Annotated in this window: 32 protein-coding genes and 1 tRNA gene; 15 read left to right on the top strand and 18 right to left on the bottom strand. The window is 70.9% G+C overall.

All coding sequences use genetic code 11. The features are described 5' to 3' along the window. The 7 genes from H483_RS36860 to gdhA all read right to left on the bottom strand — a co-directional run. On the bottom strand, nt 1–1,324 hold a 1,324-nt coding region (locus H483_RS36860; protein WP_193746911.1), incomplete at its 3' end, for an AMP-binding protein. Between the two features lie 64 nt (nt 1,325–1,388). Beyond that, complete coding sequence (locus H483_RS36855) at nt 1,389–1,811, bottom strand: heat shock protein transcriptional repressor HspR (RefSeq protein ID WP_031265310.1); 423 nt, start codon at nt 1,809–1,811, stop codon at nt 1,389–1,391. Beyond that, a complete protein-coding gene (gene dnaJ / locus H483_RS36850; protein WP_017838420.1) occupies nt 1,808–3,001 on the bottom strand; it encodes a molecular chaperone DnaJ in 1,194 nt (397 codons plus the stop codon). The genes H483_RS36855 and dnaJ overlap by 4 nt, the downstream gene beginning before the upstream one ends. 106 nt (nt 3,002–3,107) lie before the next feature. Further along, nucleotides 3,108–3,734, bottom strand: a complete 627-nt coding sequence (gene grpE / locus H483_RS36845) for a nucleotide exchange factor GrpE (protein ID WP_017838419.1) — start codon at nt 3,732–3,734, stop codon at nt 3,108–3,110. Beyond that, nucleotides 3,731–3,928 carry a hypothetical protein gene (locus tag H483_RS36840; RefSeq protein ID WP_017838418.1) on the bottom strand — a complete coding sequence of 66 codons (198 nt, stop codon included), beginning with the start codon at nt 3,926–3,928 and terminating at the stop codon, nt 3,731–3,733. Before H483_RS36840 ends, grpE begins: the two co-directional genes overlap by 4 nt. Further along, a complete protein-coding gene (gene dnaK, locus H483_RS36835; protein ID WP_017838417.1) occupies nt 3,925–5,778 on the bottom strand; it encodes a molecular chaperone DnaK in 1,854 nt (617 codons plus the stop codon). Before dnaK ends, H483_RS36840 begins: the two co-directional genes overlap by 4 nt. A gap of 436 nt (nt 5,779–6,214) precedes the next feature. Continuing rightward, complete coding sequence (gdhA, locus tag H483_RS36830) at nt 6,215–7,561, bottom strand: NADP-specific glutamate dehydrogenase (RefSeq protein WP_017838416.1); 1,347 nt, start codon at nt 7,559–7,561, stop codon at nt 6,215–6,217. A 342-nt stretch (nt 7,562–7,903) separates the two neighbouring features. Here gdhA and H483_RS36825 point away from each other — a divergent pair, with 342 nt between their 5' ends. The 3 genes from H483_RS36825 (at nt 7,904) to H483_RS36815 (ending at nt 14,427) form a co-directional block, all read left to right on the top strand. Further along, on the top strand, nt 7,904–9,280 hold the full coding sequence (locus H483_RS36825; RefSeq protein WP_238556405.1) for a S1 family peptidase: 1,377 nt from the start codon (nt 7,904–7,906) through the stop codon (nt 9,278–9,280). Between the two features lie 114 nt (nt 9,281–9,394). Further along, nucleotides 9,395–10,990: a S1 family peptidase gene (locus H483_RS36820; RefSeq protein ID WP_017838414.1), complete on the top strand. Its 1,596-nt coding sequence runs from the start codon at nt 9,395–9,397 to the stop codon at nt 10,988–10,990. Nucleotides 10,991–11,163: 173 nt separating this feature from the next. After that, nucleotides 11,164–14,427: a (Fe-S)-binding protein gene (locus tag H483_RS36815; protein ID WP_031265308.1), complete on the top strand. Its 3,264-nt coding sequence runs from the start codon at nt 11,164–11,166 to the stop codon at nt 14,425–14,427. Nucleotides 14,428–14,501: 74 nt separating this feature from the next. Here the strand turns inward: H483_RS36815 and H483_RS36810 are convergent, their stop codons facing one another. Then, a complete protein-coding gene (locus H483_RS36810; RefSeq protein WP_017838412.1) occupies nt 14,502–16,319 on the bottom strand; it encodes an NAD(P)/FAD-dependent oxidoreductase in 1,818 nt (605 codons plus the stop codon). Nucleotides 16,320–16,387: 68 nt separating this feature from the next. Here H483_RS36810 and H483_RS36805 point away from each other — a divergent pair, with 68 nt between their 5' ends. Further along, entirely contained in the window at nt 16,388–17,410 is a 1,023-nt protein-coding gene (locus tag H483_RS36805; protein WP_017838411.1) for a helix-turn-helix domain-containing protein, read from the top strand. 83 nt (nt 17,411–17,493) lie between these two features. Beyond that, nucleotides 17,494–18,747, top strand: a complete 1,254-nt coding sequence (locus tag H483_RS36800) for a pyridoxal phosphate-dependent aminotransferase (RefSeq protein WP_017838410.1) — start codon at nt 17,494–17,496, stop codon at nt 18,745–18,747. Nucleotides 18,748–18,792: 45 nt separating this feature from the next. Here H483_RS36800 and H483_RS36795 read toward each other — a convergent pair whose 3' ends face one another. The 5 genes from H483_RS36795 to H483_RS36775 form a co-directional block, all read right to left on the bottom strand. Continuing rightward, nucleotides 18,793–20,082, bottom strand: a complete 1,290-nt coding sequence (locus H483_RS36795; protein ID WP_017838409.1) for a YibE/F family protein — start codon at nt 20,080–20,082, stop codon at nt 18,793–18,795. A gap of 86 nt (nt 20,083–20,168) precedes the next feature. Then, nucleotides 20,169–21,503 (bottom strand): UDP-glucose/GDP-mannose dehydrogenase family protein, encoded by a 1,335-nt coding sequence (locus H483_RS36790; protein WP_031265304.1) that lies wholly within the window; start codon nt 21,501–21,503, stop codon nt 20,169–20,171. Between the two features lie 113 nt (nt 21,504–21,616). Next, on the bottom strand, nt 21,617–22,180 hold the full coding sequence (dcd, locus tag H483_RS36785; protein WP_017838407.1) for a dCTP deaminase: 564 nt from the start codon (nt 22,178–22,180) through the stop codon (nt 21,617–21,619). Continuing rightward, the gene (locus tag H483_RS36780; protein ID WP_017838406.1) at nt 22,161–22,940 is read right to left on the bottom strand and encodes a hypothetical protein; all 780 of its coding nucleotides are present in this window, start codon (nt 22,938–22,940) and stop codon (nt 22,161–22,163) included. The genes dcd and H483_RS36780 overlap by 20 nt, the downstream gene beginning before the upstream one ends. A gap of 176 nt (nt 22,941–23,116) precedes the next feature. Next, nucleotides 23,117–23,950 (bottom strand): DUF2470 domain-containing protein, encoded by an 834-nt coding sequence (locus H483_RS36775; protein ID WP_017838405.1) that lies wholly within the window; start codon nt 23,948–23,950, stop codon nt 23,117–23,119. A gap of 208 nt (nt 23,951–24,158) precedes the next feature. On the opposite strand from H483_RS36775, the gene H483_RS36770 reads away from it, so the two are divergent. Further along, a complete protein-coding gene (locus H483_RS36770; protein WP_017838404.1) occupies nt 24,159–24,428 on the top strand; it encodes a hypothetical protein in 270 nt (89 codons plus the stop codon). Between the two features lie 46 nt (nt 24,429–24,474). Beyond that, nucleotides 24,475–24,545 (top strand) — tRNA-Gly (locus tag H483_RS36765). Nucleotides 24,546–24,608: 63 nt separating this feature from the next. Here H483_RS36765 and H483_RS36760 read toward each other — a convergent pair. Beyond that, complete coding sequence (locus H483_RS36760) at nt 24,609–25,658, bottom strand: methyl-accepting chemotaxis protein (RefSeq protein WP_193746910.1); 1,050 nt, start codon at nt 25,656–25,658, stop codon at nt 24,609–24,611. A 104-nt stretch (nt 25,659–25,762) separates the two neighbouring features. Between H483_RS36760 and ppsA the strand changes: the two genes are divergently transcribed. Together ppsA and H483_RS36750 are read left to right on the top strand one after the other, a co-directional pair. After that, a complete protein-coding gene (ppsA, locus tag H483_RS36755) occupies nt 25,763–28,096 on the top strand; it encodes a phosphoenolpyruvate synthase (RefSeq protein ID WP_031265300.1) in 2,334 nt (777 codons plus the stop codon). Between the two features lie 152 nt (nt 28,097–28,248). After that, nucleotides 28,249–30,084 carry an acyl-CoA dehydrogenase gene (locus H483_RS36750; protein WP_017838401.1) on the top strand — a complete coding sequence of 612 codons (1,836 nt, stop codon included), beginning with the start codon at nt 28,249–28,251 and terminating at the stop codon, nt 30,082–30,084. 121 nt (nt 30,085–30,205) lie between these two features. On the opposite strand, the gene H483_RS36745 is transcribed toward H483_RS36750, so the two are convergent. Then, nucleotides 30,206–32,143, bottom strand: a complete 1,938-nt coding sequence (locus H483_RS36745; RefSeq protein WP_017838400.1) for a VanW family protein — start codon at nt 32,141–32,143, stop codon at nt 30,206–30,208. A gap of 193 nt (nt 32,144–32,336) precedes the next feature. Beyond that, a complete protein-coding gene (locus tag H483_RS36740; RefSeq protein WP_031265298.1) occupies nt 32,337–33,650 on the bottom strand; it encodes an acetyl-CoA C-acetyltransferase in 1,314 nt (437 codons plus the stop codon). Between the two features lie 122 nt (nt 33,651–33,772). On the opposite strand from H483_RS36740, the gene H483_RS36735 reads away from it, so the two are divergent. From H483_RS36735 to H483_RS36720, 3 genes are all read left to right on the top strand, one after another. Next, nucleotides 33,773–35,122: a 3-oxoacyl-ACP reductase gene (locus tag H483_RS36735; protein WP_017838398.1), complete on the top strand. Its 1,350-nt coding sequence runs from the start codon at nt 33,773–33,775 to the stop codon at nt 35,120–35,122. Nucleotides 35,123–35,154: 32 nt separating this feature from the next. Continuing rightward, on the top strand, nt 35,155–36,063 hold the full coding sequence (locus tag H483_RS36730; RefSeq protein ID WP_031265295.1) for a MaoC/PaaZ C-terminal domain-containing protein: 909 nt from the start codon (nt 35,155–35,157) through the stop codon (nt 36,061–36,063). A 207-nt stretch (nt 36,064–36,270) separates the two neighbouring features. Then, nucleotides 36,271–37,473: a sorbosone dehydrogenase family protein gene (locus tag H483_RS36720; protein WP_017838395.1), complete on the top strand. Its 1,203-nt coding sequence runs from the start codon at nt 36,271–36,273 to the stop codon at nt 37,471–37,473. Nucleotides 37,474–37,524: 51 nt separating this feature from the next. Here the strand turns inward: H483_RS36720 and H483_RS36715 are convergent, their stop codons facing one another. Together H483_RS36715 and H483_RS36710 are read right to left on the bottom strand one after the other, a co-directional pair. Then, the gene (locus tag H483_RS36715; RefSeq protein ID WP_017838394.1) at nt 37,525–38,358 is read right to left on the bottom strand and encodes a fructosamine kinase family protein; all 834 of its coding nucleotides are present in this window, start codon (nt 38,356–38,358) and stop codon (nt 37,525–37,527) included. After that, nucleotides 38,355–39,626 (bottom strand): MFS transporter, encoded by a 1,272-nt coding sequence (locus H483_RS36710; RefSeq protein WP_017838393.1) that lies wholly within the window; start codon nt 39,624–39,626, stop codon nt 38,355–38,357. Before H483_RS36710 ends, H483_RS36715 begins: the two co-directional genes overlap by 4 nt. A gap of 77 nt (nt 39,627–39,703) precedes the next feature. Between H483_RS36710 and H483_RS36705 the strand changes: the two genes are divergently transcribed. The 3 genes from H483_RS36705 (at nt 39,704) to H483_RS36695 (ending at nt 43,046) form a co-directional block, all read left to right on the top strand. Continuing rightward, complete coding sequence (locus H483_RS36705) at nt 39,704–40,645, top strand: SRPBCC domain-containing protein (RefSeq protein ID WP_017838392.1); 942 nt, start codon at nt 39,704–39,706, stop codon at nt 40,643–40,645. Nucleotides 40,646–40,791: 146 nt separating this feature from the next. After that, nucleotides 40,792–41,859, top strand: coding sequence for a beta-ketoacyl-ACP synthase III (locus H483_RS36700; RefSeq protein WP_017838391.1), 1,068 nt, complete (start codon nt 40,792–40,794; stop codon nt 41,857–41,859). Between the two features lie 98 nt (nt 41,860–41,957). Further along, nucleotides 41,958–43,046, top strand: coding sequence for an SGNH/GDSL hydrolase family protein (locus H483_RS36695; protein ID WP_017838390.1), 1,089 nt, complete (start codon nt 41,958–41,960; stop codon nt 43,044–43,046). Nucleotides 43,047–43,183 lie beyond the last annotated feature (137 nt).

Below are 43,183 nucleotides of genomic sequence, written 5' to 3'. Positions count from 1 at the left end.
GCGCGGTCGTGTCGTGCGCGGTGGTGTCCTGCGCGGTCGTGTCGTGCGCGGTGGTGTCGTGCGCGGTGGTGTCGTGCCTCGTCACCACCACCAGTCGATCGGGTTCGCCGACACACCAGGCGTCCAGGCCGCGGTCGGCAAGAGCGGCCTCGACCCGCCCGAGGTCGATCCGGTGGCCGAAGATCTTGGCCTCGCGCCCCATGCGGCCGACGATCTCCACCAGGCCGTCCGGGGCGATCCGCGCGAGGTCCCCGGTCCGTAGCTCCGTCAGCTCGGGACCGCGGGACAGGTCGGCCGACTCGCGGGCGTAGCCCATCATCACGTTGGGGCCGGTGTAGACCAGTTCTCCGGGGGCATCGGGATCGGTACCGTGCGGGCGGTCCACGCGGAAGGCACCACCGGGGATCGCGACGCCGATCGCCCCGGCGCGGCTGCGGGCGAGCTGCGGGGGGAGGTAGCCCATTCGGGCGGTGGCCTCGGTCTGGCCGTACATCACCACGAGCTCGGCGCCCCTGGCCTCGAGCCGCTCGGCGAGGGTGCGCACCTTCTCCGGTGCCAGTCGACCGCCGGCCTGGGTGAGGTAGCGCAGGCGGGTGAGGTGGTCCAGCCGGTCCAGACCCACCCGCTCGAGCAACTCGACGGTGTGGGGGACGGCGGCGAAGGTCGTCACGCCGTGGGCGCCCGCCCGTTCCCAGAACTCGTGGCTCGCCACGGAGTCCTCGTTGAGCACCACCGAGGCGCCCGCGAGCAGGTGGCTGTGGATCACCGACAGCCCGTAACAGTAGTGCGGCGGGAGGGTGGTGATGGCGCGGTCGGCGGGCACGATGCGGAGGTACTCGGCGATCGCCGCGGCATTCGACAGCACGGCCCGGCGCGACTGCCGGACGAGTTTGGGCGACCCGGTGGACCCCGAGGTGCTGAGCAGCAGGGCCAGGTCCGGGTGCAGGTCGTGCCGCGGCGGGGTGTGGTGCGCGGAGGCCGGGATCGCCTGTCCCGCGCCCGCGAGGACGTCCGGGGTCCACGACTCGACGAGAGCCCGCGTGGCCGCGCTCTCCGGTGGTAGGAGCAGGACGGCATGACCCGCCTCGTGCGCGGCGAGATAGTCGATGAGGAAGTCGGTGGTGTTGCCCCCGATCAGGCCGATCATCCGACGTCCCGTGGCGACCGACGGGTACTCGGCCGCCCGGGCGCAGACCCGGAGGGCGAGATCGGTGTAGGTGAGGGTGGTCTCGTCGCTGATCACGGCCACCGCGCGGCCTCGGGCGGCGAGAGGCCCCGCGAGTCCACCCACCCGCCCGGTGTGGCCCACCTGCTCGATCGTCACCGGACCACTGTAAGAGGTAAGCCTATCCTAGGACAATTCGTTCATCATCCACAGGATCGCGACGTCAGTGGTCCCCGCGCTGGTGGCGAGGGCGCCAGACCACGACCGAGGTCGAGCGTGGCACGTGCACCAACTCACCGCCGACGCGCCCCCGGGCCGAGCCGGAGCGGAGCTCCGCGAGTTCGTCGGCCAGCTCGCGGACCCGGGACTGAAGGGCGTCGACCTGGTTGGTGAGTTCGATGATGCGTTTGATGCCGGCGAGGTTGACGCCCTCGTCCTGGCTTAGCCGCTGGACCTCGCGCAGCATCGCCACATCGCGCAGGGAGTAGCGCCGACCGCCACCGCTGGTGCGTTCGGGTGTGACGATGCCCAGCCGGTCGTAGGTGCGCAGGGTCTGGGCGTGCAGGCCCGACAGCTCGGCGGCCACGGAGATCACCAGGACGCTGTCGTCGGGAGACAGGTCTCCCACGTCCCGCCGGGGGCTCATGCCGACCCGGCCCAGCCAGACCGCGGATCGAAGCCGGCCGCCCGCAACGCCTCGTCATAGGCGGCGAGCTCGGCCTCGGCCATCCCGGCGGGCGGGGTGGCCACCCGGAGGGTGACCTTGAGGTCACCGGTCCCGGACTTGCGTGCGATTCCTCGCCCGCGGACCCGCAGGATCTGCCCGTCGCGGGACCCGGCCGGGACCTTGACCGTCACCCGTCCGGTGAGCGTGGGCACCGACACCTGGGCGCCCCGGACGAGCTCGGGATAGGAGACCGGGAGCTCCACGAGCAGGTCCGCGCCGTCGCGATCGAACACGGGGTCCTTCGACACGGTGACAGTGACGTACAGGTCTCCCGAGGGCGCGCCGCGGAACCCGGCCTCCCCCTGACCCGAGAGCCGGATGCGTTGTCCGTCCTGGACCCCGGCGGGCACCTTGACGTTGATGGTGCGGGCCCGATCGGTGACGCCGCTGCCCGCACAGTCCGGGCACGGGTCGTCGATCTTGGATCCGGTGCCGCCGCAGTCCGTGCAGGGTTCGGCGAAACCGAACGCGCCCTGGGAGCGCTGGGTGACCCCGGCCCCGTGACAGGTGCTGCACACCTTGGGGCTGGTGCCCGGCCGGGCACCGCTGCCGTGACAGGTCAGGCAGGGCGAGGCGGACGAGAGCCTGATCTGCACGGTCTCGCCGAGGGCGGCCTCGCGGAACGACAGGGTGAGAGAGGTCTCGACGTCCTGCCCGCCCTGCGGCCGCTGGGCCCGACCGCGACCCGCGCCGGGGGCGCCGCCGCCGCGGCCCTGGGTGAACAGCCCGCCGAAGAGGTCGGAGAATCCCCCGGATCCCCCGGCGCCGCCGGCCCCGGCCGCACCTCCGAAGAGGTCGCCGATGTCGAAGTCGCCGCTGGTGGTGGTGAACCTGCCGCCCCCCGGGGGTGCGAAGCCACCGAACCCTCCGGAGGAGACCTGCGCCCGGAACTCGTCGTACTCCTTACGTTTGGCGGGGTCACCGATGACGCTGTTGGCCTCGCCGACCCGCTTGAACTTCTCCTCGGCCGCCGCATTCCCCGGGTTCTTGTCCGGGTGGTTGTCGCTCGCGAGCTTGCGGTACGCCTTGCGGATCTCGTCCGCCGTGGCGTTCTTGGAGACGCCCAGCTCGGCGTAGTAGTCCTTCTCGACCCATTCGCGCTGACTCACCAGACGCCTCCTTCCTCGATCGGGTCCTACGATTCTCGAACACTCATTTTCCCACCCCGGCCGCCGGTGCGCGGGTGACCACACACCGGCGGTGGGGCGGAACAGGTCAGCGGACGGTGACCATCGCCGAGCGCAGTGTCCGCTCGCCGTGGCGGTAGCCCTTGCGCAGGATCGTGCCCAACACGGGCTCGGAACCCTCCGACTCGTCCTGGACGGCCTCGTGCACCGACGGATCGAACGGGTCGCCCTCCTCGCCGAAGGGCTCGACCCCCTGGGAGGCCAGGACGGAGTGGATCCTGTCGGCGAAGGCCTTGAGCGGCCCCTCCTCCAGGTCTCCGTGCGCCCGTGCCCGCTCCAGGTCGTCGACAATCGTCAGCAGTTCGGTGAGAACCGACCCCTTGGCGGTGTCGATGATGGTCTGGCGGTCCCGCTCGACGCGGCGGCGGTAGTTGGCGAACTCCGCCGACACCCGCTGCAGGTCCGCCGTCCGCTCGTCGAGCTGGGCCTGCAGCGCGGCCGAGGGGTCCTCCGACGACGGCTCACCGGCGCCACCGTCGGTGGCGCCATCGGCGGACGGGGCGGGATCGTCCTCGACGATCTCCCCTTCCACCGCCTCCGAGGGTGCGGCGCCGGACTCCTCGTCCACCGCCCGGGCGGCGGCCACGTCCTCGGCGTCACCACCGGCCCAGGCGGCCTTGTCCGTCTCCGGACCGTCAGCGTGTGGCGTGGTCACTGGAACTCACCCCTGACTGTCTCGTCATCTTCTGCCGCGGCCTCGACCTCATCGGGAGCGACGTCGGCCGCGCCTTCGGCCACGATCTCGGCCTCGGGGGCGACGGGGGCGTCCTGGACGTACTTCTCGTCCACGGCCTCCTCGTCGGTGGCCTCCGGGTCGCCGGGATCGGGTACTCCGGTCACCTCCGTCACTTGTCGCCCTCCTTCGGCTCGTCCTCGTCCACGACCTCGGCGTCGACGACGTCGTCGTCAGCCGAGCCCGTGGAACCGGGGTCTCCCGCCTCGGCGCCCTCGGCCGCGGCGGCCTCGTAGATGGCCTGGCCGACGGCCTGGGCCTCGGTGTTGACCTTCTCCACGGCGGCCTTGATGGCGTCGACGTCCGAACCCTCGAGGGCGGACTTGGCCTCGTCGATCGCGGCCTGGAGGGACTCCTTCTTGTCCGCGGGGACCTTGTCCTCGTTCTCCGAGACGAACTTCTCCGTCTGGTAGATGGTGGACTCGGCCTGGTTGCGGGCGTCGGCCTCCTCGCGGCGCTTGTGGTCCTCCTCCGCGTGGGCCTCGGCGTCCTTGATCATCTGGTCGATCTCCTCCTTGGACAGGCCCGAGCCGTCCTGGATGATGATCGTGTTCTCCTTGCCGGTGCCCTTGTCCTTGGCCGTCACGTGGACGATGCCGTTGGCGTCGATGTCGAAGGTGACCTCGATCTGCGGCACCCCGCGCGGCGCGGGGGCGATGCCGGCGAGCTCGAACGAGCCGAGCAGCTTGTTCTGAGCCGCCATCTCGCGCTCACCCTGGAACACCTGGATCTGCACCGACGGCTGGTTGTCGTCCGCCGTGGTGAAGGTCTCGGACCGCTTGGTGGGAATCGTGGTGTTGCGCTCGATGAGCTTGGTCATCACGCCACCCTTGGTCTCGATGCCCAGCGACAGCGGGGTCACGTCGAGCAGGAGCACGTCCTTGACCTCGCCGCGGAGCACGCCGGCCTGCAGCGCGGCACCGACGGCCACGACCTCGTCCGGGTTGACGCCCTTGTTGGGCTCCTTGCCCCCGGTGAGCTCCTTGACCAGGTCGGTCACGGCCGGCATACGGGTCGAACCGCCGACCAGGACCACGTGGTCGATCGACGAGATCGAGATCCCGGCGTCCTTGATGACGGCCTGGAACGGCTGACGGCAGCGGTCGAGCAGGTCCTGGGTGATCTTCTGGAACTCCGAGCGCGTCAGCGTCTCGTCGAGGAAGAGCGGGTTCTTCTCCGCGTCGACCGTGATGTAGGGCAGGTTGATCGAGGTGGACTGTCCGCTGGACAGCTCGATCTTCGCCTTCTCGGCGGCCTCACGCAGGCGCTGGAGCGCCATCTTGTCCTTGGTGAGGTCGATGCCGTTCTGGGCCTTGAACTTGTCGACCAGCCAGTCGACGATCCGCTGGTCCCAGTCGTCGCCGCCGAGGTGGTTGTCGCCGGAGGTCGCACGGACCTCGACGACGCCGTCGCCGATGTCGAGCAGGGAGACGTCGAAGGTGCCGCCACCGAGGTCGAAGACCAGGATGGTCTGCTCCTTGTCGCCCTTGTCCAGTCCGTAGGCCAGCGCGGCCGCGGTGGGCTCGTTGACGATGCGCAGGACGTTGAGGCCGGCGATCTGGCCGGCGTCCTTGGTGGCCTGTCGCTGGGCGTCGTTGAAGTACGCGGGCACGGTGATGACGGCGTCCGTCACGTCCTCACCGAGGTAGGACTCGGCGTCGCGCTTGAGCTTCTGCAGCGTGCGCGCGCTGATCTCCTGCGGGGTGTAGTTCTTGTCGTCGATCGAGGCCGACTTCCAGTCCGTGCCGATGTGGCGCTTGACCGAGCGGATGGTGCGGTCGACGTTGGTGACCGCCTGGTTCTTCGCGGGCTGGCCCACGAGGACCTCGCCGTTCTTGGCGAACGCCACGACCGACGGGGTCGTGCGCGACCCCTCGGCGTTGGCGATCACGTTGGCCTCGCCGCCCTCGAGGACGGCGACGCAGGAATTGGTGGTGCCGAGGTCGATGCCGACTGCACGTCCCATGATGTTCTCCTTCTCTCCGCGTACTCGACCGCGGACGGGGGTGGACCGAAATACCGTTGTTAAGCAGACCCGGCTCAAGACTCGGATCAGTGACACCACACTGCCTGTCGGAGCGGGTGCCGTCAACCCAAGTTGAGCCGGGCTCGCTGAGGTTTGACGCCTCGTACAACTACCGACCGGGCGCATCGATTCCCATTATGACTCAGATTACGCCAAAAACTGCGCCCACCCGACTCAAGCAGCCGTGACGCCCCTCCACGCGCCTGCCCGCCCGCACGCCCCGCACGCCCGCACGCCCGCACGCCCGCACGCCCGCACGCCCGCACGCCCGCACGCCCGCACGCCCGCACGCATCCTCAACGACAAGAGCGTTCCGCACACCTGCCTCTCGGGCGATGCGTGCGGAACAGTCTTCCCGACGGGGGAATGGGCGGGGCTAGATGACGCCCTGCGCGAGCATCGCGTCCGCGACCCGGCGGAAGCCGGCGATGTTCGCACCGGCGGCAAGGTCACCCGGCATCCCGTACTCCTCGGCGGTGGCGGCCGTGGTGGCGTGGATGTTGGTCATGATGCGGTCGAGTTCCGAATCGACGCGCTCGAAATCCCACTGCAGTCGGCCCGCGTTCTGTCGCATCTCGAGTCCACTGGTGGCGACACCGCCTGCGTTCGCGGCCTTGGCGGGGCCGAACAGGATGCCCTTGTCGTGGATCACCTCGACGGCCTCTTCGGTGCAGGGCATGTTGGCGCCCTCGGCCACCAGCCGGCATCCGTTCGCGGCCAGTGTCCGCGCGGCGTCGCCGTCGAGTTCGTTCTGGGTCGCGCAGGGGAGAGCGATGTCGCACGTCACCTCCCATACCGGGCGCCCCTCGACGAACTCGCAGTCGCCCCGCTCCTGCGCATAGACCGAGAGCCTCTCCCGCCGGACGTCCTTGACGTCGGCGAGCAGGTCCAGGTCGAGGCCCTTCTCGTCGACCACGTAGCCGGAGCTGTCCGAACAGGCCACGACCGTGGCTCCCAGCTGCGTGGCCTTCCTCGCCGCGTACTGGGCGACGTTGCCGGAACCGGACACGACCACCCGCGCCCCGTCGAGCCCGAAGTCGGTCTCGCGCAGCATCTCGCGGACGTAGTAGACGAGCCCGTACCCGGTGGCCTCGGTCCTGGCCCAGGACCCCCCGTAGACGACCGACTTGCCGGTGATCACTCCCGCCTCGTTCCGGCCGGTCACCTTACGGTATTGGCCGTACAGGTAGCCGATCTCGCGGGCGCCCACGCCGATGTCCCCGGCCGGGACGTCCAGATCCGCCCCGATGTGATGGGCGAGTTCGGCCATGAACGACTGACAGAAACGCATGACCTCGCCGTCACTCCGGCCGTGGGGGTCGAAGTCCGAGCCGCCCTTGCCGCCGCCCAGCCCCAGGCCGGTGAGGGCGTTCTTGAAGACCTGCTCGAACCCGAGGAATTTCAGGGTGTCCTCGTCGACGGACCGGTGGAACCGCAGGCCACCCTTGTACGGCCCCAGGTCCGAACTGAACTGGACCCGGAAACCGCGCTGGACCCGGATCGCTCCCGAGTCGTCCACCCACGGCACGCGGAAGGACACCACGCGTTCGGGCTCGACGATCCGCGTGAGGATCCCTCCCTCGACGTACTCCGGATGCTGCCGGACCACGGGGGCGAGGGACTCGAGCACCTCGTGCACGGCCTGCCGGAAGAGTTTTTGCCCGGGGTTTCGGGCCACCACGGACTCGAGCGCGTCGTGCAGTGCGGCGTCGGCGTCGGACATGGGACCTCCGGTGTAGGGGCTGCGGTTCGGGATGCGGTTCGGGATGCGGTGTAGGGGATGCGGTGTAGGGGATGCGGCCTGAGGGGCACGCGGCGTGGGCCACCCGCCTCTCGGGCGCACACCCGGTGCCGAACCCCGAGTAGGCCCGTGCCACGGCTGGAACGGCGTCGCCGCCGAGCCGCAGCCTAACCGCTGACCGAACTGGTCACCGAGTCAGGTCACGCCGGGAACGCGCGCTGTACTGCCCGGGCCGAAACTGCCCGCCGACGCCACTGCGGTCCTACGATCGACGTTCACCGGCCCGGCCGGCCCCACCCCGCCCCCAGAAGAACAGTGGCCCCCATGCGACACCACCCCCGCCGCCGATCGACGCTCGGCGCCATGCTCGCCGTGCTCGTGATCGCGACCCCGGTCGCCGCCCAGGCACAGCCCCTCGACCAGACACAGCCACGCGACGGGGTCCCGGCAGTGGACGACTCGCGCGCCCAGAGTGCAATCGGTCACGAGACCCTCGAGGACGCACTCGCGGAGGTCGGCGCCACCCCGGCGGCATTCCGATCCCAATCCGTCCTGGCCGACCGCCTGGCCGACGCCTCGGACGACTACACCGCCCGGTTCCCCGAGGCCTTCGCGGGCGTGCAGATCGTCGGAGCGACCGGTCAGGTGGCGGTGGTCCGGGACTCCGAGCGCTCGGAGATGTTGATCGCGGACGCGCGGTCCCGTGGGTTCTCGGTGTCCTCCGCTCCCGCCCCGGCCCGGCAACTGGACGAGACCGCGGAGCGGGCACAGGACTGGGCGGACTCCCTTCCCCCGGGCCAGCGGGACGGCGTGAGCGCGATCGAGGTCGACCCCTCCACGGGCGACGTCACCGTGGTGGTGGAGGACTCGGCTACCGCTCCCGCGCCCCCCGCCGACCTCGGGGCGGGCGTGCGCGCCGCAGGCCTGCGACCCGCCCAGGGGTCGCTCGGGTCGGGAGCGGCCATCCTCGACGCGCCGGACCCCCCGAACCCGGACCCGGGCACCCTGTTGTCGAACTCCATGGTGGGCGGGACCCGCATGTACGTTCTGTCCCCCTCCCGCACCGTCGCCAACTGGTGTTCCCTGGGATTCAACGGGATACGTGACGGACGGGTCGTCAACATCACCGTGGCCCACTGCAGTTCCTTCACCGACCAGACGACGGGCCAGTCGGTGTTCCGCCCCGGCACTGTCTCTGAGGACAGCAGGTCGCCGAGACTCGGAGCCTTCACCTCCGCCGAGGCCGACGAGGGCATGGACGCGGCGCTGATCACCGTCGACCCCGAGGTCCGCCCGCGATTCCGGAACTCCCACGTCCTCGGCGAGAACGCGCTGCCCATCGCCCTGTCCGGCACGCAGTCCCCGGTCAGGGGGCAGATCCTGTGCAAGTACGGCCAACGGACGGGTCACACGTGCGGGTCGGTGTCCGGCGTCGACTCGGCGACACCGGGTGGGGTCAGGAACGTCACGATCAACCTGTGCGCGATCGCGGGCGACAGCGGAGGGGTGGTGTTCTCCGCGACCCGTGCGGTCGCCGTGACCAGCCTGTCCAACGCCTTCGACAGGTACGACCAGCCCTACCCCAACTGCGAGGCGGCCCGGACCGACCTCGCGCTCCGCGGAACGGTCCCGACGATGGTCGGGGTGACCGTCGGGGCGATCTCGTCGCGCTTCCCGGGCCTCCAGGTGGGCGCCGCCTGACACATCAATCCCACTAATCACACGTGTCGCACTGGACTCAGTAATCACATCTTCGTAATCTTGGCCTCAACTGGGCGACCTGAAGTCGTCCACCGTGCATCACGGAAGGCCACCATGCGCACCACCACGAGACTCGCCGCCCTCACCGCCGCCGCGGCCCTGGTCGTCACAGCGGCCCCCGCCGGCGCCGCCCCCTCCCCTGCGCCCGCCGCCCCCGCACCGGCGGACTCGCAGGTGCTACCCACCCTCGACTCCGCCCTGGGGTCCCAGTTGACCTCGCTGGTCGAGGCCCTTCGCCGGGACCTGGGGCTGACCCCCGAGCAGTTCCTGGACCAGGCCGGTATCGGCGAGCGCCTCGCCGAATCCCGGCCTCGCTGGGAGAAGGCGTTCCGCGACTCCTTCGGCGGCGTGTGGCTGGACGAGGAGGGCACGGGCCTGGTGGGCGTGGTCGCCGGGGAGGCCGGCGACCTGCTGCGTGCCGAGGCCACCGACGCCGGGTTCACCGTGCAGGACGTGGCCCTGACCACCGAGGAGCTCACCGCTCGCGAGCGACAGGTGGGCAAGATCGTCGACGACCTCCCGGAGGACCTTCGATCGCTCGTCACCGGGGTGCGGGTCGACCCCACCCGCAACACCGTGGTCGTGGCCACCCGCGGCGGCGAGGCCGCCCAGCTGGGCAACCTCACCGCCCGGCTGAAGGACCTCGCCGAGATCGACATGACCGAGGCCCCCGACCCCGCGTGGGACACCGCACCGTTCGGCAGTGAGGCGGGCGGGACCCAGTCCGACGGCGAACCGACCACCCAGGGGCTCGAACCCGCCACGACCCGCGCCGGCGCACCGGGCCCGACCGCCACCGGTGGCGACTCCGGATCGCTCGGCAGCCTGGCCCTGCTCAACCAGACCGGCGTCATCCCCGAGGGCCCGATGCGGACGATCGTCGAGCTACTGTCCGGTCTCACTCCCGGCACCGGCTCGATCATCGACGGGATGAGCCAGACGATGGCGGACCCCGTCACCCCGGTCCCCGAGAACCAGACACGCGCCGACGGCCCCGCGCCGACCGGCCCCATCACCGGGGGCACCGCCTACTCCGTCGCGGTCCCGGGCGGGATCCTCGAGTGCTCCACCGGGTTCAACGGCGAGCTCGACGGCACGCCCGTCGTCGTCACCGCCGCGCACTGTGCGGGCGCCGATGGCACCCGCGCCGCGTTCGCCGACGGCGAGGAGTTCGGCACCATGACGCGGACCCAGCGCGACGGCATCGACACGGCGCTCGTGGCCGTCGACCCGGAGCTCGCCGACCGCTTCCGCACCAACCTGGTCGGCGCCGGCCCCGACACCACCCAGGCGATCACCGGCACAGCCGACCCGGTCGTCGGACAGAAAGCCTGCAAGACCGGGTTCCGGACCGGTTTCTCCTGTGGCACCGTCTCCGAGGTCGGCGCGATGATCGACGTCGCCGGCTCCCGCACCATCGCCAACGCGTTCACGGTGGATCTCTGCGCCCTCCCCGGGGACAGCGGCGGCGTCGTGTTCTCGGGCGACAAGGCCCTGGGGATCTCCAGCGCCTCCAACGTCGCCGAGACCGGGACCTGCGCCAACGCCGACGCCGTGGCCAGGGAGAACGGGTACGTCCCGCGCCTGTCGGCGGTCCCGATCTCCGACGTCCTGGCCGCGCATCCCGGTCTGACGCTGCGCACCAACTGATCCAGAACGACCCGCGGGCCCCGTCCCACGAATCGAGTGCACTCCGCTAAGGGGAACCTCAACTCGTGGGACGGGGCCCGCGTGGCTTACCTTTAACGACAAGACCGTCGACGGGCACCCCTGGGGTCGTCAGGTGCTCGTGCGTCGAGAAGTGCGACGAAAGGCCGCGAACCATGTCAGGCGTGACCATCACTCTCGGGACGATCGGTGTCCTGCTCAGTTTATTTGCTTGGGCCTCATTCATCGGCGGCGTATCGCGGATGGTCCGGAGCATCCTGCTGGGCCAGAAGGACGGCTTCAACCGGTTCGGCTCCCCGTTCTTACGGATGAAGAACACGTTCGTCGAGGTGGCCGCCCACACCCGGATGGCCAGGAAGCGGTCGGTCGGCTTCTTCCACTGGTTCGTCATGATCGGCTTCATGCTCGGCTCGATCGTCTGGTTCGAGGCCTACATCCAGACGTTCAACCCGCGCGGCGGCTGGCCGTGGCTGTCCGATCAGACGTGGTACCACGGGCTCGACGAATTCCTCGGCCTGGGCACCGTCATCGGCATCACCGTGCTCATCATCATCCGCCAGGTCAACCAGCGTCGGGGCCTCAACCGCTTCAACGGTTCCGACCGCAGGGCCGCGTACTTCGTGGAGGCCGTCGTCCTCCTCGAGGGCCTGGGCATGATCTTCGTCAAGGCCGGCAAGCTCGCGCTGTACCGCGCCGAAGGCCAGGACTTCCACTGGTCCACCGACTGGGTCTCCGGCCCCATCTCCACGATCCTGCCGGCCAACGAGCTCATGGTCTCCATCTTCGCGCTGATCAAGCTGCTCACCGGCATGATCTGGCTGTACGTGGTCGGCCGCAACATCACCTGGGGCGTCGCCTGGCACCGCTTCTCGGCGTTCTTCAACATCTACTTCAAGCGCGAGGCCGACGGCCGCACCGCGCTGGGCGCCCTCAAGCCGATGACCATGGACGGCGAGGCGCTGACCATGGAGAAGATCGAGGAGCGGACCGAGGCGGACGAGGACTTCGAGCCGGTCCTGGGTGCGGGCGCGATCGAGGACTTCTCGTGGAAGGGCTGGCTCGACTTCTCCACCTGTACCGAGTGCGGTCGCTGCCAGGAGCAGTGCCCCGCCTGGAACACCGGCAAGCCGCTGAGCCCCAAGCTGATGATCATGGCCCTGCGTGACCACGCTCACGCCAAGGCCCCGTACCTGCTCGCCGGTGGTAAGACCACGATGGGCGAGGAGACGGGACTCGTCGACGCCGAGGGCAACCCGGACGAGAAGAAGCTCTCCAGGATCCCGGAGGCCGCCCGCCTCGAGGCCCAGCGCCCACTGGTCGGCCACACCACCGCCGACGTGTCCGACGACCCGATGGCCGCCGGCATCATCGACCCGGAGGCCCTGTGGTCCTGCACCACCTGTGGCGCCTGCGTCGAGCAGTGCCCGGTGGACATCGAGCACGTCGATCACTTCATCGACATGCGTCGCTACCAGGTGCTCATCGAGTCGGAGTTCCCCACCGAGCTCGCCGGCCTGTTCAAGAACCTCGAGAACAAGGGCAACCCCTGGGGGCAGAACAACTCGGGCCGCGACGAGTGGATGAAGTCCCTCGACTTCGACATCCCGGTCATCGGCTCCGACATCGAGGACTTCTCGGACACCGAGTACCTGTTCTGGGTCGGCTGTGCCGGAGCCTTCGAGGACCGCGCCAAGAAGACCACCCAGGCCGTCGCCACCCTGCTGCACACGGCCGGCGTGAAGTTCGCCGTCCTGGGCCAGGGCGAGACCTGTACCGGTGACTCCGCCCGCCGCGCGGGCAACGAGTTCCTGTTCCAGATGCTCGCCGAGCAGAACATCGAGACCATGAACAACGCCTTCGACGGGGTGCCCACCGGGCAGCGCAAGGTCGTCGTGACGTGTGCCCACTGTCTCAACGCGCTCAAGAACGAGTACGGCGACTTCGGCGGCGACTACCAGGTGGTCCACCACACGCAGCTGCTCAACCGCCTCGTGCGCGAGAAGCGACTCGTGCCGGTCGCCCCGATCGATGGTGGCGTCACCTACCACGACCCGTGCTACCTCGGCCGTCACAACAAGGTCTACGAGGCCCCGCGCGAGCTCATGGACGGTTCCGGTGTGACACTCACGGAGATGCCCCGCCACGGCCAGCGCTCCATGTGCTGTGGCGCCGGTGGCGCGCGCATGTGGATGGAGGAGACGGTCGGCAAGCGCATCAACATCGACCGTGTCGACGAGGCGTTGTCGACCAAGGCCACCAAGATCGCCACCGGCTGCCCGTTCTGCCGCGTCATGCTCTCGGACGGCGCGACCGCCCAGACCGACGGCACCGAGCAGGAGGGCCAGGTCGAGGTCGTGGACGTGGCCCAGTTGCTGCTGGAGTCCGTCACGCGCGACGGCGGCCTGCCGGAGCCTCGTGAAGCCGCGTGGCTGGAGCAGCCGAAGCGCGAGAAGACCGCGGCCGAGAAGGAGGCCGACGAGAAGGCGGCTGCACAGGCCGCCGCGCCGGCCGAGGCCAAGACCGCTGTCGCCGAGCCCGCCTCGGCCCCCGACAACCCGGTCATCGACGAGGGCGAGGGCGCCGAGGTGGCTGCGGCCGGCACCGCGGGCACCGTCAGTGCCGCCGAGTCCGGCCCCTCGGCCGCCGATTCGCAGGGCGCACCCAAGTCGGGCGGACTTTCGCTCGGTGGGGGCGGAAAGGCGCCCGGCGGGCCCAAGGCTCCCGGCGGGGCGAAGGCTCCCGGTGGGGCGAAGGCACCGGGCGGAGCCAAGGCGAGCGGTGAGTCCGCGACCGAGGCGCAGTCCGCGGTCAAGGACGCCGAGCGCACCGAGGAGACCAGGGAGGCCGCCACGGGGTCCGCGCCGGGCACCACCGGGGCTCCGAAGTCCGGCGGTCTCACCCTCGGCGGCGGCGCCAAGGCCCCGTGGGCGCCCAAGGCACCGGGAGCACCCAAGGCTCCGGGCGGAGCCAAGGCGCCCGGCGCCCCGAAGCCTGCGGCGCCCACCGCAACCGAGACCACTGCGGCCGAGACCGCTGCGGCGGAGCCCGCCGGTGACGCCGAGCCCGCCACGCCGGCCAAGCCCGTCGTCGGCCTCGGACTGAAGGGTGGGGGCAAGGCGCCCGGCGCACCCAAGGCACCGGGCGCTCCGAAGGCACCGGCCACGCCGGCCGCGCCGGCGGAAGAGACGCCGGCTCAGCCCGCGTCAGGGTCCGGGTCAGAGCCCGCCGTGGACGCGGACACCACGTCACAGCCCGACTCCGCGTCACAGTCCGACTCCGCGTCGCCGTCGGACACCTCGGCCGAGGAATCGGAGTCCGCCGCTGCGACCACCGACGCAGCTGCCCCGGCCGCACCCGGGAAGGGGAACTCGATCCCCCGCTCGACCAAGCCCGGCGGCTACGGCCTGTCCCTGGGCTGAGCTCCCCCCAGGCGCCTCTGCGGCCCGTGATCGACACCTCGATCACGGGCCGCAGTGCATTTCCGGTCCCGCCGTCAGCAGGGGTGGTGAGCGCGCTGGACCTCGTACACCGGGGTGGGCACGCCCTCCATCCTCGCCTTGAGCTGCAGGGCGAGGTACTTGGAGTAGTGCCGTGACTGGTGCAGGTTGCCACCGTGGATCCAGAGCTGGTCGACGTTCGTCGGCTTCCACATGTTGCGCAGCTCCCCCTCCCAGGGCCCGGGATCCCGGGTGGTGTCGGAGCCGTAGCCCCAGACCTTGCCCACCCGGTCGGCCACGTCCTGGGACACCAGATCGGTCAGCCACTGGTTCATCGAGCCGTAGCCGGTGGCGTAGACGATGAGGTCGGCGGGCAGGATCCTCCCGTCGTCCAGCTCCACTCCGTCAGAGTGGATCCGCGTCACCTGACCGCGCGCCAACGCGACCTCGCCGTCGATCACCAGCTGACTGGCACCGACGTCGATGTAGTACCCCGAGCCGCGACGGAGGTACTTGAGGAACAGTCCCGAGCCGTCCTCCCCGAAGTCCAGCTCGAATCCGGCGTCGCGGAGCCTGCCGTAGAACTCGGCGTCCTTCTCCGCCATCTGCTCGTAGACGGGGATCTGCACCCCGGGGAGCAGCCGGTAGGGCCAGGAGGCGAAGAGCATGTCGGCCTTCTCGGTCGTCACGCCGGCCTCGAGGGCATCCTCGGAGTACAGGGGTCCGAGCGCGAGTGACATGAGCGAGTCACTTCTCGCGATGTGGGTGGAGGAGCGCTGCACCATGGTGACCTCGGCGCCGTGGTCCCACAGTGCGGCGCAGATGTCGTGCGCGGAGTTGTTCGAGCCGATCACCACGGCCCGCTTACCCTCCACGTCCCCCTCACCCGTGAACTCGGAGGAGTGCCACTGGTCCCCGGCGAACGACTCGGCGCCCTCGACGTGAGGGATGTTCGGGTAGCCGGAGACCCCGAGGGCGAACACCAGCTGGGTGGGTCGGAGTTCGACCTTCTCACCGCGCCGGTCCACCTCGACACGCCAGGTGCCGGACCGGTCGTCGAAGTCCGCGCTGAGGCACTGCGTGCCGGACCAGTAGTCGAGCTCCATGATCGCGGTGTAGTGCTCGAGCCAGTCCCCGACCTTGTCCTTCGAGGGGAAGACGGGCCAGTCGTCGGGGAAGGGGATGTACGGGAGGTGGTCGTACCAGACCGGATCGTGGAGGTGGAGCGACTTGTAGCGCTTGCGCCACGAGTCGCCGGCTCGCTCGTTCTTCTCGATCACCAGGGTCGGCACGCCCAGTCGCTTGAGTCGGGCCGCGAGTCCGATCCCGCCCTGTCCTCCGCCGATGATCACCACGTAGGGCTGCTCGGTGTAACCGAGCGTCTCCTGGCGTTCCTGCTTCCGTTCGAGCCAGGTCTTGCGACCCCGCCGGATGACGTGTTCGACACCCTGCTCCCGGCTCCGGCGCTTCTTCTCCTCATGGCCTCTGAGCTCCTGCATCGTGATCAGGAGGGTCCATGCCTTTCCGTCGCGCACTCGGAGGTGGGCCCATCCGCGGCCGGCCACGGTCTCGAAGGTCACCCACGCCTCGACCACGCCGTCCGACGCACTCGCGGGTTCGTCGAGCGACCAGCCGGAGGGTGAGACCGCGATGAGCTGGGAGTCGAGCATCCGGCGGATCTGCTCGCGTCCCTCGAGTGTCTTGAGGTTCCAGGTGAAGGCCACGAAGTCGCGCCAGTAGCCCTCGGGTTCGAACAGCTGCGCGGCCCGGTCGGAGTCCCCCGCCCGGAGGGCGTCGTCGAACTCCGCGAGCCAGGCGGTGATCGTCTCGTCCGACCCACCTCGCTCGGTGGGGACGGCTGTCGTCTGGGTCATGTCCGCTCCTTCGTGTCGTGTAGCTTCGGCGATGACGTAGATCACACTCTTGTCCCCAGGGGGTGGCAATGTCGTTGCACCCGGCCCTACGGTTCTCCGACCCCCGGGCCTTCGCCGAGCGCTCGATCCGGGCCCACGGGATCGCGCTCGCCGGGGGCGCGACCACGGACCTCGACACACGGGTCCTGCGGGCGTGGAGGCGCAGCGGTGCGGCCGGGATATCGCCGGATCAGGAGCTGCCCGCCCGCGTCCTCACCCGTGAGCAGGTGTCGGACGCGCGTGGGCGCACGCCCCTGCGGCACATCGCCGCCGACGTGGTGGCCTCGGTCTCCGACACGTCCGCCGCGGGCCGGCACCTCGTGGTGCTCACGGACGCCCGGGGGTGCCTGCTCTGGAGATCAGGCAGTCCCGAAGTGCTCCGTCGCGCGGACGCGATCGCGTTCGCCGAGGGAGCGGACTGGTCAGAGCGGGGAATCGGAACGAACGGCATCTCCCTCGCGTTGGAGACCGGGACGTTGACCCATGCCACGGCGGGCGAGCACTACGTGCGGGCCCACCACGGGTGGACGTGCACGGCCAGTCCCGTCCGCGACGCCGGCGGGAGGATCCTCGGCGTGCTGGACGTCTCCCACCCGGTGCGATTCTCGAGTTCGGAGACCGCGGCGCTGGTCCGCTGCGGTGTGCGGCTGGCCGAGACCCTGCTCGCGAGCGGGGCGGGGGGACCGGGCACGGGGGCCCCGGTGACCGAGATCCGTCTACTCGGGTGGCGGCCGTCGGTGATCCGCGCCGACGGGTCGAGTGTCGACCTCACCCCGCGACGGGCGGAGTTGCTCGCACTGTTGGCGTCCCGGGAGGCGTGGACGGCGCGGTCCCTGTCCGAGGCGCTCTACGGCGACAGCGACGCCACGGCCACGGTCCGCGGGGAGGTACGCAGACTCCGTCAGCTCACCGGCCTGTCGATCGACTCCCAGCCGTACGCCCTGGCCCCGGACGAGAGGCGATGCGTGGACTACCTCTCGGTGGAGCATCCTGACGATCTCCTGCCCCATTCGGATATCCCGGCCATCATCGACCTGCGGTACGGGATCTGACGCCACGGGGCTGACGCCAGTCGAACCCCACCGGGTCGGCGCGACCGGAGCGTCGTAGGTCCGGGGTGGCACAATCTGCAGACATGACGCCTGAGACCACGGGACGCACGCTCAACCAGCCCCGCACGCTCGACCAGTCGTCCAAACTCAAGGACGTCCTCTACGAGATCCGCGGCCCCGTGCTCGCGCGGGCGAACCAGCTCGAGGCCGAGGGCCACCGGATCCTCAAGCTGAACATCGGCAACCCCGCGCCCTTCGGGTTCGAGGCACCGGACGTCATCATGCGCGACATGATCGCGGCTCTCCCCCACGCCCAGGGCTACTCCGAGTCCAAGGGCATCCTGTCGGCCCGTCGGGCGATCTTCACGCGTTACGAGTTGGAGCCCGATTTCCCCCACCTGGATGTGGAGGACATCTACCTGGGCAACGGCGTCTCCGAGCTCATCACCATGACGATGCAGGCCCTGCTCGACGACGGCGACGAGGTCCTCATCCCGGCGCCGGACTATCCGCTCTGGACCGCCATGACCTCGCTCGCGGGCGGCAGGCCCGTCCACTACCTCGCGGACGAGAACGACGACTGGAATCCGTCCCTCGAGGACATCGCCTCGAAGATCACGCCCAGGACCAAGGCCATCGTGGTGATCAACCCCAACAACCCCACCGGCGCGGTCTACTCCCGGGAGGTCCTACAGGGGATCGTCGACCTGGCCCGCGAGCACAGTCTGCTCATCCTGGCCGACGAGATCTACGACCGGATCATCTACGACGAAGCCCAGCACACCTCCATCGCCTCCCTCGCGCACGATCTGCTGGTCCTGACCTTCAACGGACTGTCCAAGACCTACCGCGTGGCGGGTTACCGGGCGGGCTGGGTGGCGATCACCGGACCGAAGGCGCACGCGGCCGGGTTCCTCGAGGGACTGGAGCTGCTGGCCTCGACGAGACTGTGCCCCAACGTGCCGGCGCAGCACGCGATCCAGGTGGCTCTGGGCGGGTACCAGTCGATCGACGAGCTGATCGAGCCCGGGGGGCGGCTTCACGAGCAGCGCGGCATCGCGTGGGAGAAGCTCAACTCGATCCCGGGGGTGAGCTGCGTCAAGCCGATGGGAGCCCTCTACGTGTTCCCCAGGCTCGACCCGGAGGTCCACGAGATCCACGACGACCGCCTGTTCGCCCTGGACCTTCTCGAGCGCGAACGCATCCTCGTCACCCAGGGCACGGGGTTCAACTGGCCGGACCCGGACCACTTCCGGGTGGTCACCCTGCCGGCCGGCCGTGACCTCGCCGTGGCGATCGAGCGGATCGGCAACTTCCTGGCCTCCTACCGTCAGTAGGCGGGCGAGCGCAGCGGGCGGGCACCCGGAAGCGGCCCGCCGCGCTCACGCACGCGCGCCCACGGTCGCCCGGTCCAACTCCTCCGGGGTCACGTCGCGGGAGAGCCACACCGCTGCCGCGGTGGTGAGCGGGACGCACAGGGCGAGGGCGATCGCGCCGACGAGCGACCGCATCAGCTCCACGGCCACGACGTCGGAGGTGAGGATCGACAGCGGCGAGCGGGTCCCCAGCGAGAACAGCAGCAGCAGCGGCAGCGCCGACCCGGTGTACGCCAACACCAGGGTGTAGACCATCGAGGCGACGTGGTCGCGTCCGACCCCCATCGCCGACCGGAACACCTGGACGGGTCCGGCGTGCGGGTCGAGGTGGCGCATCTCGAACACGGTCGCGGACTGGCTCACGGTGACGTCGTTGAGCACGCCCAGGGCGCCGATGATGAAGCCGGCGAGCAGCAGTCCCGTCAGCGAGACGTGCTGCACGAACACCTGGACCTGGGTCGTGGAGTCGCCGCTGAGCCCGGTGATCCTGGTGGTCTCGATGACCACCCAGCTCAGCAACGCCGCCGCCAGCATCGCCGACAGGGTGCCGAGCAGCGCGGCGTGCGTCTTGAGGTTGATCCCGTGGACCACGTAGATCACCAGGTAGAGCACGGCGGAGCCGCCGACCACGGCCACCAGGATGGCCGGGTTGCCGTCGAGGATGGAGGGGAGGACGAACCCCACGACGACGACGAGCGCCACCGCGATCCCGATCAGGGCCCGCAGTCCCTTCCACCGCCCGACGGCGACCATCACCACGGCGCCCACGAGGAGCCACAACGCCATGGGCACTGTGCGGGTGAAGTCCTCGAAGGCATAGGTGTCGGTGGCCCCCTGGGGGGAGCGGCCCAGCTGGATCTGGTCGCCCTCACCGAGGTCCGGGGATCCGGGCCCGGGTGGTATCTCCAGCAGGACCTGTCGGCCGGCGTCCGGGCCGGTGTCGAGTCGCACGATCGAGCGCGGACACTCCGGGCCGGGGAACCGGGGCTCGAGCGGTGGACCGGGCAGCACCCGACCGTTGTCCGGGGAGCCGCAGGGTGCCACCTCGGTGGACACGACCTCGCCCCGCTCGGTCACCACCGAGGACCCGGACGACTGGGCGAAGTACGGGTCCAGCTCGGGGTCCTGGAAGGTCGGCCAGAGCAGCGCCACCCCGATCATCGTCGCGACCGCGCCCAGGATCAGTCCGACCACCGTGATCCGGCCGGCGCCGCCGGACGGAACGAGGCGGGACCCGTGTCGGGGGCGCTCGACCCGGTGCCGGTGCCGGGGAGGGGTCGCTGGCCGGTCGCTCACGCGGGTAACCCTAACCCGCGCCGGGCCCGGTCGGAGTCGGTGGACGGTCGGAGTCGGAGGACGGCCACCCGGGCGCGGTCGACCGGTCAGCTGGCGCTCACCCCGCGGCCGAGGGCGCGGTAGGTCCAGCCGGCGGCGCGCCAGTCGTCGGCGGGCATGCAGTTGCGGCCGTCCAGCATGATCCGCCCGCGCGCCACCGCCGTCACGGCCGCCGGGTCCAACTCGAGGAACTCGGCCCACTCGGTGGCCACCAGCACCACGTCCGCACCCTCACACGCCTCGATCGCCGAGTCGGCGTACGCGAGCGTCGGGAACAGGGCCCGCGCGTTGTCAAGCGCCTGCGGGTCGTACACCACCGCCTGCGCCCCCTTGAGGGACAGCATCCCGGCCACGTTCAACGCCGGGGAGTCCCGCACGTCATCGGAGTCCGGCTTGAACGCCGCCCCCAGCACCGCGATCGTCTTGCCGATCAGCATCCCCCCGCACGCCTCGGTCGCCAGATCGACCATCCGCTCCCGGCGCCGCATGTTGATCGAGTCGACCTCCCGCAGGAACGACATCGCCTGATCGGCACCCAACTCACCGGCGCGGGCCATGAACGCCCGGATGTCCTTGGGCAGGCACCCCCCACCGAAGCCCAGACCGGCACCCAGGAAGCGCCGACCGATCCGCGGATCCATCCCGATCGCGTCCGCCAACACCGTCACATCCGCGCCCGCCGCCTCACACACCTCCGACACCGCGTTGATGAAGCTGATCTTGGTCGCCAGGAACGCGTTCGCGCTGACCTTGACCAACTCGGCGGTCGCCAGGTCCGTCACGATCACCGGACACGGGTCCGAGTCCAGGATCGGCGCGTACGCCCCGCGCACCACCTCCTCGACCGGCCCGCCCGGCTCACGCACCCCGATCACGATCCGATCCGGCGTGAGCGTGTCGGCCACCGCGAAACCCTCCCGCAGGAACTCCGGGTTCCACACCACCTCCGCCCGCACCCCCTGACGCGAGTGCTCGTCGGCGATCTCCTGCAGCCGCGCCGCCGTCCCCACCGGCACCGTCGACTTGCCCACCAGCACCGCATCCGCGGTCAACAGCGGCGCCAACCGGGCCACCACGTCCTCCACATACGAGGTGTCGGCCGCGAACTCCCCCTTGCGCTGCGGGGTACCCACCCCAATGAAGTGCAGGTCCGCGAACTCCGCGGCCTCGGCATAATCCGTGGTGAACCGCACCCGACCCGCCTCCACCTGCCGCCTCAGGATCTCCGGCAACCCCGGCTCGTAGAACGGCACCTCACCGGCCCGCAGGCGCTCGATCTTCGCCTCGTCCACATCCACACCCAGCACCTCGTGACCCAACTCGGCCATACAGGCGGCATGGGTGGTCCCCAGATACCCGGTCCCGAACACGGTCATACGCATAGCGCAGTTCTACCGTCCCCGGACGACCTCCCGGGAACACCGGGGTGAACGCGGGACGAGCGTCCTGCTGGAGGGGCGGATTCGGGGACGGCCCGGTTCTCGGACGGGCCCCGTCAGCGGAAGTTGAGGTACGCCTTGGAGGCGGTCGGGCCGCGCTGTCCCTGGTACTTCGAGCCCGTCGCGGCGGTGCCGTACGGGACCTCGGCGGGGCTGGACAGCCGGAACAGGCACAGCTGGCCGATCTTCATCCCCGGCCACAGCGTGATGGGCAGGTTGGCCACGTTGGACAGCTCGAGGGTGATGTGCCCCTCGAACCCCGGGTCGATGAACCCGGCGGTCGAGTGCGTGAGCAGACCGAGTCGACCGAGTGAGGACTTTCCCTCAAGCCGGCCCGCCAGGTCGTCGGGAAGGGCCAGGCGCTCGAGGGTCGCCCCCAGGACGAACTCGCCCGGGTGCAGCACGAACGGATCCCCTGACGCGGGTTCGACGAGTTCGGTGAGGTCGTCCTGCTGCTGCGCCGGGTCGATGTGGGTGTAGCGCGAGTTGTTGAACACGCGGAACAGGCTGTCCAGTCGGACGTCGATGCTCGACGGTTGGATCAGCGAGGAGTCGAGAGGGTCGATCGTGAGCCGCCCGTCGGCGAGCTCGGAGCGGAGGTCACGGTCGGAGAGCAGCACGGTCTAGAGGGTATCGCGACCCCCCGGCGAGCAGGCGGAGCTGGGTGCCCAACTCGGTGACGCTCACGCACGCCTCGGCGAAGGGCAGCCGCTCCCGGTGGATGCGCCCGTCGCGCCCGACGAGCTCGATGTCCACCCCGGCGCGGTCGATGCCGACCAGCAGTGGCCGCTCGGCCGGGAGGCAGCGGCACACGCGCAGCGCCATCCGCGGCACCACCTGGCAGCGCGGGTCGTTGAGATGGTCCAGCCAGTGCCCCTCGAGGTCGGCGAAGGGGTCGGGCCCGGAGGTCGCCAGGTCCTCGGGGTCGATGTCGGTCACCCCGTCGTCGTCGGTCAGCACGATCCGCTCCGCGCGGAGCCGGACCAACGCGACACCGGTCCCCACGTCCAACAGGACGGGGTCCGGGAGGTCGCGGGCGATCTCGCCCGCGGTGCGGCGCTGGGCGCGCACGCCCGGCAGCTCCACACGACCCTCGACGACGACGATGCGGCGACAGCGCCCCTCGGCCGCTCCCCCGATGATCTCGTCCAGGACCTCGAGCCTCGCCCGCACCCCGCCTACGCCGATCGTGACCGCGTAGGCCGTCGGTAGCGCGACCCAGAGGTCGGCGGTCCCGGGCACCTGGTGCACCAGGCCCACCCCGGGAGGGGTCACGGCGCCCGGGCCGGAGGGAAGACCCAGGGTGGCCCGGGGGCACCGGCGCAGCGCCGAGCTCACTCGTTCCGCGGGCTCCGGGACAGGCCCCACCAGTGATCGCATGCCATCTCCTCGTCGACAGTTCCCGCACCGCTCCGACGCCTCCAGGGAAAGGCGCCGGAACGGTCCGGGGGCGGGGACGTGACTACCCGCAGCGACTAACTTAGGTAAGGCTTACCTCTTGCGCAAGGGTTTTGTACACACCGGCGGGAAAATGTTGGAGAAGACCCGAGCCGGACTCACCCGGCGAGGCGGTCCAGCTCGCTCTGCACGTCCTCGGAATCGCCACAGACCAGCGCGAACGGGATTCTCACGACCTCCCTGGGCCCGGTCGCGGAGCCGACCGAGAGATCCAGGCCGAACCTGTCGATGCCCACGATCCACGGGCGTGTGCCGGCGATCTGGCGGCCGGCGCGGAGAGCCAGCCGCGCCGCGAGTCCGCTGTCGGCTCCGAGGCGGCGCAACCACGCCTGCTCGTCGATGCCGATCGGGTCGACCGCCGCCGCCGCGAGGTCACCCCGGGGGATCGCGTACGCGCCGTCAGCACACACATAGGAGACCCCGAGCGGCTGCAGTTCGCTCAGCCTCAACGATCCGGCCTCCCCGTTCGGACCGGGCCCACCGTCGGCGGCGACCAGCCTGCGTCGCCGCGGTGCCGAGGACGCCGTAACGATCCCGGAGATGGTGACCACACCCCGCGCCACGGCGCACTCGTCGTCACACGGCGTGGCCCGGACCCCCGCGGCCGGCTCCCCACCGCGCCGGTCCCGGGCCGAGGGCCGACCGTCGACCGCGAAGGACGGTCCCGCCCCGGGCCGCCGACAGCGGCCCGTGCACACCGTGTCGACGATCTCGACCGCGGCCGAGCCTCCCACCGACGCCACGCCGGCCGACTCCCCCACTTCACGGGACATACCGCCGACGTCCACCACCAGCACGATCACGCCGTCGTCGCGGACCCTGGCGGACCTCAGCGGCCGGGTCAGGAGGCCCGAACCGACGGTGCCTGCGGCGCCGCGCGCCAGGACGGTCCGCACACGCTCGGCGATCGGCCGCTCCGTCACGTCGTCCATCCTCGTCCTCCTGGCAGGGTCGCCCGCCGGCCGGGCACCCGGCCACTGAAACGGACTCTCATCCATTTCAGCGTCGTTCACCGCCGGTTCCATACCCGTGTCCGCGCCGGATCCTCGTGAGACCGGCCACACCACCGCCCGCGTCCAGGCACCCCTGGCGGGACCGCGGATATGCGCCGCACCCCGCTCACGTGGTGGAATCGGGGGCATGGACGAGTTCAGGGAAGAGCCCTCGAAGTACATCTGGCGATGGACCGTCTGGTCCTGGGTGTGCGTGGGCATCGCCGCCCTCATCGTGATGATGGGCCTGACCGGCGGCGGTTCGCTCACCCCGTGGATCATCGGCGCGCTCGCCGTCGCGGTCGTCGGCGGCGTCGGGTTCGGGTTCGTGCCCCGGGCCTCGCTCGGCCAGACCAGGCGGCCCATGACCACCGGGGCCAAGCGGAAGGCCGCCCGAAAGGGACCCCGGAACAGCTGACGGCCGGAGGCTTCGTGCTAATCTGAACCCGCCTTCGGGCAGCATCGCCGATGTAGTTCAATGGTAGAACTTCTGCTTCCCAAGCAGACAGCGCGGGTTCGATTCCCGTCATCGGCTCAGAGATCGAGGCCCTCCCGTCACGGGAGGGCCTCGAGTCGTCTCACCGGGTGCTCAACGCGGTCAGGAGTCCGGCCCGGGCCGCCCCGGCTCGGTGCGTCCCGGCTCGGTCCGTCCCGACCCCGCCCCTGACGACCCGCCCCTGCCGTTGCCGTTGTCGCCACCGCGGCGACGCAGGAGCTGGAATCCGGGGATGCCCTGGACGGCCTCGAGACACTGCTGCGCCACCTCGAGGATCTGGTGGACCTCGGGAGCCACGGTGTCCAACGAGGCGAGCACCGGCATCACGTCGTTCTCGAGACTGTCTCCCAACGCGGGCAGATGGTCGATGAACTGCACGACCGCCTTGATCTCCTCGGAATCGACCGATTCGAGGATCTCGTCGGCGACCGGTTCCAGCAGCGCGATGGTCTTGTCCGTCCACACCAGCACCTCTGTGAGGCGGGTCGCCACCCTCCTGGCGGTCTCCGGCGAGAGTTCGGCGTCGACCAACAGGGCCTCGACAACGGGCTTGACGGGCGCCAGCGCGGACTCGGCGAAGTCGACCATCGGCACGATCCGGTCCATGAGCCCGCCCGCCGAGGTCACGAGCCCGTCCGCGGTGTCGACCGTCGAGCCGACGCGCGCCACGACCGCGTCCGCCGAGTCCACCGTCGAGTCGACCCTGAGCACCACGCTGTCCGCGACGTCCACGGTCGCACCGATACGAGCCACGATCCCGTCAGCCGAGTCAACGGTCGACCCCACCCTGCCGACGATCCCGTCGGCCGAGTCCACGGTCGACCCCACCCGGGCGACGATCGAGTCGGCGGAGGAGACCGTGCGCTCGACGTCGTCGACCACCCGGTCGGCCCGCGAGACCGTGGTCCGTACCCCGTCGACGGTCTCCGCGGCCGTCACCACGATCCCGTCGATCGACGACACGGTCCGCTCGACCTCGTCCAACAGTCGCTGGACGCGCCGCACGATGGACTCCACGTCCTCCAGGAGCGCCATCACCCGCGCGGGCAGGAGGAGGAACTCCCGCGCCATCGAGAGCTCCCACTCGACCACCCGGAACGCGCTCTGGACGAGGGACGACGGGGACGGGACCCGCTCCTGCAGTTCAGCCATGGATCGATTCTGCCCGAACATCCCACCCGGGACCTCCCGATCAGCGCACCATGGAGGAAGCGGCGGGCGGACAGACCGGACAGCGTTCCCGGAAGGGGCACGAGATGAACGCACAGCGGGTCACGACCTTCGATGATCTACGGCTCGACGACGCACCCGAGTACGGAGGGAAGTCGGCCAATCTCGGGGAGATGACGGGCGCCGGGCTCGCCGTGCCGCCCGGGTTCGCGATCGGCCAGTCGGCGTATCTGGAGGCGATGGACGCCGGCGGCGTCCGCGCGCGCCTCCACACCGATCGGGTTCCGGAGGAAGGACTCACCGAGGCCGAGCTCATGGCGAGGTCCGCGGAACTGACGCGGACCGTCGCGGACGTGGACATGCCGGTTCCTCTGCGCGAGTCGGTCCTGGAGCACTACCGCGCGCTGGGACACGACGTCCCGGTCGCGGTCCGCAGCTCCGCCCCCGCCGAGGACGCGGGCGACACGTCGTTCGCCGGCATCCACGAGTCCTACACCGACGTCGTCGGCGAAGACGCCCTGCTCGATGCAGTCCGCAAGTGCTGGTGCTCGCTGTGGTCGCCGCGAGCGATGACCTACCGGGCGGTGTCGGGTTACGACGAGGAGCCGTCCATCGCGGTGGTCGTACAGCGGATGGTCCGCTCCGACACCTCAGGGGTGGCCTTCACCGCGGACCCCCGCACCTCCCGGACCGACCGGGTGGTGATCGAAGCGGCCTTCGGCCTCGGGGAGGTCGTCGTGGGCGGAAAGGTCGAGCCCGACACCTACGTCGTCGACAAGTCCGACCTGGGCGTCCTCTCCGCCCACGTGGGCCGCAAGCTCACGCGGATCATCGCCGGCCGCACAGACGACGGACTCGTGCCCGTTCCCGAGGAGATGCAGACCACCCGCGTCCTCGACGACGAACAGGTGCGAGCCGTCGCCCGTCAGGCCATGGCGTCGGAAGCGCACTACGGCACGCCACAGGACACCGAGTTCGCATTCGAGGACGGCGAGCTGTATCTCGTCCAGACCCGCCCTATCACCACCCTCGTGGACCGGGCGCCGGACGGTGATCGGGGTGCGTCGGGTGACGGCCGGTCCGGGGGCGACGTGGAGCCGCTCGTCGAGGGACTGGGCGCCGGACCGGGCACGGCCACGGGGCGGGCCCGGGTCCTGCATGAACTCGCGGACGGCGCCGACCTCGCACCCGGCGAGATCCTGGTCGCGACGATGACCGACCCGGACTGGTTGCCGATCCTCAAACGGGCGGCCGCGATCGTCACCGACGAGGGCGGGGTCACCTGCCACGCGGCGATAGTCGGTCGCGAGCTGGGCCGTCCCGTCATCGTCGGCACCAGGTCGGCGACCACGGACATCCACGACGGGCAGACCATCACCGTCGACGGCACGGCCGGCGTCGTCTACCCGGGCACCGTCCGTCCGGCCGCCGCCGAACAGGCTCCCGCCGACGTCGGTCGGACCCCCGAGGCACGGACCCCCGAGGCACGGACGCGCGAGGCAACCGCGACCGCGGTGTACGTCAACCTCGCGACCCCCGACGCCGCCGCCCGCGTGGCCGCGATGGACGTGGACGGCGTCGGCCTGCTGCGCGCGGAGTTCCTCATCACCAGCGCACTGGAGGGCGTCCACCCGCGCACGCTCATCACCGAGGGGAGGACAGCCGACTACGTGTACCGCATGGCGTCCGGGATCGCCACGATCGCCGCGGCCTTCGACCCCCGGCCCGTGATCTACCGCGCGACCGACCTTCGCTCGAACGAGTTCCGTGGCCTGCTCGGCGGGGAGGTCGAGGCCGAGGAGCGCAACCCGATGATCGGCTACCGCGGGTGCTTCCGGTACACCAGGGAGCCGGACCTGTTCCGACTCGAGCTGGATGCGCTCGCCCGGGTGCGCGAGAAGCACCGCAACCTGCACCTGATGATCCCGTTCGTCCGCACGGCGTGGGAGCTCCGCGCCTGCCTGGACATCGTCGACGGCCACCCACTCGGGCGCGACCCGGGACTCAAGCAGTGGATCATGGCCGAGGTCCCGTCGGTCGTCCACTGGATCCCGGAGTACGCGGCGATGGGCATCGACGGCGTCTCGATCGGGTCCAACGATCTCACCCAGCTGACCCTGGGCGTGGACCGCGACTCCGAGGTGTGCGCGGAGTTGTTCGACTCCATGGACCCGGCGGTACTGGCGTCCATCGACCAGATCATCGACCGCTGCCACGAATCGGGGCTCACCGTCTCCCTGTGCGGCCAGGCGGCGTCGACCGACCCCGCGATGGCCGAGCATCTCGTGCGCCGGGGGGTGACGTCGGTGTCGGTGACACCCGACTACGCCGAGATCACCCGGCGGACCGTGGCACGCGCCGAGAAGTCGATCCTGCTCGATGCGGCCCGATCGGCGACACGCCGCTCACCTGCGAAATAAGAGCCTTTCCTCACCTTGGACGGATCGCTGACAACGCACTAACATCTGTCTTGTTACCGACGGGTAGGTTCCGGTGAGCACATGGCATCGGTGCCGACCCGCGCGGCCACCTCCATTGCCACGACACCGCACTCCGAACGGAGAAGACCGTAATGGGTCACTACAAGAGCAACGTCCGCGACCTCGAGTTCAACATGTTCGAGGTCCTGCGTATGAACGAGGCACTCGACGCCGGCGAGTTCGGCGACATGGACACCGAGACCGCCAAGGGCATCCTCTCCGAGGTCGCGACCCTGACCGAGGGCCCGGTCGCGGAGTCCTTCGCCTCCGCCGACCGCAACCCGCCGGTGTTCGACCCCGAGACCCACTCGGTCTCCATCCCGGAGGACTTTAAGAAGTCCTTCAAGGCCTGGTACGACGCCGGCTACTGGTCGATGGGACTGCCGGAGGAGCTCGGCGGGATGCCGGCCCCCCGCGCGATGGTGTGGGCCACCGGCGAGATGATGCTCGGGGCCAACCCGGCGGCGTTCATGTACGGCGCCGGCCCCGCCTTCGCCGCCGTCCTCTACGAGAACGGCACCGAGGAGCAGAAGCAGTGGGCCGCCACCTGCGTCGAGCGCGGCTGGGGAGCGACCATGGTCCTCACCGAGCCCGACGCCGGCTCCGATGTCGGTTCCGGCCGCACGAAGGCGATCAAGCAGGACGACGGGAGCTGGCACATCGAGGGCGTCAAGCGCTTCATCACCTCGGCCGACTCCGACGACATGTTCGAGAACATCTTCCACCTGGTCCTGGCGCGCCCCGAGGGCGCCGGCCCCGGCACCAAGGGCCTGTCGCTGTTCTTCGTGCCGAAGTTCCACTTCGACTTCGAGTCCGGTGAACTGGGCGAGCGCAACGGCGTGTTCGTCACCGGCGTCGAGCACAAGATGGGCCTGAAGGTCTCCACGACCTGCGAACTGACCTTCGGCGGTCACGGCGTGCCCGCCAAGGGCTGGATCGTCGGCGACGGGGAGCTCAACCTGGGCATCCGCCAGATGTTCGACGTGATCGAGCACGCGCGCATGATGGTCGGCACCAAGGCCATCTCCACCCTGTCGACCGGCTACCTCAACGCGCTCGAATTCGCCAAGGAGCGTGTCCAGGGCGGCGACATGACCGAGATGGCCGACAAGAACGCACCCCGCGTGACCATCACGCACCACCCGGACGTGCGCCGTGCACTCATCCGTCAGAAGGCGTTCGCCGAGGGTCTGCGCGCGGTGTACATGTACACGGCGGCCCACCAGGACGTCGAGACCGCCGCGCGCGTCTCGGGCGCCGACGGCGAGCTGGCCCACCGCGTCAACGACCTGCTGCTGCCGATCGTCAAGGGTGTCGGGTCCGAGCGGGCATACGAGCTGCTCACCGAGTCACTGCAGACCTTCGGCGGGTCGGGCTTCCTCCAGGATTACCCGATCGAGCAGTACATCCGCGACGCCAAGATCGACTCCCTGTACGAGGGCACCACCGCGATCCAGGCGCAGGACTTCTTCTTCCGCAAGATCGCCCGCGACCGCGGCACCGCCATCGGGCACGTGTCGGCGCAGATCAAGAAGTACATCGAGACCGAGGGGCCCGCCGAGTTGGCCAGCGAGCGCGAGGTGCTGGCGACCGCTCTCGCCGACGTCGAGGCGATGGTCGGCACCTGCTTCGACCACCTTCTCGCCTCGCAGGAGGATCCCAAGCACCTCTACACCATCGGTCTGGCCTCCGTCCGCCTGCTCATGGCGTTCGGTGACCTCATGATGGGCTGGCGTCTGCTCGTCGGCGCCGAGGTCGCGCTCGCCGCGCTGGAGGGCGCGTCGGACGCCGACACCGCCTTCTACAACGGCAAGATCGCCGCCGCCAAGTGGTTCGCGAACAACGAGCTGCCGCTCCTCACCGCCACGCGCGGGATCGTCGCCGGCCTCGGCAGCGAGCTCATGGAGCTGGACGAGGCCGCGTTCTGATGAACCGCTGAGCCGCTCCCCGCGATCCCCGGGGGGTGTGCGTCTTGTTGGGTCCCGACACGACGCACACCCCCCGGGGATCCGTGCATTTCGGGCGCGCACCTCGCGCAGGGGCGGGCGGTCAGTTGCCGGGCAGGACCGGGATCCGGAACTCCGGCAGACCCGGGATCCGTATCGCGTCGTCCGGCACCGGCGGCGGCGCGACCGGGCCGGGCGGCTCGGCGGTGGGTGACGGGCTCTCGACCCGACACTCGACGCGGACGCGGGGCGCATACGTCGAGGACACGGTGTCGGTGCTGACCGTCTCCTCGCCCCGCTGGACCACTCGGGTGACCCGGGCCGTGTACCCGTCGGCGCCCGGGTCCGGGGTGCACCCGGGGCTGGTGAGGACACGGGTCTCGGCGCGGCGGAGGTCGGCCCGCGGCGCGGTCGAGATGCGAACCGTGTACTCGCGGGTCCCCCACAGCCGGACGGTGACCGCGCTGCCGCTACCCGAGGCGTCGATCACCAGGCCCGTGCCCTGAGCGTTGCGAAAGCCCACGTCCTCGGACGCGGTGGCGTCGCGACCGGCGGGGAACTGCGCCCCGTCGACACCTCGGCCGGTCCGGACCAGCCCCTGCGCCCCGGACTCGAACGCGGCGTTGAAGAGCGCGGTGGCCACGGCGTCGGCGGACACGTCTCCCGAGACGACCCCGGTGACATCGGACATGGAGAAGGTCTCGCCGGCGGGGATGAACTGCCCGGCGAGCGAGGCGATCATCGACTGCGCCCGTCCACTGGCGCCCACCGCGACGGTGAACTCACCGACGGGCTCGCGGATCCCGGCCCTCTCGGCCTCCTCGGTGGTGACCTCCGGCTCCCGACCCACGTAGGCCACCGGCAGCACGCGCGGCCCCTGCACATCGGTGAGCTGCCCCGGGAGCGCCCCGAGGAGCGGACCCCACGAGACGGTGCGCCCCTGGACTGCGGGGACGACCGAGGCGGTCGATCCGCTGAAGGAGAACGAGGCGTTCCTCCCCTCCTGCTCGGTCTCCTCCATCAGCGGCTCCAGGATCCCCTTTGCCGCATCCGCGTCGAACCGGGGCTCCAGCACGGCCCCGTTGCGCACGAACGTGAGGTACTCGCCGATCCGGTCCCGCGGGAACAGGACGGGCACGGCGTGCGGGTCGTCGGCGTCGACCATCTCGAGCTCCCGCTCGGCGGGGACCGCCCGGTCCCTCCCCGGGGGCGGCGGCGGGGCCGGCAACCGTGTCGTGATGGTGGTGACGGGCGGCTCCGTTCCGTCCTCGCGCATCCGCGAGGCCAACAACGTCAGGTCGCGCCCGGCGGCGGGCTCGGCCACGTCGCGGATGAGCGCACGCACCTCGTCCGCCTGCGTCTCGGTGGGGGTGTAGTCGACGACGAGGTCGACCCCGTCGTCGTCGAGCCAGTGGGCGAGCACGGCATCGCGCGAGCTCTCGATCCGCAGCCGCTGACCGTCCAACGGGATGGCGGAGCGGACCTCGTCGCGGTCGAACCAGATGGCGCCCTCCCGCGGTTCGAAGTCCGCCTGCAGGGCGAGCTTCTCCAGGAAGTCGGTCAGTCGTGCGTCGGGGATCACGCTGGCGATGCCCACCTCGGTGGACCACACCAGGCTGATGAGGCGCGTGAGGGGGTTGAGGGGTTGCTCTCCCGCCCGGTCCAGGGTGCCCTGCCAGTCCACGGACAACCCGACCGACCGCGGATCGAGGGTGGTCGACACGACGCCGGCCCGGAGATCGACCTCCTCGTCGACCCGTGGACCCAACTCACGGATGAGGAGCTGCTCGGCGTCATCCGTCCGCATCCCGCCCACCTGGATCCCGGCCACCTCCGCCCCGCGCGGAACCCGGCCGATGCTGTGGACGAGGTCGAATCCGTAGAGCACCGCCAGGCCCATGAAGACGCCGACTCCGGTGTGGATCCACCTCGACCGCACGCGGTAGCGACGCCGGTCGGCGGCCGCGGGATGCGGGCCCTCGCCCTCGAGTACGACGGGCCGGGCGGGGCCGGCGTCACCGGTGGTGGTGGATTCGTCCACTGGTTCTCGCCTCCTCACGAGCGGGGACTCTCGACCCGGCGGGGCGCCGACCGGGGATGTCCCACCCGAACCACTGTGGCGTCCACTATGACGGACCGGTACCGATGAGTGCAGCCCCCGCGCCGTACGCGGGGGCTGCACTCAGGAGAACCAGCCGGGTGCCGACGCCGGACTCGCCGTGTCGGCGACGAGGTCAGCGTTCGACGATCGCCGTGACGCCCTGACCACCCGCGGCGCAGACGGAGATGAGCGCCCGGCCGGAGCCCTTCTGCTCGAGCAGCTTGGCCGCGGCGGCCAGGATGCGGCCGCCGGTGGCGGCGAACGGGTGACCGGCCGCCAGCGACGAGCCGTTGACGTTGAGCTTGGAGCGGTCGATCGACCCGAGCGCCGAGTCCAGGCCCAGGCGCTCGGTGCAGTACTCCTCGGACTCCCAGGCCGCGAGCGTGGCCAGGACCTGCGAAGCGAAGGCCTCATGGATCTCGTAGTAGTCGAAATCCTGCAGGGTCAGGCCGTTGCGCTCGAGCAGACGCGGGACGGCGTAGGTGGGGGCCATGAGCAGCCCGTCCGGGGTGCGGCCGTCGTGACCGTGGATGAAGTCGACCGCCGCGGTCTCGGAGTCCACCAGGTAGGCACGGACCGGGAGCTTGTTCTCCTCCGCCCAGGCCTCGCTCGCCAGCAGGACCGCCGAGGCGCCGTCGGTGAGCGGCGTGGAGTTGCCGGCCGTCATGGTGGCCTCGGTGCCGTGGGCCTCGGCGTCACGCTTGCCGAACACCGGCTTGAGCTTCGCGAGCTTCTCCTCGGACGAGTCGGGACGCATGTTGTCGTCGCGCGGCACGCCGAGGAACGGGGTGACCAGGTCGTCCTGGAAGCCGGACTCGTAGGAGGCGGCGAGATTGTGGTGGCTCGCCGCGGCGAGTGCGTCCTGGTCCTCGCGGCTCACGCCGAGCTCGCGGGCGGTGATGGCCGCGTGCTCGCCCATCGACAGGCCGGTGCGGGGCTCGGCGTTCTGCGGCTGCTCGGGGACCAGCGACTGCGGACGGATGTCGCCGAGGAGCTTGACCCGGTCGATCGCGCTCTTGGCCGACGCGACCTTGATGAGGATCTTGCGCAGGTCGTCGTTGACGGCCAGCGGGGCGTCGGAGGTGGTGTCGGTGCCGCCCGCGATACCGGCGTCGATGCGACCGACCGCGATCGCGTCGGCCACCTGGATGGCCGAGGCCAGGCCGGTGCCGCACGCCTGCTGCACGTCGTAGGCCGGGCTGGACGAGTCGAGCACCGAACCGATGACCGACTCGCGGGTGAGGTTGAAGTCACGGGCGTGCTTGAGGACGGCCCCCGCGGCGACCATCCCGACGCGCTTACCCTGGAGGTTGTAGCGGCTCGCGAGGCCGTCGATCGCCGCGGTGAGCATGTCCTGGTTCGAGGCGTCCGCGTACTTGCCGTTCGATCGGGCGAAGGGGATTCGGTTGCCGCCGACGATGGCGACCTTGCGGGGGCTGGTGGTCACGTGTGTCACTCCCGTTTCATCTCGGTATCCGGTGGCCCGTAGCGCGGCCCGACGAGTATTGTTACTCAGCGGTAAGTTACTTGTCGACCCGTACGACCGCACCTCTTCAGGAGATGATCGCCATGGCACAGGGCAACCTCGACCTCTACTCGCAGTTCGTGACCTCGGCCCCCGGGTCGTTCATCGCCGGCAAGGTCGGCCTCCCGCAGCCCGAGCAGCTCCGCCGCTACGAGGCCGGGCAGCCGGCCCTCCACGGCCCGGTCCTGGTCGGGGGCGAAGGCCGCCTCGTCGAGCCGGTCCGCGCGATCCTCGAGTCGGATTACGAGCTGGCCGGCGCGGACGCCGAGGGCAAGTTCGCCGGCCTGGTCTTCGACGCCACCGGCATCCGCCGCACCGAGGACCTCAAGGCCCTGTTCGACTTCTTCAACCCCGTCGTCCGCCGCGTCGCCGCCAGCGGCCGCGTCGTGGTCCTGGGCACCACCCCGGAGGAGACCGGGTCGGTGGAGGAGCGCATCGCCCAGCGCGCGCTCGAGGGCTTCACCCGCTCGCTCGGCAAGGAGATGAAGCGGGGCACCACCGTCCAGCTGGTCTACGTCTCCGCCGACGCCGACACCGGCGCGTCGGGCCTCGAGTCCACCCTGCGCTTCATCCTCTCCGGCAAGTCCGCCTACGTCGACGCCCAGGTGTTCCGCGTGGGCGCCGGCGCGGCGACCGCCCCCGGGTCCTGGGACCGCCCCCTCGAGGGCAAGGTCGCCGTGGTCACGGGCGCGGCCCGGGGCATCGGTGCGGAGATCGCCGCCGTGCTCTCCCGCGACGGGGCGCACGTGATCTGCTGTGACGTCCCCGCCGCCGGCGAGTCCCTCTCCGCGACCGCCAACAAGGTGGGCGGCACCTCTCTGCCGCTCGACGTGACCGCCGCCGACGCCGCCGAGGTCCTGGCCAAGCACGTCCAGGAGCGTCACGAGGGCGTCGTGGACATCCTCGTCCACAACGCCGGCATCACCCGGGACAAGACCCTGGCCGGCATGGACGCCGCCCGCTGGGACTCGGTCATGGCGGTCAACCTCGTCGCGCCGGAGCGGATCACCGCCGAGCTCGCGGAGAAGGGCGTCCTCACCGAGGGCGGCCGCGTCGTGGGCGTCTCCTCGATGGCCGGGATCGCCGGCAACCGCGGCCAGACCAACTACGCCGCCTCCAAGGCCGGCGTGATCGGGTTCGTCGACGGCGCCTCCGCCGAGCTGGCGTCCAAGAAGATCACCGTCAACGCCGTGGCCCCCGGCTTCATCGAGACCCAGATGACCGCGGCCATCCCGTTCGCCACCCGCGAGGCCGGACGCCGCATGAACTCCATGCAGCAGGGCGGTCTGCCCGTCGACGTGGCCGAGACGATCGCCTACTTCGCCAGCCCCGCCTCGTCCGCGGTCACCGACAACGTGATCCGCGTGTGTGGCCAGTCCCTCCTGGGCGCGTGATCGAGGTGGACAACACGTCGTCGGGCAACACCGTGGAGTACACCCGCCTCCCCGCCATCCCCAACCTGCTCGCCCAGTACGGCAAGGCCGCCGTCGGCTCGGCCCCCGTGGTGGGCGGCAAGCGCGACGGGAAGTCGATGCCGGAGAAAGGCGTCGAGGTGGAGGGCGTCCGCGTGGACACCGCCAACCTCGCCGCCTATGCGCGGGTCTGCGACCTGCGGTTCGGTGACGCCCTGCCGCTCACCTACCCGTTCACGCTGGCCTTCCCCCTGAGCATGCAGCTCATGCTCGACCCGGCCTACCCCGTGCCGGCCATGGGTTCGGTGCACCTGACAAACGAGATCGAGTCCCACCGCCCGCTGCGGGTCGGCGACGAATTGTCGATCCGCGCGCGGGCCGAGAACCTGCGCGAGCACCCCGCCGGGTTGCTGCTCGACATCGTCACCGAGATCCGCAACGGTGGCCACGACGAGCCGGCCTGGGTCCAGAGGTCCGGCCTGCTCTCCAAGCGCAGGACGTCCCTCACTCCGCCCAAGGACTCGCCGCGCCCGCCGAAGCCCGAACCGCCCACGGCCGCGGAGATCGGTGATCCCACCGTGGTCAGGTCGGTGTCCGAGTCTCTGATCGCCGAGTACGCGTCGGTGTCCGGGGACCGCAACCCCATCCACGTGTCCAAGGTGGGCGCCAAGGCCTTCGGGTTCCCGAATGTCATCGCGCACGGGATGTGGACGGCAGCGACCCTGCTCAGCGTGGTCGAAGGGGCGATCCCCGAGCGGGCACGCTACTCGGTGGAGTTCGGCAAGCCCGTGATCCTGCCGGCGAAACTGGGCATCTACGCCCGGCGCGGTGCCGGGGCCGGCGATCCGGCCTGGTCGCTGCAGGTGCGCAACCCGCGCAAGCTCGGAACCGTGCACGCGACGGCCACCATCGAGGAACTCTGATCGCACGACACCGACCCCGGTCATCCGCCCCCGTCGCGGGCGGGTGACCGGGGTTCCTCGTCGGTCCGGTTCCGCTCCACCGCGATTGGGCATATGTTCTGAGTCACACCGATTCTCGATCGCAGGGAGACCACCGTGCCCATCTCGCCCCCCACGTCCGCCGACCGATCCGGGCCGAGCGCCCGGACCCGGCTGAGGTCCCGATCCGTGGTCGGCATCGTCGCCGCGGCAGCGCTCGCCCTCACCCTGCCCGCCACAGCCGTGGCCCAGTTCGGATCCCTCGGTGGCGGATCGGTCGACACGGGTTCGGTACCGCCGGGCGTCCTGTTCCCCCCTGCGGTCGGCGTCGGCGCGGGCGAGGGCGTCGAGGTGGTCGCGGGCCCGGCGGTCCGCGCCACGACGGTGATGGACCGACTCAACGTCCCGTGGGACGTGGTCCGTACCCCGGACGGCACCATCCTCACCGGGGAGCGCGGCGGCCGCGTGGTGGCCCAGCCCGCCGGCGGTCAGCGTCGGGACGTCGCGATCGACCTGCCCGGTCTTGTCCGGCAGTCCGAGAGTGGCCTGATGGGCATGGCCGTGGACGCCGGATTCGCGCAGAACCGCGAGATCCACGTGTGTTACTCCCAGAACGCGGGCGGGACGCGCGACAACCGCGTCACCACCTTCCGGGCCGCCGACAACTGGTCGGCGCTGACCAGGGTCCGCGACGTCGTGACCGGGATCCCCCTGGGCGCCGAGGGCATCCACAGCGGCTGCCGTCTGCAGGTCGCCGCCGACGGGTCGATCTACATCGGCACCGGCGACACGTTCAACGCGACCGGCCCGCAGGACCCCGCCTCGTTCGCCGGCAAGATCCTGCACGTCAATCCGGACGGCACCCCGGCCACCGGCAACTCCCCGATCCTCACCCTCGGTCACCGTAACGTCCAGGGCCTGGCCATCCAGCCCGGCACCGGCCGTGTCTACTCCGCCGAGCACGGCCCGGACGTCGACGACGAGGTGAACCTCCTCGCCCCCGGCGCCAACTACGGCTGGGATCCCAACGTCAACGGCCAGTACAACCAGAACGTCCCGATGACGGACACCACGCGCCACCCGGGCGCGGTCGGAGCGGTCTGGGCCTCGGGCCGTCCGACCCTGGCGAGCGCGGACATCGAGTTCCTGCGGGGCTCCGCGTGGGGCGAGTGGGAGGGCGCGTTGGCCATGGCCAACCTCAAGACCCAGAAGTTGGTCCTGCTGCGCCTGTCGGAGGACGGACGGTCGGTCCGCGACGCCGCGGTCCTGCTGGAAGGTGACTTCGGACGACTCCGCTCACTGACGCCCGAGCCGGACGGTTCGCTGCTGGTGACCACCTCCAACGCGAACAACCGGGACGTGGTCTTCCGCGTCAGCCCGGCCGGGCGCTAACCTGCCCCAGGCAGCGCGTCCTGCAGCTCTGCCCCTCGGCGCGCCCGGGCGTCAGAGCTCCAGGACCCGCCGGGCGGCGTCGGCCAACGCGACCGCGTAGCCGGCGCCGTGGCCGGCCGAGTGGGTGGCCAGCGGGTGCATCTGATGTAGCGGCACCCGCTGGCGCCACCCCGGCCTCAGCGGGTGCCGCTCCTGGTAACCGCCGAGGATCTCGTCCAGGAACGGGGCCCCGAACAGCGCGAGCATGGCCAGGTCGGTCTCGCGATGACCGCCGTGGGCGGCCGGGTCGATGAGTACGGCGTCCACGGACTCGGCTCCGTCGGAATCGACCTCGCCGACCCCGGTCGCCGCGGGAGCGGGCGCCCACAGCACGTTCCCCGTCCACAGGTCGCCGTGGAGGCGGGCGGGGTCGTCGCCGGGGTCGTCCAGCTCGCCGGCCGCGATCCGGTCGCAGGCGCGCTCGACGACCGCGTGGTCGTCGCCACTCAGCACCCCCATGTCCACCGCGATCGCGACGAACGAGCGCACACGCTGCTCGGAGTAGAACTGACCCCACGACCGGGTGGGGCGGCACTCCTGGGGGCGGTTGCCGATGAAGCACCGGCCCGCCCAGCCGTCGGCGGGTGCGCCCCAGGCGGCGGCCCCGGCGTCGTGCATCACCGCCAGTCTCCGCCCGAACCGACGAGCCGCCTCCGCAGTGGCGCGATCGGCGGGAACGGGCTCGAGGGCGATCTCGTCGTCGTCGACCCCCAGGACCTCCACCACCCGGGGCCCGCCGGGCGCCGCGGCGAGCCAGGCCAGGCCGGCTGCCTCGTGGCGGTAGAAGTCGGGCCCGTGGCGCGACCCCCTCTTGACGAACGGTCCGGCCCCTCGTGTCTCGCTCATGCGCGCACCTCCCGGGCCCGCGAGGCCCGCTCGCGACCGAGCAGCCGCCCGGCCAGTAGGACGATCAGCACGCCTCCGAGTAACACCGGAGCGAGGGTCCAGCGCATCCCGGCGTGCTCGGCGATCAGTCCGACCATCGGTGGGGCGGTCAGGAATCCGAGGCGCATGACCCAGTTGAGCACGGCCAGACCCGTGCCCGGGGTCAGACCCGGGACCGAGTCGGCCCCCACCATCGCACCCGGGATCACGGTGGCGATGCCCCACCCGGCCAGCGCTAAGCCGGCGAGCACCACCGGCAGGAGCGCGGGGCCGTCGAGGGCGAACGACGCGGCCAGCGCTGCACCCGAGCCCGCCACCACGCACACCCCGCCCATCCGGCCCACGTGTGCGGCTCCGAACCCGTCGACCAGACGGTCGCCGGCGAGCCGCCCGATCAGCTGAGCGCCCTGCACGGCGATGAACCCGAGCCCGGCCACCCCGGCGCCAACCGCCGCGACGTCCCGGAGGTAGAGCGCCGACCACGTCTGCGCGAAATCCTCGACCACCGCCGCGCACGAGGCGAGGAGCCCGAACGCGACCAGCAGCAGCAGCGTCCGGCCGCCCGGGATCCGGCGCTGTCGAATAGGGTGCTGTGGAATCGGACGCTGTCGAATCCGGCGCTCTGCGGACGAACCCGCCGTGCCCAGCCGCAGGGGGTGCGCGGCCAGGGCGGCGACCGCACAGACGACACCGGCCGCGCTCATCTGGACCACGACCGACGCCCCGATCCCGGCGGCGAACGACCCCCCGGCCGCACCGAGGACCGCCCCGAGCGACCAGACGGCGTGGAAGCGGTTGATCAGGGACCGACCGTGCCGCAGCTGGACGCGGATGCCGTGGGCGTTCATGGCCACGTCGGTGACGGCATCGCACACGCCGAACACCAACAACAGACCGGCGAACACCCCCACGACCGGGGAGAGCGCGAGCAGCGCCGCGACGAGCGAGGTCATCACCATCGCGGCCACCGCCACCGACCCGTCCGAACGCCGACGCATCAGTGCGGGGGCGAGCAGTCCCCCCACCAGGGCGCCGGCCGGGAAGCACGCCATCGCCAGACCGAAGCCGGCCGGGCCCAGGCCCAGCGCGAACTTGAGGTCCGGCAGGCGGGGGACGATGGCTCCGAAGATCGCGCCGTTGGCGACGAAGAGCAGAACCGTGGCGGCCACCGGCCCCCGCAGTCCGGTCCCGCGTCCGCCCGGGCCCACCGCCCCTCCCGTCGCGATCACGACCGTCAGACTACGTCGTGCACCCACGCCGGTAGCGTTGACGGCGGTAACGGTCGGACGGGTGGTGGGAGCGCGACATGTACGGGGTGACGGCAGGGATCGAGGCCACGGACGAGAGCCGTCACGTGGTGTGCCGCGTGCCGCTGCCGGTGCCCCCGCAGGTGGTGTGGGACGCGGTCTCGACCGGCGAGGGCATCTCCTCGTGGTTCGTGCCGTGCGCTCTGGAGCCGCAGGTGGGAGGCCGGATCGTGCAGTTCGCCGACCCCGGCGCCCCCGATCCCACGACCGGTCCGGAGGCCGCCGCCGAGGCGATGCTCACCGCCACCGTCGGCGAGATCACGGTCTTCTCGCCCCCCTCCGGCACCGCGCCGGGGGAGTTCACCTTCGAGGAACGTGACTGGATGGGCGAGGGGATCCCGGTGCCCCCGTGGACGACCTCCTGTGAGGTCGCCGACGACGGCGAGGGGGGCACGGTGCTGACCCTGCGGTCCGGGTTCGCCTCCGGCGGGCAACTCGCGGAGGAGTCGGTCGACGGCAGTGTGAGCGGCTGGGCCCAGTCGCTGACCGTGCTGGCGCACCGGCTCACCCACCGGCCCGCGGACGGCGTGGTGACCGTCCACGCGGCCACCGATCCCGTCGCGTCGTCGGTGCCGGGGTTGTGGTCGCGCGTGCTCGGCCGGCTCGTGGCCCCCGCGGCCGGGGCCGGTGCGGTCGCCAGGTCCGGCGAGGTCGCCCGGGCCGGCGAGGTCGGGGGAATCGTGGCGACGGAGTCGGAGGCCTCCGCGTTGATCGTCCTCTCCGCGCCCGTCGACGGCGTGATCGAGCTCTACGTCTTCCCGGCCGGGGACACGCCCGAGGACGCGACGAGCAGCGCCGCCGTCGCCGTCCGCGCGTACGAGTACGTGGACGTCCCGGGCGGGTCGGGCGCACCGCTCGGTGCCGCCGCGGTCGACGGCGTGGAGCCCACCTGGGACTCCGAGCGCTGGCGCGGATGGCTCGAGGGCCTGGTCACGGACTGACCAGGGGGTGGCGGCCGATCGTCGACGAAACATCGACGTCGGGTGCGACGATGTCCACCGAGACAGCAGTACTGTGTCGGGGAGCACCAGCCGTGCGCCGATCACGAACCGCACGAACAGCACACCGACGAGGAGCACCATCTGCAATGGCGGATTCCAACGACACCGTGACCATCGCGACCAGCGAGGGCGCGCCCGGCACGACCCTCCTGGGCATCGGCGCCTACCGTCCACGTCGCGTGGTGAGCAACGAGGAGATCTGCGAGACGATCGACTCGAGCTCGGAGTGGATCTACGAGCGGTCGGGAATCCTCAACCGTCGTGTCGCGGGACCGGACGAGAGCATCGTCTCCATGTCCAGCGAGGCCGCGAAGAAGGCCCTGGCCTCGTCCGGAATCGATCCCGAGCTCATCGACGCGGTGATCGTGTGCACCTCCACCAACTGGACCCAGGTCCCGCACGCGGCCCCGCAGGTGGCCACCGACCTCGGGCGGAACGGGATCGCTGCGTTCGACCTCACCGCCGGCTGCGCCGGGTTCGGCTACGGCCTCGCCGTGGCCACCACCATGATCCGGGGCGGCGGCGCCCGGTACGTCGTGGTGGTGGGCGTGGAGAAGATGACCGACGGCATCGACTTCTCCGACCGCAACACGGCTTTCATCTTCGGTGACGGTGCCGGCGCAGTGGTGGTGGGCCCCTCGGAGGTCAACGACGTCAGCCCGGTGATCTGGGGGTCCGACGGAGCGCAGGGCAGCGCCATCCGCCAGACCAAGGACTTCAAGCAGTACGTCGACGAGGTCGACGCCTCCGCCGCCGCCGCGCGCGAGGAGGCCGTGCTCCAGCCCTACCTGGTCATGGACGGGTCCAAGGTCTTCCGCTGGGCCGCGGTCCAGGTGTCCAAGGTGTGTGCACAGACGTTGGAGGCGGCGGGGGTGACGGCCGAGCAGATCCAGGCGTTCATCCCCCACCAGGCCAACGGCCGCATCAACTCGGCCATGGCCAAGCACCTCGGGCTGCCGGACTCGGTGGCGATCGCCAACGACATCGAGCAGACCGGTAACACCTCGGCCGCCTCCATCCCGTTGGCCATGGAGGCCATGCTCCGCGACGGAGAGGCCGAGCCGGGTCAGATCGCGTTGTGCATCGGCTTCGGGGCGGGACTGTCCTACGCCGGCCAGGTCGTGCGGCTGCCCGCGGCGCCGCCCGTCGACTGACGGCACACGCCCGTCGACTGACGCTCCACGGCCCCGGCCCGGCGGAACCGGGGCTGTGTTCCCTTCTCATGGACAGGTGTTCATGAGAGAGTGATCCCATGCACACCTCACGCCTCCGTCGCAGCGCGGGGCCGGCGTTCGCCGGCGCCGTGGTGGCCTGCGCCTCGGCCCTCCTGGCCTCTCTCGTCTCCCCTGCCGTGGCCGCGTCGACCCCGGCGATTCCCGTCGCGCTGCCGCCCACCGGCTCCACGATCGAGCAGGCCGGCGGATCAGCCCAGACGCTGGGCCACAACGTCGCGGGTCAGCTCAGCGGCGCCGGCCTCGGCCCGTCCGTCTACGCCGGGACCGGCGGGGGTCCGGCGCGCTACGTGGCGCTGGGTGACTCGTATGCCGCGGTCGGCAGGGTTGCGCCGGGGTCCTGGGGCGCCGGCCCCGTGGCGTGCGTGCGCACCGACGACGCCTACCCCACGGTCGTGGCCCGCGAGCTCGGTGTGGGGACGTTCATCAACGCCAGCTGCGGCGGGGCCACCGCGGACGACCTCTGGGAGCCGGCGCGTCACGGGGCGCCGCCCCAGCTCGACGCGCTGGACGCGCAGACCGACCTGGTCACCCTGACCATCGGCGGCAACGACGTGGGGTTCGCCGCGGTGATCGTGGCCTGTGCCCTCCGACCCAACACCGCCCCCGAACTCCTGCCCGTCGTGGAATCGATCACCTCGGGGCTCGCCCAGGGATTCGACGCCACCGCCGGGTGCTCCGATGTGATCGACCGCCAGGCCACCCGCGCCCTCGAGGAGCTCGACACGCGGATGGACTCGGTGTACGCCGAGATCGCCCGGCGCTCACCCGCCGCCCGCGTGGTAACCGTGGGGTACCTCTCCGCGGTCCCGGACGACCAGACCCTGCTCTCCTCCCCCGACTGCGCGCCGTTCATCGAGATCTCCGACGCCGAACGGGACAAGGTCCGCGGGTTTCAGCAGGGCATCAACCGGGTGGTTCGCGACGCGGCCCTGCGGAACGGCGCGACCGTCGTGATCCCCGACGAGCCCGGTCACTCGATGTGCACGCCCCCGGACACCCGCTGGGTCGACTTCACCGGCCTGCAGACCGCGTCCGTGCCCGTCCACCCCACGTCCGCCGGGCACGCACACGTGGCCGGTCGCGTGGTGTCCGCGCTCTCGGGATAGCGACGACGCCGGCCGGTGAGAGCAGGACGCGGGGTAGAAGTTGCTTAGTTGTCAACGACGCGGTCGACGCCGCCGCCCCCGGCGATGAACACCAGCGTGAGCCGATGCTCGCGCGAGGGTTCATCGCCGGGGGCGGC

The organism is Dietzia sp. UCD-THP (genome assembly GCF_000349585.1).
In the GTDB taxonomy this organism is placed as follows: domain Bacteria; phylum Actinomycetota; class Actinomycetes; order Mycobacteriales; family Mycobacteriaceae; genus Dietzia; species Dietzia natronolimnaea_A.
The sequence above is the reverse complement of the archived record's forward strand: the minus strand, read 5'-3'. Positions and strand labels throughout refer to the sequence as shown.

Excerpts from the sequence above, each read along its gene's own strand:
- H483_RS36750 (WP_017838401.1), top strand. The coding sequence starts at position 28,249 with ATGGGTCACTACAAGAGCAACGTCCGCGACCTCGAGTTCAACATGTTC.
- H483_RS36705 (WP_017838392.1), top strand. The coding sequence starts at position 39,704 with ATGTACGGGGTGACGGCAGGGATCGAGGCCACGGACGAGAGCCGTCAC.
- H483_RS36815 (WP_031265308.1), top strand. The coding sequence starts at position 11,164 with ATGTCAGGCGTGACCATCACTCTCGGGACGATCGGTGTCCTGCTCAGT.
- H483_RS36770 (WP_017838404.1), top strand. The coding sequence starts at position 24,159 with ATGGACGAGTTCAGGGAAGAGCCCTCGAAGTACATCTGGCGATGGACC.
- dnaK (WP_017838417.1), bottom strand. The coding sequence starts at position 5,778 with ATGGGACGTGCAGTCGGCATCGACCTCGGCACCACCAATTCCTGCGTC.
- H483_RS36715 (WP_017838394.1), bottom strand. The coding sequence starts at position 38,358 with ATGAGCGAGACACGAGGGGCCGGACCGTTCGTCAAGAGGGGGTCGCGC.
- H483_RS36780 (WP_017838406.1), bottom strand. The coding sequence starts at position 22,940 with ATGCGATCACTGGTGGGGCCTGTCCCGGAGCCCGCGGAACGAGTGAGC.
- H483_RS36790 (WP_031265304.1), bottom strand. The coding sequence starts at position 21,503 with ATGCGTATGACCGTGTTCGGGACCGGGTATCTGGGGACCACCCATGCC.
- gdhA (WP_017838416.1), bottom strand. The coding sequence starts at position 7,561 with ATGTCCGACGCCGACGCCGCACTGCACGACGCGCTCGAGTCCGTGGTG.
- H483_RS36800 (WP_017838410.1), top strand. The coding sequence starts at position 17,494 with ATGACGCCTGAGACCACGGGACGCACGCTCAACCAGCCCCGCACGCTC.
- H483_RS36810 (WP_017838412.1), bottom strand. The coding sequence starts at position 16,319 with ATGACCCAGACGACAGCCGTCCCCACCGAGCGAGGTGGGTCGGACGAG.
- H483_RS36695 (WP_017838390.1), top strand. The coding sequence starts at position 41,958 with ATGCACACCTCACGCCTCCGTCGCAGCGCGGGGCCGGCGTTCGCCGGC.
- H483_RS36735 (WP_017838398.1), top strand. The coding sequence starts at position 33,773 with ATGGCACAGGGCAACCTCGACCTCTACTCGCAGTTCGTGACCTCGGCC.
- H483_RS36760 (WP_193746910.1), bottom strand. The coding sequence starts at position 25,658 with ATGGCTGAACTGCAGGAGCGGGTCCCGTCCCCGTCGTCCCTCGTCCAG.
- H483_RS36820 (WP_017838414.1), top strand. The coding sequence starts at position 9,395 with ATGCGCACCACCACGAGACTCGCCGCCCTCACCGCCGCCGCGGCCCTG.
- H483_RS36805 (WP_017838411.1), top strand. The coding sequence starts at position 16,388 with ATGTCGTTGCACCCGGCCCTACGGTTCTCCGACCCCCGGGCCTTCGCC.
- H483_RS36700 (WP_017838391.1), top strand. The coding sequence starts at position 40,792 with ATGGCGGATTCCAACGACACCGTGACCATCGCGACCAGCGAGGGCGCG.
- H483_RS36775 (WP_017838405.1), bottom strand. The coding sequence starts at position 23,950 with ATGGACGACGTGACGGAGCGGCCGATCGCCGAGCGTGTGCGGACCGTC.
- ppsA (WP_031265300.1), top strand. The coding sequence starts at position 25,763 with ATGAACGCACAGCGGGTCACGACCTTCGATGATCTACGGCTCGACGAC.
- H483_RS36855 (WP_031265310.1), bottom strand. The coding sequence starts at position 1,811 with ATGAGCCCCCGGCGGGACGTGGGAGACCTGTCTCCCGACGACAGCGTC.
- H483_RS36825 (WP_238556405.1), top strand. The coding sequence starts at position 7,904 with ATGCGACACCACCCCCGCCGCCGATCGACGCTCGGCGCCATGCTCGCC.